50 protein-coding genes (1 of these 50 running past the window's edge) are annotated in these 51283 nt (G+C 47.9%); 29 read left to right on the top strand and 21 right to left on the bottom strand.

Annotated elements, in window-relative coordinates; translation table 11 throughout:
* From BZG23_RS11965 to BZG23_RS11945, 5 genes are all read left to right on the top strand, one after another.
* Positions 1-951, top strand: a 951-nt coding sequence (locus tag BZG23_RS11965) for a DUF2971 domain-containing protein (RefSeq protein ID WP_206744512.1), incomplete at its 5' end; no start/stop codon positions are given.
* A gap of 57 nt (positions 952-1008) precedes the next feature.
* Entirely contained in the window at positions 1009-1746 is a 738-nt protein-coding gene (locus tag BZG23_RS11960) for a hypothetical protein (protein ID WP_077607064.1), read from the top strand.
* Positions 1747-1954: 208 nt separating this feature from the next.
* Positions 1955-2767 carry a hypothetical protein gene (locus BZG23_RS11955; RefSeq protein ID WP_077607063.1) on the top strand — a complete coding sequence of 271 codons (813 nt, stop codon included), beginning with the start codon at positions 1955-1957 and terminating at the stop codon, positions 2765-2767.
* A gap of 321 nt (positions 2768-3088) precedes the next feature.
* Positions 3089-3700 carry a hypothetical protein gene (locus tag BZG23_RS11950; RefSeq protein WP_077607062.1) on the top strand — a complete coding sequence of 204 codons (612 nt, stop codon included), beginning with the start codon at positions 3089-3091 and terminating at the stop codon, positions 3698-3700.
* A 59-nt stretch (positions 3701-3759) separates the two neighbouring features.
* Positions 3760-5331, top strand: a complete 1572-nt coding sequence (locus tag BZG23_RS11945; protein ID WP_077607061.1) for a DUF262 domain-containing protein — start codon at positions 3760-3762, stop codon at positions 5329-5331.
* A 137-nt stretch (positions 5332-5468) separates the two neighbouring features.
* On the opposite strand, the gene BZG23_RS11940 is transcribed toward BZG23_RS11945, so the two are convergent.
* Positions 5469-6155 carry an NYN domain-containing protein gene (locus tag BZG23_RS11940; RefSeq protein ID WP_077607060.1) on the bottom strand — a complete coding sequence of 229 codons (687 nt, stop codon included), beginning with the start codon at positions 6153-6155 and terminating at the stop codon, positions 5469-5471.
* A 374-nt stretch (positions 6156-6529) separates the two neighbouring features.
* Positions 6530-7429: a LysR family transcriptional regulator gene (locus tag BZG23_RS11935; RefSeq protein WP_077607059.1), complete on the bottom strand. Its 900-nt coding sequence runs from the start codon at positions 7427-7429 to the stop codon at positions 6530-6532.
* Between the two features lie 242 nt (positions 7430-7671).
* Between BZG23_RS11935 and BZG23_RS11930 the strand changes: the two genes are divergently transcribed.
* The gene (locus BZG23_RS11930; protein ID WP_046075944.1) at positions 7672-8067 is read left to right on the top strand and encodes a hypothetical protein; all 396 of its coding nucleotides are present in this window, start codon (positions 7672-7674) and stop codon (positions 8065-8067) included.
* A gap of 236 nt (positions 8068-8303) precedes the next feature.
* Here BZG23_RS11930 and BZG23_RS11925 read toward each other — a convergent pair whose 3' ends face one another.
* Together BZG23_RS11925 and BZG23_RS11920 are read right to left on the bottom strand one after the other, a co-directional pair.
* A complete protein-coding gene (locus BZG23_RS11925; protein ID WP_077607058.1) occupies positions 8304-9551 on the bottom strand; it encodes a type II toxin-antitoxin system HipA family toxin in 1248 nt (415 codons plus the stop codon).
* A gap of 12 nt (positions 9552-9563) precedes the next feature.
* Positions 9564-9827 carry a helix-turn-helix domain-containing protein gene (locus tag BZG23_RS11920; protein WP_241837215.1) on the bottom strand — a complete coding sequence of 88 codons (264 nt, stop codon included), beginning with the start codon at positions 9825-9827 and terminating at the stop codon, positions 9564-9566.
* Between the two features lie 415 nt (positions 9828-10242).
* Between BZG23_RS11920 and BZG23_RS11915 the strand changes: the two genes are divergently transcribed.
* From BZG23_RS11915 to pcp, 4 genes are all read left to right on the top strand, one after another.
* Entirely contained in the window at positions 10243-10674 is a 432-nt protein-coding gene (locus BZG23_RS11915) for a CidA/LrgA family protein (protein ID WP_046075946.1), read from the top strand.
* Positions 10675-10680: 6 nt separating this feature from the next.
* Positions 10681-11391, top strand: a complete 711-nt coding sequence (locus tag BZG23_RS11910) for an LrgB family protein (protein WP_077607067.1) — start codon at positions 10681-10683, stop codon at positions 11389-11391.
* A gap of 120 nt (positions 11392-11511) precedes the next feature.
* Positions 11512-12651, top strand: coding sequence for a peptide-methionine (R)-S-oxide reductase MsrB (msrB, locus tag BZG23_RS11905; protein WP_077579294.1), 1140 nt, complete (start codon positions 11512-11514; stop codon positions 12649-12651).
* A gap of 74 nt (positions 12652-12725) precedes the next feature.
* The gene (gene pcp, locus BZG23_RS11900; RefSeq protein ID WP_077607056.1) at positions 12726-13370 is read left to right on the top strand and encodes a pyroglutamyl-peptidase I; all 645 of its coding nucleotides are present in this window, start codon (positions 12726-12728) and stop codon (positions 13368-13370) included.
* 79 nt (positions 13371-13449) lie between these two features.
* On the opposite strand, the gene BZG23_RS11895 is transcribed toward pcp, so the two are convergent.
* From BZG23_RS11895 to BZG23_RS11885, 3 genes are all read right to left on the bottom strand, one after another.
* A complete protein-coding gene (locus BZG23_RS11895) occupies positions 13450-14181 on the bottom strand; it encodes a glutamine amidotransferase-related protein (protein WP_046075948.1) in 732 nt (243 codons plus the stop codon).
* 65 nt (positions 14182-14246) lie between these two features.
* Complete coding sequence (locus BZG23_RS11890) at positions 14247-14978, bottom strand: lipoate--protein ligase family protein (protein ID WP_077607055.1); 732 nt, start codon at positions 14976-14978, stop codon at positions 14247-14249.
* 38 nt (positions 14979-15016) lie between these two features.
* Positions 15017-15400, bottom strand: coding sequence for a cytochrome b562 (locus BZG23_RS11885; protein ID WP_046075950.1), 384 nt, complete (start codon positions 15398-15400; stop codon positions 15017-15019).
* Positions 15401-15565: 165 nt separating this feature from the next.
* Between BZG23_RS11885 and BZG23_RS11880 the strand changes: the two genes are divergently transcribed.
* Complete coding sequence (locus BZG23_RS11880) at positions 15566-16333, top strand: siderophore-interacting protein (protein ID WP_077579364.1); 768 nt, start codon at positions 15566-15568, stop codon at positions 16331-16333.
* Between the two features lie 107 nt (positions 16334-16440).
* On the opposite strand, the gene BZG23_RS11875 is transcribed toward BZG23_RS11880, so the two are convergent.
* The 6 genes from BZG23_RS11875 to ppiC form a co-directional block, all read right to left on the bottom strand.
* The gene (locus BZG23_RS11875; RefSeq protein WP_077607054.1) at positions 16441-18600 is read right to left on the bottom strand and encodes a S9 family peptidase; all 2160 of its coding nucleotides are present in this window, start codon (positions 18598-18600) and stop codon (positions 16441-16443) included.
* Positions 18601-18804: 204 nt separating this feature from the next.
* Entirely contained in the window at positions 18805-19563 is a 759-nt protein-coding gene (locus BZG23_RS11870; RefSeq protein WP_046075955.1) for a DUF3307 domain-containing protein, read from the bottom strand.
* Complete coding sequence (locus BZG23_RS11865; RefSeq protein WP_077607053.1) at positions 19560-20207, bottom strand: hypothetical protein; 648 nt, start codon at positions 20205-20207, stop codon at positions 19560-19562. Before BZG23_RS11865 ends, BZG23_RS11870 begins: the two co-directional genes overlap by 4 nt.
* A gap of 111 nt (positions 20208-20318) precedes the next feature.
* Positions 20319-21668, bottom strand: coding sequence for an alpha-amylase family protein (locus BZG23_RS11860; protein WP_077607052.1), 1350 nt, complete (start codon positions 21666-21668; stop codon positions 20319-20321).
* A 222-nt stretch (positions 21669-21890) separates the two neighbouring features.
* Positions 21891-23054: a GGDEF domain-containing protein gene (locus BZG23_RS11855; protein ID WP_077607051.1), complete on the bottom strand. Its 1164-nt coding sequence runs from the start codon at positions 23052-23054 to the stop codon at positions 21891-21893.
* Positions 23055-23211: 157 nt separating this feature from the next.
* A complete protein-coding gene (gene ppiC / locus BZG23_RS11850) occupies positions 23212-23493 on the bottom strand; it encodes a peptidylprolyl isomerase PpiC (RefSeq protein ID WP_046075958.1) in 282 nt (93 codons plus the stop codon).
* Between the two features lie 589 nt (positions 23494-24082).
* On the opposite strand from ppiC, the gene BZG23_RS11845 reads away from it, so the two are divergent.
* The 4 genes from BZG23_RS11845 to BZG23_RS11830 are packed head-to-tail and all read left to right on the top strand — an operon-like array spanning position 24083 to position 27502.
* Entirely contained in the window at positions 24083-25108 is a 1026-nt protein-coding gene (locus BZG23_RS11845) for a TRAP transporter substrate-binding protein (RefSeq protein ID WP_197075773.1), read from the top strand.
* Positions 25109-25164: 56 nt separating this feature from the next.
* Positions 25165-25740 (top strand): TRAP transporter small permease, encoded by a 576-nt coding sequence (locus BZG23_RS11840; RefSeq protein WP_046075960.1) that lies wholly within the window; start codon positions 25165-25167, stop codon positions 25738-25740.
* Between the two features lie 16 nt (positions 25741-25756).
* On the top strand, positions 25757-27040 hold the full coding sequence (locus BZG23_RS11835; protein WP_077579285.1) for a TRAP transporter large permease: 1284 nt from the start codon (positions 25757-25759) through the stop codon (positions 27038-27040).
* A 21-nt stretch (positions 27041-27061) separates the two neighbouring features.
* Positions 27062-27502, top strand: coding sequence for a universal stress protein (locus tag BZG23_RS11830; protein WP_046075962.1), 441 nt, complete (start codon positions 27062-27064; stop codon positions 27500-27502).
* A gap of 110 nt (positions 27503-27612) precedes the next feature.
* Here BZG23_RS11830 and nhaD read toward each other — a convergent pair whose 3' ends face one another.
* Positions 27613-29043 carry a sodium:proton antiporter NhaD gene (gene nhaD, locus BZG23_RS11825; RefSeq protein ID WP_046075963.1) on the bottom strand — a complete coding sequence of 477 codons (1431 nt, stop codon included), beginning with the start codon at positions 29041-29043 and terminating at the stop codon, positions 27613-27615.
* 507 nt (positions 29044-29550) lie between these two features.
* Between nhaD and BZG23_RS11820 the strand changes: the two genes are divergently transcribed.
* From BZG23_RS11820 to BZG23_RS11805, 4 genes are all read left to right on the top strand, one after another.
* Positions 29551-30519 (top strand): ABC transporter substrate binding protein, encoded by a 969-nt coding sequence (locus tag BZG23_RS11820; protein ID WP_046075964.1) that lies wholly within the window; start codon positions 29551-29553, stop codon positions 30517-30519.
* Positions 30520-30543: 24 nt separating this feature from the next.
* Positions 30544-31455, top strand: a complete 912-nt coding sequence (locus BZG23_RS11815) for an ABC transporter permease (RefSeq protein ID WP_046075965.1) — start codon at positions 30544-30546, stop codon at positions 31453-31455.
* Entirely contained in the window at positions 31452-32246 is a 795-nt protein-coding gene (locus BZG23_RS11810) for an ABC transporter ATP-binding protein (protein ID WP_046075966.1), read from the top strand. The genes BZG23_RS11815 and BZG23_RS11810 overlap by 4 nt, the downstream gene beginning before the upstream one ends.
* Before the next feature lie 136 nt (positions 32247-32382).
* A complete protein-coding gene (locus BZG23_RS11805) occupies positions 32383-33285 on the top strand; it encodes an EamA family transporter (protein WP_077579283.1) in 903 nt (300 codons plus the stop codon).
* Here the strand turns inward: BZG23_RS11805 and viaA are convergent.
* The 3 genes from viaA to BZG23_RS11790 form a co-directional block, all read right to left on the bottom strand.
* Positions 33269-34747, bottom strand: coding sequence for an ATPase RavA stimulator ViaA (gene viaA, locus BZG23_RS11800; protein ID WP_077607050.1), 1479 nt, complete (start codon positions 34745-34747; stop codon positions 33269-33271). The genes BZG23_RS11805 and viaA overlap by 17 nt on opposite strands.
* Positions 34734-36401, bottom strand: coding sequence for an AAA family ATPase (locus BZG23_RS11795; RefSeq protein WP_046075969.1), 1668 nt, complete (start codon positions 36399-36401; stop codon positions 34734-34736). The genes viaA and BZG23_RS11795 overlap by 14 nt, the downstream gene beginning before the upstream one ends.
* A gap of 248 nt (positions 36402-36649) precedes the next feature.
* Positions 36650-37480, bottom strand: coding sequence for a rhodanese-like domain-containing protein (locus BZG23_RS11790; RefSeq protein WP_077607049.1), 831 nt, complete (start codon positions 37478-37480; stop codon positions 36650-36652).
* 138 nt (positions 37481-37618) lie between these two features.
* On the opposite strand from BZG23_RS11790, the gene BZG23_RS11785 reads away from it, so the two are divergent.
* The gene (locus BZG23_RS11785; protein WP_077607048.1) at positions 37619-38602 is read left to right on the top strand and encodes a lipid A deacylase LpxR family protein; all 984 of its coding nucleotides are present in this window, start codon (positions 37619-37621) and stop codon (positions 38600-38602) included.
* 23 nt (positions 38603-38625) lie between these two features.
* Here the strand turns inward: BZG23_RS11785 and BZG23_RS11780 are convergent, their stop codons facing one another.
* Positions 38626-39495: a DMT family transporter gene (locus BZG23_RS11780; protein ID WP_077607047.1), complete on the bottom strand. Its 870-nt coding sequence runs from the start codon at positions 39493-39495 to the stop codon at positions 38626-38628.
* Positions 39496-39654: 159 nt separating this feature from the next.
* On the opposite strand from BZG23_RS11780, the gene BZG23_RS11775 reads away from it, so the two are divergent.
* The 5 genes from BZG23_RS11775 to BZG23_RS11755 all read left to right on the top strand — a co-directional run bounded on the left by BZG23_RS11775 (position 39655) and on the right by BZG23_RS11755 (position 45390).
* Positions 39655-40194: an isochorismatase family protein gene (locus BZG23_RS11775; protein WP_108743732.1), complete on the top strand. Its 540-nt coding sequence runs from the start codon at positions 39655-39657 to the stop codon at positions 40192-40194.
* Positions 40195-40362: 168 nt separating this feature from the next.
* Entirely contained in the window at positions 40363-41358 is a 996-nt protein-coding gene (locus BZG23_RS11770) for an ABC transporter substrate-binding protein (RefSeq protein ID WP_077579279.1), read from the top strand.
* A 67-nt stretch (positions 41359-41425) separates the two neighbouring features.
* Positions 41426-42322, top strand: coding sequence for an ABC transporter permease (locus BZG23_RS11765; RefSeq protein WP_046075974.1), 897 nt, complete (start codon positions 41426-41428; stop codon positions 42320-42322).
* Positions 42315-43553: a quaternary amine ABC transporter ATP-binding protein gene (locus tag BZG23_RS11760; protein ID WP_077607045.1), complete on the top strand. Its 1239-nt coding sequence runs from the start codon at positions 42315-42317 to the stop codon at positions 43551-43553. The genes BZG23_RS11765 and BZG23_RS11760 overlap by 8 nt, the downstream gene beginning before the upstream one ends.
* A gap of 238 nt (positions 43554-43791) precedes the next feature.
* Positions 43792-45390: a methyl-accepting chemotaxis protein gene (locus tag BZG23_RS11755; protein WP_077579276.1), complete on the top strand. Its 1599-nt coding sequence runs from the start codon at positions 43792-43794 to the stop codon at positions 45388-45390.
* 68 nt (positions 45391-45458) lie between these two features.
* On the opposite strand, the gene metC is transcribed toward BZG23_RS11755, so the two are convergent.
* Positions 45459-46652 (bottom strand): cystathionine beta-lyase, encoded by a 1194-nt coding sequence (metC, locus tag BZG23_RS11750; protein WP_077607044.1) that lies wholly within the window; start codon positions 46650-46652, stop codon positions 45459-45461.
* Positions 46653-46915: 263 nt separating this feature from the next.
* On the opposite strand from metC, the gene BZG23_RS16665 reads away from it, so the two are divergent.
* Positions 46916-47089: a hypothetical protein gene (locus BZG23_RS16665; RefSeq protein WP_167369758.1), complete on the top strand. Its 174-nt coding sequence runs from the start codon at positions 46916-46918 to the stop codon at positions 47087-47089.
* Between the two features lie 313 nt (positions 47090-47402).
* On the opposite strand, the gene BZG23_RS11745 is transcribed toward BZG23_RS16665, so the two are convergent.
* The gene (locus tag BZG23_RS11745) at positions 47403-47873 is read right to left on the bottom strand and encodes an NfeD family protein (protein WP_369795717.1); all 471 of its coding nucleotides are present in this window, start codon (positions 47871-47873) and stop codon (positions 47403-47405) included.
* A 15-nt stretch (positions 47874-47888) separates the two neighbouring features.
* Positions 47889-48839: a slipin family protein gene (locus tag BZG23_RS11740; RefSeq protein ID WP_046075979.1), complete on the bottom strand. Its 951-nt coding sequence runs from the start codon at positions 48837-48839 to the stop codon at positions 47889-47891.
* A 581-nt stretch (positions 48840-49420) separates the two neighbouring features.
* Between BZG23_RS11740 and cspE the strand changes: the two genes are divergently transcribed.
* The 3 genes from cspE to ectA all read left to right on the top strand — a co-directional run.
* Positions 49421-49627 carry a transcription antiterminator/RNA stability regulator CspE gene (cspE, locus tag BZG23_RS11735; RefSeq protein ID WP_025744354.1) on the top strand — a complete coding sequence of 69 codons (207 nt, stop codon included), beginning with the start codon at positions 49421-49423 and terminating at the stop codon, positions 49625-49627.
* A 184-nt stretch (positions 49628-49811) separates the two neighbouring features.
* The gene (locus BZG23_RS11730) at positions 49812-50807 is read left to right on the top strand and encodes a bacteriohemerythrin (protein WP_046075980.1); all 996 of its coding nucleotides are present in this window, start codon (positions 49812-49814) and stop codon (positions 50805-50807) included.
* Positions 50808-51086: 279 nt separating this feature from the next.
* Positions 51087-51283 carry the start of a diaminobutyrate acetyltransferase gene (gene ectA / locus BZG23_RS11720; RefSeq protein ID WP_046075982.1) on the top strand. It continues 361 nt past the right edge of the window, so only the first 197 of its 558 coding nucleotides appear in the window; its start codon is at positions 51087-51089; its stop codon lies off the right edge, out of view.

Raw genomic sequence — 51283 nt, 5'->3', positions numbered from 1 at the left:
ATATATAAATACATGCCGTTACGTAAAGATTTCTTTGATAATCTTTTTATTCGTGGCACTCAAAAATACGCATTGAATGATCCATTCGAACTTAGACCTAGTAGTGAACTTGAATATAAAAAATTAGCAGATCATGCTTATTTTGAGTTTGCAATTATATCTTTGTCTGAAACCAATAATAATTTACTCATGTGGTCACATTATGCTGATCAACATAAAGGTATTGTTATTGAACTTGACGCTAAGCATGGTTTGTTTGAAAGTTATTTACCCTTCCCTACTACTACGTTTGATGATGAATTAGATACTGATGTATTAGATGAAGAAGAAATTAAAAAGCGAGCATCTATTAATTCAGGGAAAATACAGCGTGTTAGATATAATACCCAAAGGCCAACCTATAACCAATTTGAAAATATATTGGAACATTTCTTAGTAAAATGTGACGAATGGATTTATGAGAAAGAACACCGGATTATACTACCATTAGTAACAGCTGACCGTATAATCGTTCATGAAGACCATCTATCCGATATAGAGTTCTATGTCCAGTCACCAGAAGTACTCGAAGAACTTGATCTTGGTAATGGTATGCACATGATTAATCTAAAAGAGCCTTTGATTTATGAGGCTGAAACGTTAATTCGTGAAGATGAGGAGTATATTAGCCGTGAGGAATTAATTTTAGCATTTGTAGATAATATCATTAATGAATATCTACAGCGTATTTCCGAAGATCCTAGAACGATATTTCTTTATAAAGTACCAGCGGAAGCTATAAAATCTATTTATTTTGGATGCAAAGTTGATTTAAATGAGATGCAGTGTGTTATTAACAAAATAAAAACAAACGATTCATTGAAACACATTAAATTGTATCAGGCGGAAGTCAGTAACGAACGTTTTGAATTAAACTTCAAAACTCACAAAAGCAAGCATCAGACAAATTAACCGAGTAGGATCCAATTTTCTGCTGTTGCAAGCGTTAGAAAAATTCAATAGATTACGATGGAAAAATTATTTGATTTTGTACTGAAAGTTATTGAGGCACTAAAGCCCAAGTTTTATAACAAACTTACGTGGTTGATAGTTGTCGGTGGTCTATCTCTAATGAGTACCCCTCTCTGGTTAGGAATAGTGAACAATCTATTTGAAGCCCAGTTTCAAATTTCTATTACAGACAACTCCGATACCACCTGGGGCTTTGCACTTTGCTGTTTGGGTCTTTCGTATCACTTAATGAGTACTGGGTTGCATGAAGTTGCCGTTACAATAAAATCTAAAGCTCGCTTAGAAAAAGAATATTCTCACGATGTCCAAGTTTTCAATGAACTTCATGAATTACTAGATGAGCCATATCTAGAAAAGCTCATTGCTAATATTGAAACTAATGACGCTATATATACCGAAGAGTTAAATAAATTATCTCACTTTACTGAGGTTGCTAGTTCATCGGGCAAGCAATTTATTTCTAGCCAGTTAAAAGTAGCTACTACTGAGCTTGTTCAGTCGCTTGTGGAGTTTCGTATTCTGGTTAGCCAGAAGTTTGATGAGTACCCTTACGATCAGTGTGTAGACAACTATCGGATGTGTTTAGCCCCAGAAGTTAATCCCGATAGAGCGGGATGTATGCGAGACATTCAAGAGTACCGCTTGTTGATTAATATTATGATGGAAAAAACCAAAAATATATCGACTAGTTACAAAGTCTGGAGAACAGCAGTCAAAGAGTTGCTGTATGTGTGATCATACACAATTTGTCTAACAAGCAGTTTATGGGTGGGACTCATAATAACTTGCTCGGGTTCGTTCCTCATCAGTTTAGCAAGCTAATACTCGCCCCATAACCGGGCGTTATATGCAAAATCCAGATGTCCATCACAAACCTTGACTTACCTCATATTGTACAGGTGGGTATACTATTCAAAAGTTGAATGAAATTTAGTGTATAGATATGAGCTGGTTGACTGATGTACTTTCTACTCTCTTTTCTGGTATTGGAGTGAAGTTCTTATTTAGAGAAAAATCGGTGAAAACAGACTCACCGCCAATCACAATCAATAATTGTGTAAATGTAAATACAGAAAGCGACCTAGTTAAAGGAAACCAACTAAACGATAGTAAGCGCTATGCTGGTGTAGTTGGCGCAAGGCATAAGAAGCTACGAGAAGATATCTTAGGTATTAGCATTCGTGAAATGGCGTTGTTTTATGGACTGCATACAGTTTCTGAGCTTGAAGACTATGAAGAAGGAAGTAAAGAGTTACCTCAGTGGCTGATTGCTGATGCTATAGAGTTCTTTTCATTACGTAGTGATTTTTTTGACGTCGAAAATACACAAGTATTTACTTACTTTGGTTCATCTCAATCTGTATTCGAGACATTTATTGATAATGGTTATAGACCAATTATTGCTTGTGAGCCATATCTAAACGAAGACCGACTTTGCCGATTTGTTTTCTTTAAAACTGAAAGGAACGTAAAAAGAATCGTATTATCCTCAGCACTTGGTTCTTTCAATTCAAGCAGCGGAGGAGGTCGAGGTCTTATCTTAGACCTGATTAAAGCAACAAGAGCTAAAGGTTTAACTCCCGAATCAGTAAGGGTAGTGAAGACTATAGATACCGAATGGAATGATATGCAGTATGGTAGGTTCTACGACAATCAGCTATTTAGCCGTTTTGGTGTGATAGACCTCGAAAATACAAGTATTTACTTAAATTGGTTCTTTGAGTTAGAAAAACACCAAGAACAAAATTGTATATAACAAGTAAAAATAAGTGTCGCGTAGCCGACACTTTATTTGGATGTTGAACAAGCCCGTTGCTTTATTAAGTAAATAGCTCGAATGCGCATAGGTGGGTGCTGCGTCTGGCACTTTTTCAGCGCGATCACAGCCCAGATATAGCAGATAAGCTGTCAGCTCAGTACTATGTGCTGTGAAGAGAAAAGTGGTGCTTGGCGAGATCAACGCCACAAAAGAATTGAGTAGACATGGTTACCTCCGGTATTAAAGGCCGCACCTAAGTGTGGCAGATCTTCAAGAGGGGGAATCCATGTCATTAGTTAGTTGCTTTGGAGAAGAAGTTTGAGTATCAATGAAATAGTAGCTTTGATTAAAGATGTTGTATTAGGGTTATATGCTCTAGGTACTTTTTCGTTAGCTATTTATGGCTTGAAAAGTTGGGCTCGTGAGCTCAAAGGAAAAGCTGATTTTGAGGTGTCTAGGAAGCTAATTCGTGCTGTATATAAGTTTCGGGATGAAATGGAATATTCTAGATCCCCTATGACATTAGCTCATGAGTTTCCTTCAGACTATGATCCAATGAATAAAACTTCAGAGTATCAGGCGAAATCTTGGTCATATGTATTCACAAACAGATGGAAGCCCGTTGTTGATGCAGTTCAAGAACTAGAAGCTCAAGGTTTAGAAGCCGAATCTTTATGGGGAAACGAAGTAAAGCAGCTCATACAGAACCTACGGAAGAATGCTCGTTTATTACGTGTTGGAATGCAGGCTGTTGTTGACGATGAAATGAATGGCCATGAAAATTTCAAGTGCAATCCAGACTTAGCAGTAAAAATGAGAAATCGTGTATGGAAACCAACTCTCGACGACGGAGACGAGATTACTGACTCAATTAGCTCTGCCGTAAAGGGATTAGAGAATTACCTCCGCCCTCATTTGAAACGCAACTAATTAACGCAACCTTCAATTTCAGGTAACGTCAAGTAGGCCAAGGAAAACAAGGAAAAATAATGGCATCATCAAGCAAAATAACTCCCTCTAGTCCTAGACTCGCGTCATTGTTGTCAGATGTCGAACGGGGAAACATTAAGATTCCTGTATTTCAAAGGGAATACATCTGGTCAGATGAGCAAATTATTAGCTTATTGGATTCAATATATAGGGGTTATCCTGTTGGTTCCCTTTTAATGTGGTCTACCAGAGAAGAGTTAAAACACGAAAGAAATGTTGGTGGTTTTTCATTACCTATAACTCCTGAAGATTATCCTGTAAACTATATTCTCGATGGACAGCAACGGCTTACAACATTGTATGGGGTTTTTCATTCCGATGAAAACACAGCCGACACAGAATTAGCTGATCGATTCAATATCTGTTATCTACCAGATGAGGATACCTTCGCCCATCATCTTGCAGCGGGCGGTAAGGATAAAATTCATTTAAACGCCATACTTGACACCACCAAACTACTCATTGAGCTTCCAAAGTTTAATGACGATCAGAAGGCAAAAATAGCAAAGCTTACTGAAGCATTTAAGGATTATGAATTTCCAATAGTAACTATCCGGGAGCGAACCAATAAAGAGGTTTGTAGTATCTTTCAAAGGATCAATTCATCGGGTACTCCATTAAGTAATCTAGAACTTTTGACCGCATGGACTTGGTCCGATCAATTTGACTTAAGAAGAGAAATAGAAGCTTTACTTGATAGTCTTAAAGATAAGGGCTACGAAGAAATAGACCAGCCCTTATTGATGAGGATGCTAGCCTCCCTTACTTGCGGGACAATCGACTCAGATGATCTAGTGGATGTTGATCCTGATGCATTAGTTGATGGAATGAAGTTACTTAAGAAATCTATAAAGGCAGCTGTCGATTTCTTAGAGGGCCAGCTAAAGATTAAAAATGTTGTATTTTTGCCCTTCCCAATCATGCTAATACCTATCGTAAATTTTTATGCTTTGATTCCAAAGCCTAATGCAATCCAGCTGAAACAGCTTAAAAAATGGTTTTGGCAATGTTCTCTTACATTGCGATACAAAGCTGGTACAAACCGCTTGGTTCTTGAAGATCTTGGAAAAATGGAAATAGTCGCCCAAGGAAGTTCTCCTTTTGACGGCACTCAAGCAATTGTTAAGAGTAATCTATTTTCCAGCACATGGAGAATCAATTCAACTGCTGCGAAAGCTGCACTTTGTTTAATGGCTCAGTTGAGGCCAAGATCATTTTTAACTGGCTCTGAGGTTGATTTAGGTACTGTATTATCATCCTATAATGCCAGGCAGTTTCATCACATATATCCTAAAGCATACTTGGCGGCTAATGGGGTTAACTTTCATCAAGCGAATGTTATTTCAAATATTTGCTTTCTTTCTGCCTCAGAAAACAATGCAATTAGTGATAAAAACCCTCAGGAATACTTCAAAGATATCCCTGACGATCACAGAACGGAAATATTTGAGGCAGCATTGATCCCTGACGAAGCAAGGAATGGTGATTTACCGTTTGAAGATTTTATTACATTAAGGACAGAAAAACTAATAGCTGTAGGGCAAAAACTTCTTGAAACTGGAAGTATTTAAATTTGAATAAGGCGTTCACCGGAAAAGCTGGTGAACGCAGCCACAGAAACTCCCCCGCTCGTCAAGCATCCGCAAAGCATATTGATTTTGATTTGGACTGCCGCTTTACATTCGTGTTGGGCTGACCGTTACCGATGCTATTTTTGAGGTGTGACTTGATAGATAAAGGTTTTAAGTCCATCTATATGTTCCGCTAAATCGCCTTTTACCTTTCGCCCCATTGCATCTAATATGAAATGCGCACCTTCTATTCTGGCTAATTTAGCTGCTGGGACAAAGTCACTGTCACCTGAAATTAAGATTATCTTGTTCGCGAGTTTCTTTAAAACTACGCTGGTAATATCGATACCTAGCTTCATATCGACCCCTTTTTGTCGAGGACGTAGAGAAACTTTATTCGGTTCTATGTCTTTGGGATCAACCTCACCACGGATAAGCTTATTGAAATTATGTACCTTATCTTTACGAATGAAACCCCATTCCTTATCAGAGGTACTTAGATGGCCCATACGACATGCTACATACGGTTGATGCGTTAAAGCCTCATGTAGATCATTTTTATATTTAGTGATGTCGCTTTTTGAAAAATCAATCTGTTTGTTAGTAATCGGATGGTGTGCTTTTAACGTTAGAGGTGGGCAATCATAGTAGTAGATGCGGTATAGATCTTCACCATTTTTGCGATCGACATGCTTTATCCAGTAGTGCCACATTTTCTTTGCGAGTTCTTCAGGAACCATTTTCATTTCAGGATCAACAGCCGATGTGAAAATTCGATTAAAGAAACCGGCATCAACAAAAATTGCAACAGTACGACGGGACATCTTAGCCTCATGAAACGAAAAAGCCTCTGGGTCGTCACATCCCGTATGGTGGGAGGAGTCGCCAAAGGCCGTATGTTCTGTTCAACAATGTTGTTCTACAGCGAATACTAGATCATTTAGTGCTTGGCTTGCAAGGAATGACAAATAATATACAGAACAGCCCAACTAATGTGTGTAGTGTTAGGGATAAGATAATGTAATTCAAATGTGCGACTGGCAATTTAGTGTGAATTGCGTTGTATAACAATCAACTATGTCCTCAATCACTAAATTTTGGCGAGTTTTTCATCCCACATCACGTCGTCTCTAAGCATCGAATTTAAGATCACTACCATATTGCGTACTATGAGGCGTTGTAGATCAAAGCGCTGAGCCTATCGATGCACCTCTGTCGACTGGCACAACTGCATCCAAGCCTCGGCGGTGCGTGAGACATAGCGCTCGCCGTGCCAGACTAAGCCGAGTTGCCATTCAATCGCTGGGCTTATCGGTTTCACAAGCAATAACTCACTGTCTTCCAAGCTGGCGCTGAGGCGCTGGCATAAGGGCGCGGGTAAAAACGCCACCCCTACACCACTTTTCACCAAGGCGGCTAAAAAGTCCCACTGACTGCTACGCGCGGCAATAGTCGGCTGATAGCCATGCTCTTCACAGCGGGCAATAATCCGATCGCTTAGAGTAAATTCAGCGCTATACAGATAAAACGGTTCGTCTTTCACTGCCTGCCACGTCAGGCTTTTTTGCGCACGCCACGCGGCTTGGTTAGGCAGCACTGCATAAATGGGGTGAGTTTGTAGGGGTAAACTTTGCAAGCACTCGGGCTGGGTGTCGGTGAGCATGGTGATTGCCACATCAATCTCACCATTGATCAGGGCTTGTTCGGTGCGCCGCCCGCCGTATTCGACAATACTGAGCGCCACATTTGGGTAGCGTTGTCGGTACTCACGCAGCACATTGGCATACAGCGGCCCTATCATCGGTGGCATCCCCAACCTGAGTTGGCCGCGCGCCAGTTGGTTAAGATCGTCCAGTTCGGTATTTAGCTGCTCGAACTCAGCAATAATGCTCTGCGCACGCTGATACACCACCTCACCAGCATCGGTTAACCAAAACCGCCTTCCCTCTCGGTGCAACAACGGCTGACCCACATCTTGCTCAAGATTACGCACCATTTTACTGATCGTCGGTTGCGTCACATGCAACGACGCCGATGCGGCAGTAAAGCTCTGCTGTTCCACTAAGGCAACAAAATAGCGCAACGCACGAATATCCATAAACGGCCCTTAAAAGCTGTCTGTTAACCATGCCATTTTGGCATAATTTGGGTAAAGCCTATGCGTTTACTCATCACAACCTTGAGCGGTGCATGCTAAACGACGTTGAGTCACCTTCGATTAGATTAAAAAACGAAGCTGGGCGAGCTCAGAGAAGACCAACTACGCACATTTTTGGGACATTCACTCAAGAAAGTGATTAACATCAGGCCAATAGCGAAATTCATGGCATCATAGCAAATATGAAAAAGTTAAAGGCTATTAGCCTCATTGTGCTTGGCGGGTTAGTAACATACTTCGCCATTAATGGCTTTACGCCCCAGGTCACATTGGATAAAAAAGTCCTAGATGTGCCTGTTTCTGAGTCGGTATCTGTAGTGGGGTATCGCAATAATGTTGGCGGCGCCACCATTCCCTTTCGCTATCACTTTTACGTTCGTGCAAACGAGTCACCATTAACCACACCATTTTTAATCTCGGGCACACCAGACGTGGATATTACCGCCAGAGACAGTCACTCGTTGATGATAAAAATGACTGGTGAGATCTTTCAGTTTACCAATGTTGTCTGGGTGAAGGATAAGCAAACCTTAGAACCTATCCACATCCAGATTGACGCGCAAAGCAAGGCAGAATAGAAATTATTCTATTCATCAAAATGCACATATCATTCTGAAAAGCTTATGGAATCAAGCATCGTTAGCTACTCTTTGCGCGGCGGTATAGCTCTGCTTTTCCACCAAGGCAATAAAATAGCGCAACGCACGAATATCCATAAACGGCCCCTAAAAGCTGTCTGTTAATCATGCCATTTTGGCATAGTTGATGGCGAAAAAAGCAGAGGAACTGGCACTTATTACCATGCGTCACTTGGTTACACTTTTGGCAGCATGAAGCAGTCTCTCATTAAGTCTCGCTCACCGCGTTTGATACCTGCTCCTTTTGCCAAACGCTCCCATTTAGACACGGCCTGGGCGACTTGACGATAAATTTTGTCAGCTGTTTTCACATCAAGTTGAAAGTACTCCGCCACCTCAAACGCTAGGTCAATATCTAAAGCATTATCTTTGTCGTCAATATTTAAGTGCAGACCGTGGGCATGTTGTGTTGAATTGATGTCGTAGGCGGGTGACAGTCGCCAACCTGTCATGTCAAAAATAAAGCCATGATTACGTAGGTGATCGTCACTATTGGCAACCATGATATTAAACAGCATACGTCTCCAAAGCTGTGCCAAGTCCGCCCGCGTATTAGAACCATTCTGGATAAGAAATTCCGCTAACTCTAAGTAGCTCGCTCCATCATCATTGCCATCGAAATATTCAAGCTGTGTCATTGCTGACGTAAATTGCAGTCTCCTGCCGTCATCGGTACGATCAAATCGCTTAGTCAGGAAAATATGGTGGTCTGAACCAATGGCCTGCACTTTACATTCAGCCATATTGATCCCAGAGTCCAAGGCCATTTGGTACACCAAGTATTCCCACAGGCCAATATCATAATCGTCATACCGACTTGGAAACTTTGCCAGCCATAAAGTACCATCGACATCTCTTACAGAAGCTTTCGGCCTAGCTCCGCCCAACGATGACCCTGGTGAGATAAGCATATTCAACCATTTGAGGTAGTCAGGATTATCAAAGTCGGGTTTGTCCTCGATGCCTTGCGCTGCACATTCTAGCTCCGCGAGTGAAGTCATAGCTGGAGTCGCCAGATCGTCATTGTCGTCAAGAAAATTGCCACCATGCTCGGTGCAAAATCTTAAAGCGCCCATTCTAAAAGAGTCATGAACACCGAGGAGATAATCGGTTTCGTATAATGTGTTCGCTCTACGTCCCTCAATGCGGGCTATAACAGCCTCTCGACGTTGCATCAGCAAGCGCCCCCATCGATCAGGGCAAGAATCCAAGAATATCTTGAAGTTTTTGTCGTCTTCAGCGTGCTGCTCGCCACTATATAGATGAAGGCAAGGGTCGATTTGAGAAGCATACTTAGATTTAAGCCAGGTCTTGTCATAGCAAAAGCTGAAATGCTCTTTACCACGGATTCGCGATGCTCTCAGTGTCCCAATAAACAAGGGCGGCTCAGTTTCAATCCAATCGGCGTAGACAAAGATTTCCATTCGTTTGATGCCCTATCGTCTCGTTTTCAACAACTCGATATCTTGCAGTTTCCTACCAAGTTCATCATCGAGCGCGACTTTACCTAGATCGTCTGACAAACCGAGTACGGCGAGCACATTAACATAATGGCCTAACGACACTGTCGGATCGCCTTTTGTGATTTTTCGTAGCGTTGGTTTCGAAATCCCTGTGCGCTGATGCATTCTATCTTGACTGATCCCTCGACGTTTCATCGCCAATAAGATGTTTTCACCCAATTGATGCAATATTTTCATCTGCCGCGGGAACACAGTGGCACCGCGTTTGGGTGGCGCTTCCTTATCATACTTCACCATAATGAAACTAAAACTCGATAAAAACTCAATATGTAAAAATATAGTTTCACATTTAAAAGAAATCAAAGACAATCTGCTAAGACTCGATTTGTCAAAGACAACATGACGGACTGCCCATAAAAATGAAACTATAAATTATCTTTAAGGATATATATGAAAACATAGTTTAACTTTTAGTGCCAGGCATGTATGACGAAAAACTGATTCCTCACGGGACTAGGTCGTCGCTAACGCAGATTTATCGCTCAACAAATCATGCCATTTTGGCATAGTTTAAATAAAAAAAAGTCACTTTATTCACTCTCTGCTAAGACGTAAACTATGAGCCATCTCACAGATTCTTGGCTCGCCTTCGATGCAATTGATTAAAAACGCCTTACTTACCTTACTGCAAGTCTTTGTCTTAGCAGGCATTTGGTTTTTGTCTGATTGGTTGGTCACAACCTTTGCTATTCCACTACCGGCTAACCTCACCGGTATGTTGCTGTTGTTAGGTGCATTAATGTTGAAAATTGTCCGTGCCGATTGGTTACGTCGCGGGGCAGCGTGGCTGTTAGCGGAGATGTTGCTGTTTTTTGTGCCGGCGGTAGTGGCGGTGGTCAACTACCAAGATTTATTGCTGCAAGAAGGCGGTAAGATCATGGTTGTTCTGATTCTAAGTACCGCGATGGTAATTGCATCAACCGCTTGGGTGGTCGATAAAGTGTATCGTTTTGAGGTTAAAATGGCGCGCCGCCGCAGTAACCATCACCACACGCACCACCCTGATTTAAAACCGGAGTGCTAAGCCATGATGTCTGCTTTACCTGCTTGGCTTCACGCCTCGTTATTAAGCGTTACCTGCTTTTTAATGACCCTTGGCTTTTATTACATGAGCAAATGGCTGTATCGCCGTCATCCCTCCATTCTGGTAATGCCATTGTTGCTCGCGCCCTTGCTGATTGTCGCGGTGGTGGTTGGGTTTAATATCCCGTATCAAGACTACATGGCGCAATCGTACTGGCTGCTGTGGCTGCTGGGCCCAGCGACTGTAGCGTTTGCGGTCCCCGTGTATGATAACCGCGCGCTCATCCGCCGCCATTGGTTGTCACTATCGATAGGCGTCACAGTGTCTGTGCTGGTCGCCATTACCAGTACCGTGGTGCTAGCGCGGGTTTTTGAGCTGTCTGAGCTGCTACAACGCAGTTTGGCGATGCGTTCAATCACCACACCGTTTGCTGTAGAAGCCACCAAAGCGATTGGCGGGCAAAGCGATCTCACCGCTCTGTTTGTGGTTCTCACTGGGGTGATTGGCATGGCGATTGGTGAAAGTATTTTGACCGTGATTGCGATTCGCTCGCGCTTAGGTCGCGGCGCAAGTTTKGGGGCGTCGGCACACGGAGCGGGCACCGCTAAAGCCTATCAGATCGGCCATGCCGAAGGGGTGGTGTCGAGTGTGGTGATGATGATTGCCGGCATGGTCACTGTGTTGCTTGCGCCTATATTGGGTCAGCTGCTTTGGTAGGTGATCGCTAAGAGCTTTTCTGCGCTACGTTATCTGTAACAACAGAAAAGTGGGAGAGGATGAAAGTTTCTGCTTAGCGCGCAGGTCTTTATCCTCACCAACCCCAATAACGAGGCGATCATGAAACAGCACAAATCAATGTGGCGAGTTATCGCGTTCACAGCGTTCAGTTTGCTATCGATAGCAAGTTATGCGGCGGTGAAAGACACTGCCACCACGTCGCAAGGCTACCAAAAGGCGACCCTTGCCGGCGGCTGCTTTTGGTGTACGGAAGCTGATCTTGAAAAACTCGACGGCGTGATTGATGTGGTATCTGGCTACTCAGGCGGTGAGCTTGAAAATCCCACCTATAAAGAGGTTTCGTCCGGCACCAGTGGCCACATTGAGGTGATTGATGTCACCTATGATCCAAAAGTCGTGGATTACGAACAGGTGCTCGATCAGTTTTTCCGTCATATCGACCCCACCGATGACCAAGGCTCGTTCGTTGACCGTGGCCCGCAATATCGTCCCGCGATCTTTTATCGCTCTGAAACACAAAAACAAATTGCCGCGGATTTTATGGCGGAAATTGAAGCGTTAGGCGTGTTCAAAAAGCCGCTGAAAACCGAATTGATCCCGTTCGAGAAATTCTGGCCAGCAGAAAGCTATCATCAGGATTACTACAAAAACCACAGCATTCGCTATAGCTACTACCGCTATGCCTCAGGGCGTGACCAGTATCTGGACGAGATTTTTGGTGACGATCGCAAAGACAATCCGGTCACCTTGCGAGAAATGATTGATGCGCAAAAAGCGGAAGAGATGACAGCAACGAACACCCGCTACTCGCGCCCCTCGGATGAAAAAATTCGCGCGATGTTGTCAGACATTGAGTACGAAGTCACGCAAGAAGACGGTACCGAACCCGCGTTCCGCAACCCGTATTGGGACAACAAGCAAGCTGGGATTTATGTAGATATTGTTTCGGGTGAGCCGCTGTTTTCCTCCACCCATAAATACAAATCCGGTACCGGCTGGCCGAGCTTCACACAGCCCATCAATGAGCAGTATGTGGTTACCAAGCCGGATAACTCCCTGTTCTACACGCGCACCGAGGTCCGTAGCAAGGTTGCCGATTCGCACCTTGGCCATGTGTTTGAAGATGGCCCCGCACCCACCGGCTTGCGCTATTGCATGAACTCAGCCGCGATGCGCTTTGTGCCGGTCGATAAAATGGCCGAGGCGGGTTATGAGGATTATCTTTATCTGTTTGAATAACGCTACCAGTGCGTGATTGGCTTGTAAACCTGCGGTAGAGTAAAGCTATACCGCTTTTTTACGCGAGGCATTGGATGCACACGATATTGATCACTGGATTTGAACCCTTCGGCGGCGAGAGTGACAATCCGTCTTGGCAAGTGTCAAAAGCATTAGAAGGCTGGCAGCCTAATGAGGAGTGCATCGTTAAAGCCGTGCGGCTGCCCTGCACTTTTGAAGACAGCTTATCGACGTTACACAGCGCGTTGGAATCGCTCAGTCCGGTGATGGTGATCGCTCTTGGCCAAGCCGGTGGTCGCGCTGAGATAAGCTTGGAGAAAGTAGCGATCAATTATCAAGATGCGCCTATTCCCGACAACGCCGGTAAGCAGCCACATGGCACGCCGGTGGTGTCATCTGGGCCCAATGCCTATTTTTCTACCTTGCCGCTCAACCGTTTAGTGAACGCGTTAAACGAAGCCCATCACCCTGCCAGTATTTCTTACACCGCGGGCACCTTTGTGTGTAATCACGTGTTTTATGGCTTGATGCATGCGCTGGCTCATCATACTGAGGTACGCGCCGGCTTTATCCATATTCCCTACAGCCCAGCACAAGCGTGTAAGCACCGCGCCCCGAGCATGCCAGTGGGTGATGTGGTGGCGGCGATCAAGATAGCCATTGAGTTGAGTTTATTGGATGACGATGTCACCACCGTGTGTGAAGGCATGTTGCACTAACGCAAGATAGATGGCGCTCGGACGATAGCGCCTCGAAGACGGAGCACAGTTGCGATTACCGTGCTCCTAACCCAGTCGCTTAAAACAGCCATTCAGTGACGAGATCGTTGTCGGTTAGCACGCTATCGAGAAAGGCAAACAAGTGCGCATTCATCGGTGCCGTATCAAAGGCGCGAATGGAGGCAGGGTCTTGAATAAAGCGTTTGTTAGCGGCCTCGCCCTCTGGATAGGCGGCGTGCAGTAAGCCTTCAACCGCCAGCGGCGTCAATTCAAGATGGCATTGAAAACCATACACCCTTGGTCCGTACTTCACGATCTGTCGCGGACAGCCTTCGCTGCTGGCTAGTACACGACTGTTTGGTGTCAGCCCCGGCATATCATTGTGCCAATGGCCCACAATTTCTTGCGGCGCAAAGTGCGGGATATGCTCGTCGATATGGCCATCTTCGCTTAACTGGATGGGGAAGTAGCCAATCTCGGGCTCAGGACTTTTCTGATACGGTGCGCCCAAGGCTTCACCAATCAGTTGCGCGCCGAGGCAAATCCCTAATACCGCACTGCCTTGCTCGATACACTGCTTAATCAGCGCTTGCTCGCGCTGACTATCAAAATGCGGACACTCAGACTGTGGCGTATCTGGACTTTGCGGCCCGCCGAGGACCACCAGTAGATCAATGCCTTCACCGCTTTCCGGCAATGGCTCGCCCCGATACAAATGACTGGTGGTCACATGATAGGCACGCTCGTCACACCAATCTAATATGGCACCTGGGCCTTCAAACGCCTCGTGAATAACAAGATGGACGCGCATTCCTCACTCCTTGGGATTTGTTTTACGCACGATTGCGGCTAAGCATACTATATTGAGCGTCGGCCTCAAGCCTTGCCCACCACGAGTGGCGGGCGCGCCACAAACGCTTGCGTCAGCAACTGAAACAGCTGCTCGGTTGCCGGCAGTTCATCTAGGTGCGCGGCTAATGGAGTATGCACCTTGGCCTCAATGCGATCGGCGTAACCACAAAGCTGATTACACAGCGACACGGGGGCAACAATATGTTGGCAATCCGCATCAATCAGCAAACACGCTTGCGCCAGCATCACCGTTTGTTTGGCATCGCCCGCGCCTAAACGCAGGATACGCTGGGCAGTTCCCACCACTTTTTTGCCGGCAATATTGAGGTTGTAGTCACCATCACAATACGAACCGGGCGTGTCGCCCACCGTCGTTGCAATGCCTAACTGATGGAAAAAAGACTGTAAAATGGTGCAAAAATACTGGTAAGCCGTCTGGATATGATAAGGCGTGTTAGCCGGCCACACCGTCAGATAAGACACGTTAATCCCCCCTGGCAGTTGCGGCACCGGCGCCCCGCCTGTTTGGCGGTTATGCACTTGCCAACCTAACGCTGATAACGCGCGGCGCAACTCAGGGGTTTGTGGCCATTTTTGACCCGCCGGCAGTACCAAGGTTTGCGCATCTGGCTGCCAAAGCAGTAATGCCTCGTTGAGTTCGCCCTGCTCTATCCGGCGGATCAGCGCCTGCTCTTTCTCAAATGCAGACGCCACCGACAGCGAGGGATAACGCAAAATCGTTTTTTGAGTCGCCATCGTGCACTCGCTATCGTTATATTCCTATTATTCGGCTATTAACCGAACAAACGCTGCCAAATGCTTGGGTTGCGTTTGTCGTGGTACTCTTCACGCAAGGCATCGATTTGGCGCATCCCTTGTTTTGCTTGGTCGAGATCGCCTTCGCTCAGTGCCGTATCAATCTTATCCAAGGTCACCGCCAATTTATCGAACCCTTCCATAAAGATATCCGCTTTTTCCGGTGGGTAGCTACCTGCTTTGGCTTTCGCGACCAGGATTTCTAGTTTCGCAACCGGCGCTTGCATGGCTTCGATACTTTGTGCACTCGCCGCCTCTTTAAAGGTCATTTTCATTTCTTTCATGATCGGCTTGAGCTCAGAGGCCGAGACGTTCAACGACAGCAGCACCGCCACCGCACCCGTGAGTATGACTTTCTTCATTTTTGCTCCATCTGATTGTTTTTTAGTAATAATATTGTGCCGCCATCTTACCCATTTCTCACGGTCTTGCCCAGCGAAGAAGCGTAAACCAATGTAAAGCACTTACACATTCCATATCCTGATGGTATGATAGTTGTAAATGATAATGATTTTAAGTTAGATAATATGAAACAGCCAAACTATCACCTCACTCACGTTATCGATACCCAAACCGTCACACCTAATATGCAACGCTTGACCTTACAAAGCGACGCCTTCGCGGGCTTCCCAGCGGAGTGTGAAGGCGGCTATATCAAGCTGCTGTTTGATAAAGCGGGAAGCACAGATCTGAGCGGATTAGCAGAAGGCGAGCGCCCTGTGATGCGCACTTATACCATTCGCCGCTTTATGCCTAGCCAGCAGCAAATTGAAGTAGATATGGTTCGCCATCAAATCGAGCAAGCCGACTGTGGCTTTGCCGCGCGCTGGGCACTGAATGCCCAAGTGGGTGATACCATTAACATTGCCGGCCCTGGGACGATTGCGCCGATTAATCAAGATGCGGATTGGTTCTTTATGGTTGCCGATATGACCGCGTTGCCCGCGCTATCAGCCAAGATCAAAACCTTGCCTCGCGATGCCAAAGGCTATGCGGTGGTTCAGCTCGATGCCGAGGAGGATGCCCAACCACTCGACGCTCCCGCTGGCATGGAGATTATTTGGCTAACCACACCGACATTGGCCGAAACGGTAAAAGCACAGCCTTGGTTAGCGGGGCAAGTGTCCGTGTGGTGTGCCTGTGAATTTGAAAGTATGCGCGCACTGCGCCAATATTTCCGCAATGACCATGACGTCGAGCGTGAGTTTATCTACATCAGCAGCTATTGGAAAAATGGCGTGACCGAAGAAGGCCACAAAGTGATCAAGCGCGAAGATGCGGAGAACAATCAGTAAACCTGACCACTTTTTACCTGCAGTGAGCGTGCTTATCGCGTCTTATCCCGCATAAAAAAAGCGCCGATAGCGGCGCTTTTTTCGATCTTCAACGTTTAGTCGTCAACTTAGTTACCCTGCTTGTCGAGCAAGTCGAAGAAGAAGGCATACTCTAATGCATCTTCTTTAATCCGCTTAAAGCGCCCCGACGCGCCGCCGTGGCCGGCTTCCATGTCGGTTTTAAACACCAGCGTATGGTTGTCGGTTTTGAACTCACGTAGTTTCGCGACCCACTTCATTGGCTCAAAGTACTGCACTTGTGAGTCATGCAGGCCTGTGGTGACCAACAAGTTGGGGTAATCTTGCGCGGTGACGTTGTCGTATGGTGAATAGCTGAGCATGTATTCATAGTAGGTTTTGTCATTCGGATTGCCCCACTCGTCATACTCGTTGGTGGTCAATGGAATCGACTCATCCAACATGGTGGTGACGATATCCACGAACGGCACATGCGCGGCCACCCCTAAATAAAGCTCTGGCGCTTGGTTGATGATCGCCCCCATTAACAAGCCACCTGCTGAGCCGCCGACGGCAAACACCTTGTCTTTATCGCCATAGCCTTGCGCAGTCAGCGCTTTGGTCACATCAATAAAGTCGTTAAAGGTATTCTTTTTGGTAAGCTTTTTACCATCGTCATACCAAGGGCGACCTAGCATTTCAGAGCCACGGATATGGGCAATAGCAAAGACAAAACCGCGATCTAGCAGGCTTAAACGCGTGGTGGAGAACATGGGCTCCATGGTCGCGCCGTAGGAGCCATAGCCGTATTGATAGAGCGGATTAGTGCCGTCTTTTTTGAAGCGATCTTTACGGTACACCAAAGACACAGGCACTTGCGCGCCATCGCGTGCGGTGATCATCACCCGCTCGGATTGGTAGTTGTCTGGGTTGAAATCGCCCAGCACTTGGTTTTGTTTGAGCATTTCACGCTCGCCCGACGCCAAGTCAAACTCGTAATACGTGCCCGGTGTGGTTAAGCTGGTGTAATACACACGCACCGCAGAATTGTCCATTTCTGCATTGCCGGTCAGGTAAGACGCATAGGCCGAGTCGTTAAACGTAAGCTGATATTCCTCCCCAGTGGTGAGGTTACGCACCGTAGTGCGCGGCAAGCCATTTTCACGCTGCTCGTAGACCAAGTGGTTATCAAATAGCGTAAAATCAACCAACTGCACCTTATCGTTTGGCGCGATCACATCTTGCCATTGGCTACGATCGTCACGCTCGCTTTGGTGTACCTTCATCAAGCGAAAGTTCACCGCTTGATAGTTGGTATAGATGTAATACCACTCACCACGCTTTGCCACTTCATATTCGATGCCAGTTTCTCGCGGATAAAATGCTTCGGCGGTGGCATTTGGATCATTGGCATCCACGAGCGATACGCCGCTGGTTTCAGTGCTAGCGTGCCAAATAAAGATTTGCTCACCGTCTTTGCTTTTGCTCAATCCGGTGTAGTAGCTGGTATCCGTTTCTTCGTAAATTAACGCATCAGCGGATTGCGGGGTGCCCAAACGGTGGCGATACACCTGATACCCCAGCAAGGTTTGCGGGTCTTTTTTGATATAGTAGAAGGCTTGGTTATCGTTCTGCCACACAATACTGCTCGAGGCGCCTTCAATCTTATCATCGAGGTACTCACCGGTGGTGAGGTCTTTTACTTGAATGGTATAAACGCGGCGGCTGAGGGTATCTTCCCCATAGGCCAATAGGTTTTCGTTTGGACTAACGCTCAGTTGGCCAATGCTGTAAAACTCATGCCCTTTCGCGAGCGCATTGACATCCAAAATTACCGTTTTGTCGGTGCCGGCAAAGTCTTTCGCACGCACGTAAGTGCGGTATTCATTATCGCCTTCCACTTCGCTGGAGTAGAAATAACTGCCTTTTTTGACCGGGACCGAGGCATCGTCTTTGACGATACGCCCCTTGATTTCATCGAATAGTTTGGCCTGCATTGGCTCAGTGTGCGCGAGCACCTGATCGGCATAGGCGTTTTCTTGATTAAGATGGGCGATCACGTCAGGATCTTGGCGTGCATCATCACGCATCCAATAGTAGTTATCCACGCGCGTGTCGCCGTGAATGGTCATTTCATGAGGGATTTTTTTCGCGACAGGCGCACTCAGTTCGCCTGGGCTGGAAGCTTTCACGTGTGACTCTCCTTGAAAACTGCACCCTGAGAGCAAAGACACCGCCAGTGCTCCGGTGAGTAAAATGTATCGGGACATACTTTTCCTTCAGGTTTATTTAGCCATAACAGTAATTTAACAAACAAGCATCTCTTTACTGACCTGAGGGTATTAAGCAAGTTCCAATAAACAATATTCTTTTTATCGTTCGCCAAACAATTGGCTGACGCATCGTTTCTTAATACCAGTCCGTATTATAAGCCTAAAACAGCTAATTCTTATCTTTTAGCCATAAAAGGCTAATTATAACAAAGTGAGGCTTTGTGTGATCACAACGCCCACTAATGTCGTGATCACTACCGACAATAACGAACCAATTAAAACGTATTCAGTTAGGCTGCGATCGGCAGAACGCGTCAGCTCACCAAAGCGGAAAATCGACTTGGCTGCCAGCACAAAACCGACAGCGGTATAGCTGCCAAGCAAGGTAAAGGTCAGGATCAGAATACGCTCTAAATAGCCAATCAACGCCCCCGCAGCCACGAGGCCATGATAATTGTGTTGATGATCAGAGGGTGAGTCCAACGTGACCGTAAAGCGCTGTAACACGTGACCAATCAATACTGATGTCGGCTTTAAGATCAATAAATAGCCTGTGCCAATTACGACGAGCTCGCTAAACAGAGGCATCTCGGTCAGTCCAACCCAAGGTGGCTGCGCCACAAAACTCAGGGCAATTAGCCCTAGTACCAAAAGGTGTATGCCTTGGCTAACCGTGAAACGGGCCAGTGATGACTGCGCGACGAGTTGGCCATCAAACACTGCCACCACACACTTGGTCACCATGCCAACCAGCAATACACCCAATAGCGGCGAAACGTGCTGGGTCCAAAACACCGCTGGCACCAGTAAACATAAACCGTAGAGGAGCGGTGCAACCGCCCAATCCAGTATTCGTGCGCGTGGTGTCGATTTCGCCCACCAATTCGCAGGCTGTAGATAGAAATCATAAATAAGGTGGGTCAGTAACAAGGGAACCAGCAAAGAAAGGAAGGCCATCATACTTGCGCCTCCACAGCTTGCTGAAACTCGGCCAACAATGCCTCGATAAGCCCCCAGCCCGCCGCTTTAAGGGACTTACTCACGGTTGCATTCGCGACTCCAAGTGCGGCCGCTAACTCACCGTACGCAAGTGATTGATCGCGCTGTAATAAAGGCAACATCATTTCGCATTGACGAGATGTCGCATCGCTGAGTTGCCGGTCAAGATAACGGATCGACAATTCAAATCTGTCTTCAAGATTGGCATTGGCGCAAAAAAAGGCCAGCCGCTGGTTTTTCATTGCTTTTAAGCCGCGACCAGATAGTACAAACGCTTGTCCCATTGACTCTGACACCGCCTCACGCAAATCCGCTTGCTCGGCAATCGCAAAGCTGATGCGACAATCAAACGGTTTTCCCAGTGCTTTGATGGCGACACGATACATCACGACATAGTGAAGCGCGTTCGCTACATCATGGATCACAGATTGAAACTCATCACCGCGTATAATGCTGTGCTGATTGGCGCAATGCGCTTGTGAAATATGAGCTTGTATGGTTTTGATTTGCGCCAGTACTCGCTCATACTCATCTCGATTTAAGGCGGTTGAATCCACCAGATCGCCACTGATCACCGCAATGGGTGCCTTGCTTTCTGTCGCCATCACTTATCCCTGTTAACTAACTCCGGCAAATTTAGCTTTTTTTGGCAAAAAGTACAAATTTACCCAAAAATAGCAAAACGACAAGCGAGACCGCATCGCGCGACCTCGTCGTTACGCCGGCACGAGCATCATCGCCGACTGGGCTGCAACATCAATTCGCTGCCCACTCGAGGCCGTGATACCCGTGAGCATATCGCGCCAATCATTTTCCAGCGTCAATGAGAGTGATTGTGGCTCCAGGGATTTATTTAACACCAATATGCCTGCCTCGCCCCGTTGAATCACCAGCCAATCATCGGTCGCTTCCAAGACACGCATGGGCTCACCATGGGTTAAATTATGAAAGGCAATCATTGTCACCATCTTTGGATCTTTCCACGCATTTTTCCAGCGTGGTTGGCCGTCTCCCCCTTTGATACCACTAGTATCAAGATCGGTATAAATCAGGGGCACGCCACCATCACGCCCCAAGATATACGCGTAAGCCAACCACTCGCTCGCTTCGTCCATCACCAAATCCAAGAAAACATCATTGTTGGGAATGTCATGGGTAATGGCAAAAGTGATTGCACGCCCTTTCGATAAGGCTTGCCCGAAGCAATAAGGGTCAATCAATGATTTAAGGCTGCCCTGGTTGGAAAAAACATGGTAGAGCGTTGAGAAAAGCGGAAAATCGTAAGCGCCCAAACACGTCTGTTGTAAATAGGGAGCAAGAAACAATTCATACTCTGCTTTGCTCGCGCCACCGTCGGTGATGATTTCTCCAAAAATATGCGCATCATGGGTGATGTCATCGGTCCATACGCGCTTGAGGTGCTCTAGTGTCATGTGCTTAGCCGCATCAATCCGAAACCCTTTTACGCCAATGGCTTTTAACGCCTTAAGATAGGCGCGTTGCTGCGCTATCACATGATCACATACACGCAGTGTTGGCAATCCCGGATCGCTCGCCCCGCCGCTAATACGCCCGTTTTGTACTTGCCACCGATCTTTCCAATCTTGTATCCCAAATGCTTCGACGAAGTCATGCTCAGTAAAGAGTGGCTCGGATAAATCACCAAACAAGGTCAGTGTGCGATAGTGGTCTTCGTGCGCGTGATAGGCCGCCCTCACCGCTTGGCTGGGATAATTTAAGTCGCTGCGAACATGCGCTTCATTGGCCATATGATTGAAGACCACATCGACGTAAGTAAGCACACCAACACGGTTTAACGCTTCAACCATTGCTTTAAAGTCCGTGGTGTTACCGAGTGCATTTTCAATCACACGATAGTCTTGAGGTTGATATCTCAGCCACCAGCGTTCGTCTTGCTCACTTTTCATCGGGGGAGATACGAGCACCGAGCCATACCCTAGCGCCCTGATCTCCGCGGCACGTTGGGCAACATCCGCATACTTCCAATCAAAAGCATGTAAGATAACGTTGGCTCCTGATGATTGGGGATCTTGCAAGCCGTTCATGTCTTTCTCCTCATCGCGTTCGCGCATCGAGTGTGTTGCCGTTATGGGGCTTATTCAATAAGTCAAAATTATAAGCGCTATACGCATGCCGCCCTCCTCCTTTGGCCACTTGTATGAGGATGATAAGCAAGGCGTAGTCAGTGTTTCGCGGAGGATTAAGAAACCCTCATTGGCCTGTATAACGGATGCCAAAACAGTGAGGGACGAAATAGGTTTGGCTCTTCAAGCTGGTTCGTAACCAGCTTTGCTCAAGGAATGGCGTGTAGGAGTGTACTCTTTAAATGTGTTTTTCCCTTCATGCTTGGCACAATAAAGGGCATCATCCGCTTGCGCCAACAAGCAATCAATATCGAGCACCTCGGTGGTGGTCGTCACTCCAATGCTGGCAGACAAGCTCATTTCAAGCGTTGAGCCACTGTTCTGAATAGCATTCAGCAACTCTGCAGACAACTGTTGCGCATTAGCACTGTCACAGTAAGGCAGCACGACTGCGAACTCCTCTCCCCCCAAACGTCCAACAACACCTTGGTCATCAATAACTTGTTCGAAAACGCTAGCACAATGTATCAGTACTTTATCGCCAACCGAGTGGCCGAATGAGTCGTTGATGGCTTTAAAATCATCCAAGTCAATCATCAACACACTGATTGGAAAAGCGGCGGTATCAACACGTCGTTTCGCTCTTGCCAAAAAGGCGCGGCGATTAAACAGCCCCGTTAAGCTATCTCGAGTCGCTTCGCGGTGGAGTTTCTCGTGCACGCGCTCCAGCTTATAAAGAAAGATAATCAGGGTATTGATCACGCTATAGGCGATGCCCGACAAAATCAGCCCTGCTTGTAACAGCGAGGTGCCCAGCAGTTGCGTAAATAGATCAGGATAGAGATGTGCAAATGTCGCCCTGCCTACATAGGCAACACTGAATCCACCCATCACCATGATGAGCCAATGCTTTAAACGCTGGCCCCCTGTGTTCGTACTACTCGCGATGGTTTGTGTCATCAGCCCTAACTGCAAACTGACGATCAAACTCGCGTAAACCACACGACTCCCGATGTCATCAAGGTATGACGACATCGATACAACAGACAGAATAACAGGTAGCACCAACAGCCAACGCGGTACGTCGCGCGCAAAAATTTGCCCCAACGCCCAGTGGCTGAACGAAAATGCCACCATCACACAGGCATTGTAAAAAACGATCCCTAAATAAGGGTGAAGGTGAGGACGGGCAAACAAGAATAGGTTGCTAAAGCCATGAATAAAAAGCGAGAGTGCCCATCCGTTAATCCCTGGTTCTTTGCGGTTTTGTACTAATAGAAAACCCGCTAGCAGCCATTGGATTGCAGTCAGAGTAATGAGCAGTGTCGGTGCATCGAGTTTAAACATCAGAGATACGTTAATTAGGGCGTGCTTTAACTTTACCACTTAATCCGTGGCCGTTTACCGCCAATCAATGTGCGCGGCTTCAATTTCTGGCGGTTAATCTTTATGACAGTTTCAGCGTCCTCGCGCCGATGCTATCCATAGATCGTGAGCGATAGGATTAGTTGCGATACAAGACCTTGATAATGTGCCAGCCGAATTTGGTTTTTATCGGCCCAAGCGGGCGCAATAACTCACCACTGAATACGGCTTTATCGAAAGGGGGTGCCATGTCACCGCGACGAAATTCGCCTAAATCCCCGCCTCGCTTACCCGAGGGGCATTGCGAGTACTTCTTCGCGAGCGTTTGGAAGTTTGCACCTTTTTTAAGCTGATCAAGCAAAGAGGTTGCTTGCGACTTATCGTTCACCAGTATGTGAAGGGCTGCTGCTTTCTTGGCCATCGGGATGCCTCATGAAATTAAAGCCGCTCAGTATACCGGATTTCTTCAACTGACTAACAAGAATTGTGCGTCGACCAGCGCCGAAGCGCGCGAAGGGAGTCTAAGCAATGATGTCGGCGAGTATGACGGTTAGCGCGAAAAACAAGCACAGATTACTTAGAGGTGGAAGCATAAACTAGAAAAAAGCGGCTTCCCCCAGCCTTTTTAATGCCAGCTCTATTGAGTTTACTCATGCTCAATCACGTTTGATTTCTATCCGTCGCTATTGCAATAGCTCCCTTAAAACGCTGATTTGATCGCATTTTAATGCAAAAGAACACGTTATGGAGTACCGCGTTTATCGTCATAAAAAGTATCAAAAAGAGATCTAAATCACACTGCTGGCACGTTGATATTCATCTGACTTTAATATTTACACCTCTGATGGTTAAGCTGTCTGTATTATCTGCTATTTGTTTAGAAACATCGGCAGATGCTTTTACGGGTATAGGAGAGACAGGCACTTGCTGCCACCTCACTCGATGAGAAACCGATCTCAATCACACTCTCGTTAACCACGAGTGAAAGCTAATCCACATATCGGAGGGACATGATGTCCATTTACAGCCACCTTAAGCAATTGACTGCAATTTCATGCGTTGCCGCCGCGTTAGGCTTCTCAGCCATGGCCAATGCCGACACTTGGCGTTATGCCCACGAGGAGTACGAAGGTGACGTGCAAGACGTCTATGCACATAAGTTCAAAGAATATATTGAGGAGAACTCTGAGCATACACTGCAAATTTATCGTTTCGGTGAACTCGGTGAATCCGACGACATCATGGAACAAACGCAGGCAGGTATCCTTCAGTTTGTAAACCAATCACCTGGCTTTACCGGTTCGTTGATCCCAGAAGCACAAATCTTTTTTATCCCTTACCTGATGCCGACGGATATGGAAACCGTGATTGAGTTCTTCCGTCAGAGTAAAGCGGTGAATGAAGACTTCCCCGAGCTGTATGAAGAGCAAGGTCTTGAGCTGCTCAAAATGTATCCTGAAGGCGAAATGGTGATGACGGCGGACGAGCCTGTGACTGAGCCTGCCGATCTTCAAGGTAAGAAAATTCGCGTCATGACTAACCCACTGCTTTCATCAACGTATGAAGCCTTTGGTGCGACGCCAACGCCATTGCCATGGGGTGAAGTATACGGCGCACTTCAAACCAATATGATTCAAGGTCAAGAAAACCCGATTTTCTGGATTGAGTCAGGCGGTTTGTACGAAGTGTCACCTAACCTGATCTTTACGCACCACGGCTGGTTTACCACCGCCTCAATGGCAAATAAAGACTTCTTTGACGGCTTGTCATCCGACGAGCAAGCGATGATCCGCGATGCCGCTGACTATGCGTTTAACGAAACGGTTGAACACATTCGCGGCTTGGCTGAAAAATCGCTCGAGAAAATCAAATCATCGAGTGATGAAGTCACTGTGACACGCTTGACTGATGAGCAAATTGAGAAGTTTAAAGCACGTGCGCCACAGGTAGAGGAAACCTTCTACGAAATGACCGGTGAAAGCGGTAAAGCACTTCTTAACCAGTTTAAGAAAGACTTGGACGCTGTTACTAACTAGTCGCTAATCACTCAGGCACCGTGTCATGCGGTGCCTGTTTACTCGAGGAATACGTAATGACCGATTCCGACTCTCTCACGTACCACTCCGAGCTTCCCGGCCTCCTTGGCAAACTGGATACCCTGATTTGTAAAATCGAGTCCTTTATGTTGGCCGCAGGTGTGCTCCTAATGGCCCTTAATACCTGTGTCAATGTCATTGCTCGCTTTGGCTTTGGGCAGGGCTTGTTTTTTTCTGGCGAAATCAATCGCATTTTAATTGTTTTAATCACCTTTGCAGGGATTGGCTACGCGGCGCGTCATGGTCGCCACATCCGTATGTCTGCCCTGTATGACACCCTGCCTTTCAAAGGTAGAAAAATTTTAATGACAAGCATTGCGCTGATCACAGGCCTTATCATGCTGGTGTTGGCGTATTTTTCTTATCAATATATTGTCTCCGTTTATGACCGCGGTCGTATCTTGCCAGCACTTGGCTTCGAGATTTGGTGGATTTATATCTGGGTACCACTCGGCTTTATCGTCACCGGCATTCAGTACTGGTTGACTGTCTATAAAAATCTCACCTCGCCCGATGTTTACCTCTCCGCTGGCGTCCTCGATGGTTACGCTGAGACAGAAAGTGAAGTTTAAATAGGCACCTACCACTATGGCCATGACGTTAATGCTCATCATGATTGTCTTGCTCGTGCTTGGCTTTCCAATGATGGTCCCTTTGATTGCTGCCGCGCTAACCGGTTTTTACATGATGTTTGGCGGCGTTGGTCAAATGGATACTTTTATTCAGCAAGTGCTGGGAGGGATCCGTCCTGCCTCACTGATTGCTGTTCCTATGTTTATTCTCGCCGCCGATATTATGACGCGGGGACAATCTGCTAACCGCTTGATTGATATGGTCATGACCTTTATTGGTCATATCCGCGGCGGGTTGGCGATCAGTACCGCCACCTCGTGTACCCTGTTTGGTGCCGTGTCTGGCTCAACGCAGGCAACCGTCGTTGCGGTTGGCTCGGCATTGCGTCCAAAGCTGCTTCGCGCAGGCTACAGCGACTCTTTTTCGCTCGCGTTGATCATCAACTCCAGTGATATCGCCTTTTTGATCCCACCCAGCATCGGGATGATCATTTACGGGGTGATCTCAGAAACCTCCATTGCCGAGCTATTTATTGCCGGGATTGGTCCTGGGTTAATGATTCTGACCTTTTTCTCGCTCTACTGCTTGTATTACGCCACTGTCCACAAAGTGCCGACAGAGCCTAAAGCGAGCTGGAGTGAACGGATTACCGCTACACGAAAAGCGTTATGGCCACTGATGTTCCCACTGATTATCGTGGGCGGGATTTATGGCGGTGTCTTTAGTCCCACAGAAGCGGCCGCGGTGTGTGTGCTTTATGCGATGATCTTGGAATTTGGTGTCTTTCGTTCACTAAACAGCAAAGATGTGTTCACGATCGCGCGTTCAACTGGCTTAATTACCGCTGTGGTCTTTATTCTGGTCGGTGTCGGGAATGGCTTCTCTTGGATCATTTCTTTCGCGCAAATTCCGCAAACCATTCTCGAGGCAGTGGGGATAAGTGAAATGGGCCCGATGGGCGTATTGGCCTCCATTTCAATTGCCTTTTTTGTCGCCTGTATGTTCGTTGACCCGATTGTGGTTATCTTGGTGCTCACGCCTATATTTGCACCTGCGATAGAAGCCACTAGTCTTGATCCTGTACACGTCGGGATTGTGATCACCTTGCAAGTGGCGATCGGCTCAGCAACGCCTCCGTTTGGCTGTGATATTTTCACCGCTATTGCGATTTTCAAAAAACCCTATTGGGAAGTTATCCGTGGAACGGGGCCATTTATTGCAATGCTGCTTCTGTCAGCGGCGTTACTGGTGATGTTCCCTCAGATTGCGTTATTCCTGCGTGATATTGCGTTTGGGTAACTAAACAACAGGAGTGATTGGATGTTTAAACGAATACTGGTTGCCGTCGATGGCTCATATTCTGCATTAAATGCGTTAGATAAAGCGATTGAGTTGCAACAACTCACCCATGCTGAGCTCTACTTATTGTGTGTGTTTAAACATCACAGTTTGTTTGAGGCATCACTATCGATGGTTCGCCCCGATCGGCTGCAGATCCCAGACCAGACCCTGAGCGAATACGCCCGCAATATTGTTGAGCAAGCCAAACAACATGCAGTCGAAAACGGTGGCGAGAGTGTGCGCGGATTTGTCAAAGGCGGGCGCCCTTCCAAAACCATCATCAAGTTTGCGAAAAGCAAAGAGGTGGATTTGATTGTGATGGGCGCGCATGGCACCCACTCAGACAAAGACGGTATGTTTCTCGGCAGTGTCTCCCATCGTGTGGCAGGGCGGGCACATTGTCCCACTATGGTGGTTTAATCACCCGTGATGGCGTTTTCCGCGCGTTGTAACGCACACTCGATCATCACAACAAGAAAAAGGCCAGTATCGAAAGATGCTGGCCTTTTTTATCACTGTTCCCAGCGCTTTTATTGCAGGTGGAAATAATGACTATTCAGTACCAAGTGAACACCAATAGAGGCAAGGTAACCGAGCATGATCACCGGTGCCCATTTTAGGTGGCCAAAAAAGGTGTATTTGCCGTGGGCTTGTCCCATCAAGGCCACCCCGGCCGCTGAGCCTAACGACAACAAGCTACCACCAACACCCGCCGTTAACGTCACCAATAGCCAGTTACCGTGCGACATATCAGGGCTCATGGTTAATACCGCAAACATGACCGGAATGTTATCCACCACCGCAGATAAAATCCCAACCAGTGTATTCGCCCAAATAGGATTCCACTCGAGATACATCACATTCGAGACGAGCGATAAGTAACCAATCAAGCTAAGGCCGCCAACACACATCACGACCCCATAGAAGAAAAGCAAGGTGTCCCACTCGGCATGGGAAATGCGGCGGAAGACATCAAAAGGCACCACTGACCCCAGTCGACGTAATGCCGCTTCGTCATTCTTCGCCTCAGCGATAGCACGTTTACGCGCTAACGAGCGCGGCAGTGTGCGGCGCAGATAAAAACCAAAGAACTGCAGGTAAGCCAAGCCCATCATCATCCCCATCACCGGCGGGAAATGGATAAAGCCATGGAAAGCAACCGCCGTGGCGATAGTGAGCAAGAACAAGACCATGATGCGACGAGCGCCGCGTTTGAGCTCGACATGCTCTTGCATCACATCCGGTTGTGTACGTGGGATAAATAGCGACATGATAAAGGCGGGGATCACGTAATTGACCACAGACGGAATAAACAAGGCCCCAAATTCGGCAAAGGTCACTTTGCCCGCCTGCCACACCATCAAGGTGGTGATGTCGCCAAAGGGACTAAATGCACCGCCGGCGTTTGCCGCCACAACAATGTTGATACAAGCCAGATTAATAAACCGAGGGTTATCACCGCCAATTTTTAGCACAATGGTACACATCAACAGTGCAGTGGTAAGGTTATCCGCCACTGGCGAGATAAAGAAAGATAAGATCCCAGTAATCCAAAACAGGCTTCTCAAATCGTAGCCTTTACTCAAAATCCACGCTTTCAAGCCATCGAATAAACGCCGTTCTTCCATCGCCGAGATATAGGTCATGGCCACCAACAAGAACAGCAATAGCTCGGCGTACTCCAACAGATTGTGCTCTAGCGCGGCATGCGCTGGTGCCATATTGCCCCATTGAGAGTAAGCAAAACCAATGAGCAGCCAAATCAAGCCAGCCGCCAGCAAAACAGGCTTCGATTTTCGCAAGTGAAGCTTTTCTTCTAGCATCACTAAGCTGTAGGCAACCGCAAAGATTGCCAAAGACGCATAGCCCACCCAAGACTGAGTTAAATCCAGCCCTTCTCCTGTCGTAGCGGCAAAAGCCGTTGGCGATACCATTGCCAACGCCGCAACCAAACGCTTCATCCTTGAGCCTCCAAATTTTGTTTCCTTACTTGTGATATGACAATTACGTCGTGTTAATCAGCCTGTTTCCGACTGTTTATTGACCGACCACCCGCCATAGAGACAAATCGCGTCGCCTCGGCGTGGTGACACATTTCTCACCATTAAAAGACAGTTTAAAAAGCGTGCTCTGTGGCAATCGTGCAATGTATCAATTGTTTATTTTGCACGGATAGGTCACCGCAGAACAAAAGCGAACATAATATTAACAAATATGGCGTTAACGTCTATTACTAAGCGCGTTTCAACCGCAAAAAAGAGGTGACATGGGTTACTGTCAAGATTAATAATATCAACTTACTAGTTGGTAATCGCTGTCATAGTCAGCAAAAATCGACTAGATTTAAATAAAAAGTGAATGATTTTAGTCATCCTCATTGAAAAAAACCAAAAAATAACACTTACACAACATCGCAAACGCATCATTGCTATCTTGCTGGGATGCATAGTTCGAAGAAGGGAGTCACTATGAAAGCACCTAAACTCGCGGCCATCGTCTGCGCGGCTGCGCTGTCAGTGGGAACGACCACCTCCGCCCTGGCTGAAACGGCGCGTGTCGCCGTCTCTCAGATTGTGGAGCACCCGGCACTTGACGCCGCCCGCAATGGTCTATTGGATGGGCTAATTGCCAAGGGTTATACCCAGGGCGAGAATCTCGATTTTAAATATCAAACTGCACAAGGTAACCCCGCTATTGCGGTACAAATCGCTCGCCAGTATGTCGGCGAACAGCCGGATGTACTTGTCGGGATTGCGACGCCCTCTGCACAAGCACTCGCGGCCGCTACCCGTGATGTGCCAGTGATTTTCACCGCCGTGACCGACCCTGTCGGCGCTAAGCTGGTCAAAAACATGGATGCCCCCAGCGGCAATGTGACAGGTCTTTCTGATCTTTCCCCTGTGGCACAACACGTCGCACTGGCCAAAGAACTTTTACCCAACCTTTCCTCTATTGGCGTGGTGTACAACCCGGGCGAAGCAAACGCAGTGACCTTAGTCGAACTTCTCAAAGAAGCGGCGCAGCAGCATGGGATTAAAGTGGTCGAAGGGACAGCACTAAAAAGTGCCGACGTCCAGTCTGCCGCACAAGTCGTTGCGACACAGTCTGATGTGATTTATGCCCCAACAGACAATACAGTCGCCAGTGCCATTGATGGCTTAGTGGCAGCGGCCAATTCAGCCGGCAAACCCGTCATCGGCGGCTCCACCTCTTATACCCCTAATGGTGCCGTGGTGGCATTAGGCTTTGATTACTACTCGGTTGGCGTACAAACCGCAGATTATGTTGCCGCAGTGCTGGAAGGCAAACCGATTTCATCATTGCCAGCTAAAGTGGCGGAAGGGTCAGACCTTGCTGTCAATCGCGCAGCGGCTAAGAAACTCGGCCTCGAGGTGCCTGCGTCTATCTTAGATCGCGCCTCACGCATCGTAGACTAGTTTGTATCAGTCTTGGAGTAGTAAATGACTGCAATTGCGTTCTTCGGCACCTTAGAGGTTGGGCTGATCTATGGCTTGGTCGCTCTCGGGGTCTATCTGACATTCCGTGTTTTGGATTTTCCTGATCTGACCGTTGACGGCAGCTTCCCAATGGGTGCTGCCGTCGCAGCAACCATGATCGTCGCTGGCTATAACCCATGGCTAGCGACGGCAGTGGCTATTTTGGCCGGGGGGATCACTGGGCTCGTCACCGCTTTTTTGACCGTAAAATGCGGCATCCTCAATTTACTCTCGAGTATTTTGACCATGATTGCCGCTTTCTCTATCAACATCCGTATTATGGGGCGCCCCAATATCGCTTTGCTCGGGGAAGAAACCATCCTCACCCCGTTCGAATCACTCGGGATTGCCCCAGCCTATCTTCGCCCCTTAGTGGTGGGCGTATTAGTGATTATTAGTGGCCTCCTCGTCATCCGCTTATTGGCCAGTGACTTCGGTCTTGGGCTACGTGCCACCGGGGTCAACGCACGGATGGTGAAAGCCCAAGGTGGGAGTACCGCGATGTATACCTACTTTGGTCTTGCGCTATCCAACGCCTTTGTCGGCTTTGCGGGGGCACTATTTGCGCAAACCAATAGCTTTGCGGATGTAACCTCTGGCGTCGGCACCATTGTGGTGGGGCTCGCTGCGGTGATATTGGGACAAACGCTCATCCCTGGGCGTAAAGTCTGGGTAGCCGTTATCGCGGTTATTTTAGGCTCTATCCTCTATCGTCTCGCCGTCGCATTCGCGCTGTCGAGTGGCATGTTTGGCTTGCAAGCCTCTGATCTCAACTTGGTGACCGCGGTACTGGTTGCCGTTGCGCTCATTGCGCCTAAAATGCGCCAGCAATATCAAAAGTCAAAACGTGCGAAACAGGCGGAGGTGTCAGGATGATCTCGCTTAACAACATTCAAGTCACCTTTAATCCTGGGACCGTGCTGGAGAACCGCGCGTTACGAGGCGTTAATCTCACGATTCCTGAAAAAGAGTTCGTCACCATCATTGGCTCCAATGGCGCGGGGAAGTCGACCTTGTTGGGTGCAGTGACAGGTGAAACCCCGATGATTGGTGGTCAGGTCATGATTGACGACATCGATGTGACGAAAAAAGCCGTTCACCAACGAGCCACCCTCGCCGCTCGGGTGTTTCAAGATCCACTCGCGGGTACGTGTGCCTCGTTAACCATTGAGGAAAACTTAGCCCTAGCCTATCGGCGTGGAAAAGGCCGGGGCTGGACGCGTGCGCTTGGCAGTAAACGGCGTCAATTATTCCAAGAGCGCATTGCGATTTTGGGGTTAGGGTTAGAAGATAGGCTCGGTGACAGCATCGGCCTGCTTTCAGGGGGCCAACGCCAGGCGGTAAGTTTGGTCATGGCAACACTGTCAGACAGTAAGCTCTTACTGCTTGATGAACACACCGCAGCGCTGGATCCACGTATGGCCGCATTCGTGATTGATTTGACCAAAACCATCGTCAATGAGTTTAACCTCACGGCGATGATGGTCACTCACTCAATGAAAGATGCCTTGGCCTGTGGCGATCGCACCGTGATGTTACACCAAGGCAATATTGTTCTCGATGTGCACGGTGATGAACGCAAAAATATGGATGTCCCGCATCTGCTGGAAATGTTCAATAAAGTCCGTGGCGAAACCCTTGCCGACGACAGTTTGCTGCTCGGCTAACTCAGCCTTTCACATCAAGGAAAACAGACGGCGCTTATTTTCGAATAAGCGCCCAATTTTCTATTCTTGTTGCCAGATTTTTCGTGATAGCCAGTATTCCATGCTAGGGTAGCGGTATCTTAGTAAGGGACTGACTATGAACATCCAAAGCGTTCTGCTCGCTTTATTGGTCGTACTGATCTGGGGCGTCAACTTTTCCGTCATTAAAGTTGGGCTGGAAACCTTGCCACCCATTTTGTTCTCAGGGTTACGGTTTTTTATCGTCGCCTTGCCGGCGGTATTTTTTATTCCGCGCCCTAAGGTAAAACTGTGGCAACTATTCGCCGTGGGACTGAGCCTAGGCGTCATTAAATTTAGTTTGCTGTTTATTGCCATGCAAGACGATGCATCAGCCGGCATCGCTTCCCTACTTTTACAGTCACAGGTCATTTTTACTATCGGGCTAAGCGCTCTGGTGCTTAAAGAGCATGTTACCGTGCCGCAACGCATCGGACTTATCGTGGCTTTTTCCGGGTTTGGGCTATTTTTTGTTGCCTCTACGGGAAGCGCGACACTCACGGGCGTGGCGATGATTGTTGCCGCTGGCTTTTTCTGGGCAGTCGCCAACATGGTGATGAAACAAATGCCAGGCGTTAACCTGATGCATTTTATGGTTTGGGTGAGCTTAATCCCACCGCTACCACTGTTTGCCCTCTCGTATTGGTTTGAGACCCACCAGCCTATTGCCTTGTTGCAAGCCACACCGTTATCAGGTTGGGTCTCTGTGGCCTACGTGGGTTACTTGTCGACGTTAGTTGCATTCGCTATCTGGGGGTGGTTGCTCAACCAGCACACCTCAGCCTCGGTCACCCCGTTTGCGCTATTGATCCCAATTGTCGGTATGGCGGCAGCGTCAATCGGGTTGGGAGAAACCTTATCGATGATTGAGTGGGTTGGCGCGGCCTTGATTGTCTCTGGCTTGAGCCTGTCTGTGTTGGGTCGGCGCATTGGTCGCTGGTTGGGACTAAAAGCGCGTGCCAGACCTACTTCTGCGCTGTAAATGATTTGCCCGGCCACCACTGACTCAGCAGCCTGCCACCGAGTGACGGCTGATACCGCCAGCAGTGATCAAACATGGCCATTAGGCTGGGGTTGCCATATTTGGACAAGCTTACGGCATGAAAGCGATTGTGGTTGGCTTTCAGTGCCTCAACCTTGTTGATCATCGCATCCGATTGCTTAGGCGCGATAAAGTCTGACACGACCACCAGATCGGCGTTTTGATAGCGATCGCTTTCCATCAGGTTGAGCGCTTTATCAATGACTGGCGTCATATCCGTGCCGCCATGAAAACGGTAAGAGAGAAAGCTCATCGCCTCTTGCAAACCGCGCTCACCGGTTAACTCGTAGCTAATATGGTCCGTGGAAAAGAGCATCACGTAACAGTCTCGGTGCTCAGTGGCGGCAATACGCATCAACACATACGCGAGGGCTTTAGCACACTGCTCTGGAAAACCGCTCATGGAGCCAGAGGCATCCACCGCAATGATAAACGGCCCTTTCTTTTTTTCAGGCATAGATTGACTAGGCGCGTGCGTCTCCACTTTTTTACGACGGTAGGCCTTACCAGAAAACTGATAATTGAGGAGCTGTTTGTCTACCAGTTGCTTGTAAAACACTACTTCAAGCGCCGGATCCGCGAGCAACACGGCTTCATTGGGCAACAAGCGATCAACCCGATCACTTTGGCAAATCCCCGTGATATCGTCCGGCACATCCACCTGACGCTCTGGTTTGGTTTTCAGTGTCTCAGTGGGCTGTTGGCTTGGCCCAGAAAGATTCACCTGATTGGCCATGCGCCCGAGTTGTTCCGCGATTGCCTGAAGCTCTGGGTTTTTCTCTAGAAAAGCAATAAACCGTTTAAGCAAGGTGACGTCTTGCTGAGAAAGAGAGCTCGCCGCCATATCCCACAGCCGCCCCACTTTGCTGATATCGCCCGACTGGTCAACGCCATCCATTTGCTGATAGGTTGAAATCCGGCGGTACAAATCTTCCAAGAGCTTTTGTTTTTGCGCCTCAACACTGTCGGACTGATTTTTTTGTATTTCGGCTTTTAAATGCGCGTGCCATTTATTGCAAAAGTACGACTGAAACATGGGATCGGCGTGCTGAGCTTGATGGGCGGCGAGCTTTTCCGCCTGCGGATAGAACGAAGAAACCGATTTTAATTGGCTCAGTAAAGTATCAATCTCTTTTTCAAACGCGCGCGCGGTTTTTTCGGTGGCCTGCTCGTAGTATTGAATTTCTTGCTTCAAGGAAGCTGACAGCCCTTGCTGCACCAGCTTGCGTTTCGTTTGCCCTCGCCAGCGCTGAAGCTGTTTTTTTACGGCTCGCTTAATCGCTGGGCTTCGTTCCGTCAACACGAGTAACTGGGGGTGAGACATCAACTCTGTCATCGCCGCATCCAGTAACCCAGACTCCGCGAGCATCAACCCCATGTTCAAGCTCTCAGCACTCAGCATGGCTCGCTCCTGAGAAGAACTCACCTAAGCGCGCTAAACGATTAACTTGACGCTCTAGGTTATCAATCTGCGTTTTTACCTCATGTTCCACATCCACCAAACTCGCTGATGCGATTTCCAGCAGATCCGGTTGCGCAAATAAATGCGGTAATCCGGCATTGAGTTGACTGCGCGCGCGACGAATTAAAAACTGCGCATGCTGCAATTGTTCAAGCGCATGATCGGTTTGTTGCTTCCAATCTGCTAGCTGCGATTCGCTCGGATCGTTAACCCCCACCAAAGCCATAGGTACAGGTCGATTAGCGATATCTTTAATGACCAAGGCGTGCTGCGCATCCCACTCTAACGTGAGCCGGCACAGATGATTGTTTTTATTCACATAGCCATACAAGTCTGTGCTGCCTGTTTTCAACTTTTTCTCAATGTCGGCCGCATCGAGATACACCCAGCGACTGTCACCTTTTTCTTGCTCTGAAACCGATGGGTTGGCCCGAAGTAGGACAAAACGAACCAAATCTCGACTTTGGTTGACCGTGAAGCGAGGCGACTGACTCACGTCAATCATTGCTTTGCGCGTGAGTCCAGCGGTGGCCGTATCTTGTCGATAGGTCAGCGCCTCAGCCGTATCTTGCTCAATCTCTTCTAATGCCACTTTGACGTCATCGATCAAGGCGAGTACTTCTTGTTGATCGAACAGCACTTCTTTGGCAAATGCCTGCATTACCGTTTGCACCACATCGCGCGATTCTGGGCTATGCCATAGGCAGTCTTCCAGTAACAATAAGTCCAGTGGCGCGACTTCGTCACGACCATTGAAAAAAGCGGCCGCTTTTAGCAAACGCACTGCCTTTTTCCACCGGCGATCCGACACGTAAAGCTCACTTGGGTCGAATTGTGATTGCTCACTGCCGGCATTTTCTACCCGTTGTTTTAGGGTGTAGAGTTTTTCGAATATCGCATCAGGCAGATCCAGTGTGGGAATAATGGTCTGCCAATGCTGATATTCTTGATGGCTAATTTTCAACTTATCGGCCACCGTTGCCTCATCCTGGCTGGGCTCGGTAAGCATCAGTTTGAAGTTTTTCTTCTCTTGGATCCGATTGACGAACACTCGTAGCAACATGCGATCGTACAAGGCATCGAGCCCACTGTCCGGCTCGGGTAATTCGTTGGACGCTGTCACTAATAAACGCATAGGAACAGGATAAACATGCTCGCCATTTTTAAAGGTGCGTTCGTTGACCACGGTCAGCAAGGTATTGAGGATAGCCGGCCCTGCTTTCCATATTTCGTCCAAGAAGACAACGTCGGCGTTAGGCAAATAGCCATCGGTCAAGCGTACATATTTGCCCTCATCTTTCAGCGCCTGAATCGAGAGCGGGCCAAATACTTCTTCCGGCGTGGAAAACCGGGTCATCAAATACTCAAAAAACTGGCTGTTATCAAACGCCTCGATCAATCGTTTAGCGATATAACTTTTCGCAATCCCGGGCGGGCCAAGTAAGAAGATACTTTCACCGGCAAGCGCGGCCAGCAGACACATCTTGATGGTATGTTCGCGCTCGTACACCCCACTGGAAAGCGCATTGATGAGGCTGGCTATACGCTCAGGTAGCAAAGCACGTTGACTGACGGTGGCAAGATTTTGAGACAAGTGATACTCCGATTTTCATCGCTATACAGGGTATTTTGTGCTTGAWAACCACGAAGCGCTTGTTGATTAATCATGGCAAGCCAAGCGCTATTTGCCATTAACCAGCTGACCAACTGCACAAAAAACACACTATTATGTAAACTAATATTAATTAATATATCGATATATCATTAGCGCACTTGTCAGATAGTGACATAGATCACTCTCAAGTCAATCTTGCGACACCCCTTCTTGTCATTGCTTGATAATTAACCTGCTTTCACTACGGGCCAGTGTGAGTGGCCACCCCACTCAGTCCATGATCCATCGTAAACCGCCACAGGGTAGGCGAAGTAGTGCTCAGCCACAGCGGCCAAAATGCACGCGGTAACCCCCGAGCCACAACTTACTACGTTAACCCGCGTATCACTTAAGTGGGGTAACACGGTCGATCGCGCTTCACGCTCACTGATCACAAAGCCTCGTGGGTCGGTCAACGTGGCAAAGGGAAGATTCGTGGCGCCAGGCATATGACCACTACGAATCCCCTCTCTCGGTTCAGGGGCGTTGCCATAAAAGCGTGTTTCAGGACGAACATCAATCACATTCATCACGGCGAGTTTGTCTGCCAAGGTGGCACCATCCATGTAGCGGTACGGTTTAAACTGCGTCTGATAGGTCGCTTCGACACGTGGCTGCGGCGGGGTATTATCAATCAGCCCCTCTGAGGCCATCCATGCAGGTAACCCACCATCTAGGATAAACACATTTTGATGACCCATCACTTTACACATCCACCAAGCACGCGCCGCTGAAAACAATCCTTGGGTGTCATACACCACCAGGGTATCTTGCGACGCAATGCCTAATGCGCCCATATGCTGGGCGAAGCGCTCTTCATCAGGCAACATATGGGGCAGGCTAGACGTGGGGTCTTTGATACGACTGTCGAAGTCAAAAAAAACGGCCCCCGGAATCCGACGTTGTTGCCACTCTTGAACGCTATCCCTCGACACATCAGGCATAAACCAACTGGCGTCGACAGGGATCACGGTATCGAGGCGCTGAGCCAGCCATTCGGCGGTTACAAACACTGACATTTTGACGGTTCCTTTTCATCGTTGATTGACGGCTTACCACTCTTTCACAAGATATTGACCTTTCTCATCTGGTGTCAGCCTGCGTTTTTACTCATACTGAGAGCCTCGCATTGAAGATGCAACTAAATGAGGATGTGAATGACACCGTCTCGCGTGATCAGTGGCACTATTTTACTGTTTCCCACTTTGCTATTCGCGCCTAGCACGGCCTTGGCGGCTGGCTTTGGATTAACGATTGAAAACGACAGCCCATTAGGGGTCGACAACCAATACACCAGTGGTGTTTATGCGCATTGGCATGCGGATTGGTCAGATGATCTCACTCGTGCGTCTGTCACGCCTATTCGTTGGTTTGCCGAGCAACTTCCGCTCAACGAGTCGGCAAGGCAAGGCTGGAGTGTGGATATTGGGCAAATGATGTGGACGCCCAATGATATCGAATTGAAAAAACCTCAACCCGATGAACGCCCTTATGCAGGGTTGATATTTATCGAGCCCGGTATCTATCAGCAGACGCCAGAACGGGTCGATAAGTGGTCACTGATGCTTGGTATGGTTGGTCCCGCGTCACAAACGGAAGAAGGGCAGTCTTATGTGCATGATGTCATTGACTCTCCCGATCCTAAAGGCTGGGACTATCAAGTGGAAAATACCCCGGTGGCACAGCTTGCCTATGAGCGGCACCAGCTTTTACACCGTAGCGAGCATCAAGAATGGGGAGTGACTGGACGTGCGGATATTGGCAACTTCCGTAGTGAGCTGTCAGCAGGCCTTAGCTACCGAGTGGGGCTGGATCTCGCCAACACGTATGGAGGAATCAGTTATGAGCCCGGCCGGCACCTCGATAGCCGCTTATTTGAAGCCAGTGAACAAGGTGCCTTCTTGTATACGGCTATCCAAGGTCGCTACCGTGCCAATGACATCACCATCAATGGCGATAAGCCGCCAGAAAATGCAGACATCGATATGACGCATTGGCAAGCCAGTGCCGCAGCTGGGGTAGCGTTTTATCAACCTCGCTGGGGCACGGATATCAGTGTCGTACTGCATACCAAAGATTATGAACAAGCTATCGATAACACCTACAGTTACGTGTCTTGGACAGTGCACTATCGCTATTAGCGATAGTGTCATTCCCTTTTCCATTATCTTGAGGGAGCCGCCGCCGTTTTCGCACTACGCGGTAGCGCCAATTTATCGGAGAATTTCATCCACAACAAAGACGCGAGAATCATCGCAATACCCAACCATTGCAGCGGTTGTAGCGTCTCATCAATCCAGAGTACCCCCAGGGTTACGGCCGTAAGCGGATTGAGGAACATGATGATCGACTGACGATTGGGGCCCAGCACGGTAATTGAGCGAATGTAAGCCCAATAGCCAACGGCGGTATTCAGTACGATTATCCACGCTAGACCTGGTAAAGCGTCTAGTGTTGGCGCTTGCGGCGGCCCAGCCAAGCCCCATGCAAACGGCACGAGCATCACGCCACCAAGAACTAACTGCCATGCGGTCAGACCAAAAATATCTTTCGCTTCCCATCGCTTCATCCACAATGTTGACTGCGCGACAAAGAAGGTTGCTAATAGCATTGCGCCCGCTCCCACCCAATCGATGTCTGTGGATGGATTCAGCAACAATCCCACTCCCAATAGCCCGAGTACTGCCAAGCTAAGCAGCTTAGGCTCTGGCCGTTTTCCTTCGGTTAACCACTGCAACAGCATCAGAACGAGCGGTAAGGTGGCTCCTAACGTCCCCGCCACCGCGCCCGGTAGTCGATATGCCGCGATAAATAGCAGTAAAAAGAAAGCAGCAATATTGAAAAAGCTCACTGCGAGCATTCTCGGCAAACTCAAGGGTAAACCACGGCGACTGATCAACAGCATTAAGATCCCTGCAGGCAGCGCCCGCCAGACCGCCATCCAGTAAGGGGAAAGATCCCCCAAGTACAATGCAACCGCCGAATAAGTACTTCCCCAAAAAATGGGGGCGAGAATCGCGATGAAATAATGCATAACCTGTCTCCATTTATCTTTATGTGAAGATAGACTAGCCGACACATTGATCAACATCAAGTATCTTTATTGAAAGATAAATAGTTGAGGGCGAACTTCGCCAGCGCAATGAAGTGGAGCTGCTATGCTTATTTATTGGTAAAACAGGGGGATACTAGAATGATTAATACCGAAAATGCCGTCGTTTTGTTGATTGATATACAAGGTAAGCTGGCGCAAAAAGTGGTGGGTAGCGAGGAATTACACCAAAAAGTGGCCCAATTAGTGCGCGGTTGCGAACACTTCGATGTGCCTGTCGTTTGGGTAGAACAACTGCCTGAAAAGCTTGGTGCAACAACGTCGGCGCTCGCCGACCTCATGCCAAACAACACGCCCGTTGCCAAACACACCTTTAGTGCCTTTGCCGAGCCTCGTGTAGCGCAGACATTGCGTTCACTGAACCGTAAACAGGTGATTCTTTGCGGCATTGAAACACATATTTGTGTGTATCAAACCGCCTGTGATCTGCTTCGCCATCACTACCATGTGCATCTTGTCACGGACGGGATGTCATCCTGTCATCCTGCACACCATCAAAGTGGCATCGCAATGATGCAGCAGCATGGTGCTTGGATCACCGTGGTCGAAGCCTTGTTGTTTGAGTGGCAACAACATGCAGGGGGGTCGGACTTTAAAGCGTTTTTGTCACTCATCAAGTAAGCACTCAGTAGATCTCTAATGATTGATATCACGTAGTAGTGGTCATAATGCGCAAATTTCGGATCTGCAAAACGGCAAAGTGAGACTGATGCCTCATTTTGCCTCCTAACAATTTAATTAGTGGTCTAATATTATTTGGGACGCATGTTTGAAAAGGAAAGGAAGCATATGTACAAACGACTACTCTCAGCCGCTATTCTCTCGCTCTCGGCATTACCGGCCAGCGCAGATGACCACCACTGTGGCAAAGTCACTATCGCCGATATGAATTGGAATTCTGCTAGCCTGATTGCCAACATCGATCAGTTTATTTTAGAGCATGGCTACGGCTGCGATGCCGAGCTTGTCCCTGGTGATACCATGCCAACGGGCACCTCGATGATTGAAAAAGGTGAACCCGACATTGCTCCCGAGTTTTGGAGTAACTCGATGCGTGAAGGCCTGCAGCGCGGTATCGACGAGGGTCGAGTTCGCTACGCCGGTAGTGCATTTGTTGAAGGCGGCGAAGAAGGGTTTTGGGTTCCACGCTACATGGTCGAAAAACATCCTGAGTTGAAGACCATTTCAGGGATCAAAGCGAATGCTGATTTATTTCCTCATCCAGAAGATGCCTCCAAATCCGCTTTTTATGGCTGCCCCGCGGGCTGGAACTGCCAAATTACCTCAGAAAACCAGTTTGAAGCTTTAGAGTTGGCTGACAGCGGCTTCGAAATTGTCGATCCGGGCTCTGGTGCAGGCCTTGCAGGTTCAATCGCCAAAGCCTACGAACGAGAAGAAGCGTGGTTTGGCTATTATTGGGCACCCACTGCTGTGTTGGGCAAATATGACATGGTAAAAGTGGACTTTGAGACAGGAACAGACGTACAGCACTACAAGGACTGTATTACCTCGAACGATTGTATGAACCCGCAAGCAACCATGTATCCGGCGGCTGACGTTGATACCGTGGTAACAGAACGCTTTGCCACTCGCGCCCCCGAAGCGCTGACTTACTTGAAAGAGCGTGGCTTCACCAACGATCAAATGAATGGCTTACTTGCCTGGATGGAAGAAAACCAGGCCGATGGGGAATATGCGATGACCAATTTCCTCATCAATCATGAAGACATTTGGACCCAGTGGGTACCCAGTGACGTCGCTGAAAAAGTAAAAGACGCCCTGTAACGTTGAAACAGCCAGCGCAGAGCTGCCGCTGCGCTGGCTCTCCTTAAGCAGTATAGGAACAATAACAATGGCTGATTCATGGCTAACGGAAGTGCCAGAAATGAGCAGGCGTGATCTGCTCGCTATTCGACAAACACTCGACGGCGCGTATCGCGACTTCTCCCGCGAATATGGTGAAGGTATTGAAGCCTTCTTTGACCCCCTCCTCCACTTTCTAGTTTGGTTCGAAGACTTACTCCTCGCCACACCTTGGTGGCTGGTGATTGCCGTACTTGCCGGTATTGCATACCTCGCCAGTCGCTCTTGGAAGCTCCCCACGGCTGTGGTTGTTTCTTTCACCCTGATTGCCTATTTGGGTATGTGGGAAGATACCATGAGCACCATGAGTATCATTTTAGTGTGTACACTGGTCGCTATTGGCGTGGGTGTGCCGATAGGCATTGCCATGTCCAAGTCCAATCGTACCCAAGCCGTGGTCACGCCGTTACTGGATATTATGCAAACCATGCCCGCCTTCGTGTATCTCATCCCAGTGGTGATGTTGCTGGGTATTGGCAAGATTCCCGGGGTGATCGCGGTGGTTATCTATGCGATTCCTCCGGTGATTCGTTTGACAAACCTGGGGATCCGGTTAGTAGACAAAGATGTGTTAGAGGCAGCTACAGCCTACGGCGCCAATGGTTTTCAGCGTTTATTCCAGATCCAGCTCCCCCTAGCAATGCCAACCATTATGGCAGGCATTAACCAAACCATTATGATGGCACTGGCGATGGTGGTCATTGCCTCGATGATTGGTGTTTCGGGCCTTGGACAGCCTGTACTTAAATCGATTACTAACCAATACTTTACCTTGGGCCTTCTCAATGGTCTCGCCATTGTGGTGATTGCGATTATTTTCGATCGTGTGTCTCAAAGCTACGCCAAACGTTCCCAGCAGCATCTCAAAGGAGGCGATCATGACTAAGCCAGTCCAGGACACCTTAATTGAGATCCAAGGCCTATATAAAGTGTTTGGCGACCACCCGCAAAAGGTAATGCCTGCGGTCAAAGCAGGAAAAAGTAAAGATGCCTTATTACAAGAAACAGGGCATACCATTGGACTCAGTGATATTAATCTATCCATTCGCCGCGGTGAGGTCTTTGTGATCATGGGCCTGTCGGGCTCTGGAAAATCAACCTTAATTCGTCATTTCAATCGCTTGATTGATCCCACCGAGGGTGAAATCCGCGTCGAAGGCACCGATATCATGAAGCACTCGCAAAAAGAGTTGCAGGCGTTTCGACGCCATAAGATGTCCATGGTGTTTCAACGTTTTGGCCTACTCCCTCACCGTACAGTGAGAGAAAATGTTGGATTTGGTTTGCGAATCCAAGGAGAGGGAAAAGCGCAACGCGATCAAAAAGCGGAACAATGGTTGTCGACTGTGGGTCTTGACGGCTACGCCGATCAATATCCGGCACAATTATCTGGTGGGCAACAACAACGTGTCGGCCTTGCACGCGCCCTCTGCACGGATGCAGAAATTTTGCTAATGGACGAAGCATTTTCTGCCCTTGACCCCCTCATTCGCAGCGAGATGCAAGACCAGCTGATTGAATTACAGGAAAAATTGCACAAAACCATCATTTTTATCACTCACGATCTGGACGAGGCATTGAGGCTTGGTGACCGTATTGCCATTTTACGTGATGGTAAGCTCGTACAAGTCGGAGAGCCTGTCGATATATTGCTCCAACCGGCCGATGACTACGTCGAGGCTTTCGTGAAAGACGTCAACCGTGCTCGCGCATTAACGGTCGAAACCGTGATGCAGCCACAAATCTGTCGTATCAGTGCCAACACGATTGGCGATGCGATTCAGCAGATGCGTCAGCAAAAGGCCAACTATGGCTATTACATCACAGAAGAAGGCTATCAAGGCACCCTGAGTCAAAAAAACCTCAGTGACAAAGATCCAAACGGTGATATCGAGGCAAGTCTTCTCGAAGACGTGCCTGCCATTGAGCAAGACTCGTTATTGGAAACCGTCATCCCAGATACGTTGGAGTCAAAATGGCCGCTACCCGTCTTTGATAATCAAGGCGAGCTAATTGGGCACCTCTCACGGCAAACAGTGGCCAGTATTCTCAGTGAAAGTGGCCACAAACACGCAGGCGCACCTGACGACAAAGACTCAACGAAAAAAGCCAGTTAGCCAATAACGCACTCTCGCTGACTGTGAACGCGTCCCGCTCAGGCGGGGCGCTTTTTTGTTGTCGCGCTTTTCTGCACCATTTTTCAGCCTCGTCACTGACGCTATCCGCGTCATGTTCATAAAAATGAACAGTGATTTCACTCGCAAATCACATTACTGAGACATCTGTCATTCTACTGAAACAGTGGCTCCTTAAGCTGCGGCGCATATTTAGATTAGGCAGTTGACAGGAAGTACCATGAGCGTAAGACAGCGGTTATTGATCGCCTTCACCCTCTTTATCGCCTCGACCATCGGACTCGGTAGTCTCGCACTTTGGATATCGGCTCGCTCCGCGGATGCCTCAGCCGAATATGTAAATCATCAACTTCCCGAAGTATGGGCGCTTTTAGCTCTTGAGCGTGATCACCGCGACCTCGTCAATCTGTCGCAAAAAATCAAAGCACAAGTCTTATTCTGGAACGAGATCACCCCTGAGTTTGAAAAGCTTCAACAACGCTATCAACAGAGCTGGCAAGCGTTGTCACAGTATCCGTCTTTGTCGGACTGGCGTGCCGAACAGCTAGAAGGTAAAAAGAAGTTCGACCAATACCTCACCAAGCTTGCTAAAACGGTCGACAGTAAAAGCTTTTACGATGCTGGGCGTCTCGTGGACTTTGACCTCTACCCTGCCGTTGACCCCATGTTAGCGGCCATCAACGAAAAGCTGACCGAGCGTCAAGATAACGCGAAAAACTCTGCCGGCGCGCTTATTACCTTTTTGCACCAGCAATCGAACATCGTCTATGTCGGTTGTGGGATCACACTATTGCTGGCCTTAGTACTGATGACTTGGCTACGAAAAACCGTGGTGGTGCGCCTGGATCATATTGCCACATCCCTGACGGATATCGATAAGCGCTCCGATCTCTCCGTGCGTTTATTCGATAAGTATCAGGATGAAGTCAGTGCCGTCGCTCGGGCATCTAATAACCTGCTCGATAAGTTCAGTCACTTTGTCACCGATATACAATCGCGGACATCAGCGCTTGATCAACAGTCAGATACCTTAGACCAACAAAGCACGCAAGTGGCGACGATTAACGAGCAAACACGGCAAAACGTTAACGATGTCGCGCAATCCCTGACCGTTATGGAAAGCGCAACCACAGAAATCGCCAACGCCATTCATGATACCCGTGAGTACATCGGCAAAGTCTCTCAGGACAATGATGAAATTCAAACGCAAATGAGTGCGACAGAAGCCTCAATTGCCCATAGCGTCAAGGTGGTGGAAAACGTGTCGAGTACTATGGCAACCTTGAAACAAACCAGTAACCAAATTGCCGGCGTCATGGATGTGATTGAGGGCATTGCAGAGCAAACCAATTTGCTGGCCCTCAATGCTGCGATTGAAGCGGCACGCGCTGGTGAGCATGGGCGAGGCTTTGCCGTCGTCGCTGATGAAGTGAGAAGTTTGTCTCAACGCACAGCACAATCAACTGGCGATATTCGAAACTGGATCAATGACTTACTCGGCCAAGTTGATACCGCCAATAATCTACTAACGGAAACACAGTCAGCCAGTGCCGACAATCAGCAAGCCAGTGTCCGACTGCAGGGCTATTTAGGCGAGATGCATACCACTTTCCAAGGGCTTGAACAACTCAGCGCGGAAGTTGAAGCAGCCCTGGGCTCTCAGCATAAAGAAATTGCTCACCTCACCCAGCAGCGTCGCGCGCTCAAACAAGGTAGCCAATCACTCACCGAGGCAATCGATACCACCAGTAATGTCAGTGGTCAGTTAAGCCACCAATCCAGCGCGTTGACGCAATTAACTGACCAATTTCAAACCTAATAGCTTGATGTGATAAGGGCGCTTCGCGGCGCATCGAGGACGCCCCTTTTTCACAGGGGCTATGTGGATTAGACATTATTAATGCGTGCGAAACCGGCCGCCAGATCGGTAATCAGATCGTCAACGTCCTCTAATCCGATATGTAGCCTGACGAGTGTGCCGGAAAAATCCACCTTACCCACAGGCCGGATGCGATTGAGTTGCTCTGGCTGATTGGCCAACAACAACGACTCAAAGCCGCCCCATGAGTAAGCCATACTGAAATGCTGCAAATGATCACAGAAAGCGTCCAATTGCGCATCAGACAAACGCTGATCAAACACAAACGAAAAGAGCCCATTGCTGCCTGTAAAATCTCGCGCGAAATAGCGGTGCCCAGGACAATCTGCAAATGCAGGATGGAGCACACTGGCTACTTCGGTTTGCTCGTTCAGCCAATTGGCTACCTGTAACGCATTATCCTGATGCTGGGCAAGGCGTACATCCAAGGTTCTCAATCCGCGAGCGGCTTGGTAAGCGGTATCAGGATCGACCGTTTGTCCCATTAAATAGGCGCGCTCGCGCAAGGTCGGCCAGCAGCGCGCATTGGCAACAGCGGTACCTAGCATATTATCCGAATGACCAATAATATACTTGGTCCCAGATTGGATCGAAATATCCACGCCTTGCGTTAACGGTTGATACAAGCGACCTGCTGCCCACGTGTTATCCATCATGATAATCGCATCTGGCGCTCTTTCTCTTACCGCTTGAACGATTGCCGGCGTATCGTGCACTTCCATGGTGTAAGAACCTGGTGACTCTAGAAACACAACGCGTGTATTTGGCGTAATACGTTGACCAATCTCCGCGCCCTCGAGAGGATCAAAATACTCGGTCGACACCTGCATATCGGCGAGAATTTTCTGACAAAAATCTTGAGTCGGCTCATACGCTGATCCTGAGACCAAAATGTGGTCACCTGCTTTTACAAACGCGAGAATACTGTTTGCGATGGCCGCCGCACCACAGGGAAAGAGTGCACACCCCGTTCCTTGCTCAAGCTCGGTCATGGCATCTTGAAGCGCAAAATGGGTAGTGGTTCCGCGTCTGCCATAGAACAAGGTTTGCTGGTGACGGTTGGCAATCGCGTGCTTTTTCTCGGCTAATGTATCAAAAACAATTGAAGAGGCGCGCTGTACGACTGGGTTGACCCCACCAAGGGTATAGGCTTTGCGGCGTCCGGCATGTATTAGCTGCGTACGACTGTGTTTCTTTTCCATCGTTCACTTCACTCATCCTAGATTGACTGACTAATAGCCTACGGATTTACATAAAGGCAGTAAAGACATTTAGATGGCCAAATAAAATTTTATGACATCGATTTGGCTATATGTCATAGCGCTCAGCACTAACTCGTTCAGCCTATTGATACCCGTGTTGACTATTGTTTACAGTACTAAGTAGATCACAATTTCACCATTCTCTCCTAGCACTACCATAAAAACGTATATACATTGTATATCTAAAAGATAGGCGAATTAGCATGGCGAAAAAAGAAAAAACAAAGAAAGATAGCCAGTTACTGATAAGAATCAATAGTGAGCAACGGGATGCATTCTTAGAGGCCTGTGACGAACTGGATACGTCCGCAGCACGGGAAATACGCCGATTTATTAAACAGTTTTTAAAAGACCACGAAACGAATAAATCATCGTGATCACACTTGGGGTGGACATGCCGGCCCCGTCCACAGCATTGAAGCTGTATTGCAGTGGCAAACGCTTCGGCAAATCATCAATAAGGAGAGAAACCATGGCAAAAGCGTCAAAAAAAGATTTGAAAAAATCGATTAAGAAAGCAAAAGCGAAAGTTGCAAAACAGGAAATTAAGCTGAAGAAGCTCAAAAAGCAACTAAAAAAAGCCTAAATCACAGGCTGATACGCAATAAAAAAGCTCGGCATTGCGACCGAGCTTTTTATTTTTCATGCCATCAACGTCTATTTGTCATGACGAGATACTGAGAGTGTCTCTTACTCCGGCAATATGGGCTCGACCGTAAATCGTCCAACATCAACACCCACGACCTTGACCTGTTCGCCAGCCAGCAATGTACAATCACCGGCGGCCGAGCTGAGTCGCAGTTGCCAAGTGACGCCTGAGTATTTAATCGTCGAAGGTTGCTCTCGGCTCAACGGCTCACTGAGCGTCAATATCAACCCGATAAAATCACTATGACGATTATCCGGACGTCGTCCGCCGCGTTGTAGCTGTTTAAGTGGGCGCCACAGCATGGCAGTTAACAAGCCTGCACCGATCCCAGTACTGCTAAATAACGCCGTAACGGTTTCTGGTACAACACCGACCATCGCCAACAGTCCCACCAAAATGGCAGCAACACCGGTTGCTAATAAAACAATGGTCGATAAGCCAAGCAGCCACACTTCGACGGCTAACAGTAACAAGCCCACAATCACGGTTAATTCTGCGAGGTAGATACTCACACTAAACATCCTGTTTTACGCTTTGCTCTTATTGAGTGTATCAATAATTGTCATCGCTTCTGCAACCACATTCGCTGCACCCGTTCCAGAATCAGGTAACAGTACGACTGAGGACTCTTTGGCAATCGCCTGTTTCGCCTTGATCGCTTTTTCTGCGAGCTCCAACTGGATGGCTTTTTGGCCTTCCTCTGTTATTGCTCGTGTCCCTACGATTTCAAGTGCTTCGGCTTGCGCCTCGGCAACCGCGATAATGGCTTGCGCCTCACCTTCCGCTTGCAAGATTTGCTCAGATTTCTCTGCTTCCGCCGCTAAGACTCGGGCCTGCTTTTGACCTTCAGCAACGTTGATATCCGATTGGCGCGCCCCTTCTGACTCAAGAATAACCGCACGCTTCTCTCGTTCAGCCTTCATTTGACGTTCCATGGCATCGAGAACAGAGCGAGGTGGATCGATATCCTTGATTTCGTAACGCAGCACCTGAACGCCCCATGGCTGAGCGGCCTCATTGATGGCAGAGACAATCGCGGTGTTTAAGCTTTCGCGCTCTTCAAACGTTTTATCCAGCTCCATTTTACCCACTTCACTACGCATGGTGGTTTGCGCAAGCTGAGTCACGGAGTACACATAATCATCGACGCCATAGCACGCTTTATACGGATCCAATACCTTGATGTACAAGACACCGTCGACAACGAGCGAAATGTTATCTCGCGTGATCGCGGATTGACTGGGTACATCATATGCTTGTTCTTTTAATGTTCTGGTATAACCAATACGATCGATAAATGGCACGATGAAATTGAGACCCGCTTCCATCGTCTTGTAATACTTACCAAATCGCTCTACAACATAAGCCGTGTTTTGTGGCACAAACTTAATCGCACCGCGTAGTACCACGATCACTAAGACCGCCAGCACTACCCAGACGCCAATAAAACTCGACGTTTCTAAAAAAATCGTATCCATGGAGAAGCCCTATCACTGCGGGTCACAATCATGACTCGCATAAACAAACACAAACGCGCGCACACAAGTGTTTACGGCGTTACTCATCGCATTTTATGATACGTTATTGTCAGCATAAAAAGACATCATCCAACGGATAATTTGACACTCCTCGCAATCTAGATCGCTTTTCTATGAGGCTCTTTGCGTCGATACAACACAGTTATCAGGCCATGCTCTCATTTTCACAACAAGCTCACACAAAGTTGCCTTTTTCATCCGCAAAATAGATTTACCTCACACTCTTTTGGGTGTATTCTCGATAGTGTTCAACCGTGTTGGTTGACGAACTATTGGTCGTAGACACACCATGTTGCAACCAATAGTGAACTGACGCGCAAATAACGCGTGGTCCTGTTGAAGCTGCTTGGCAGCTTCGATAATCGGAAATTTATGCAGCAATTGAATATAGATACATCGAAACACCCTACCGCTAGGCTGGAAAGTTAGTTGTCCTGAAGATATTCGCTACATTTGCCCATAGAGTCGATTAACGGCACTCGCGTCACTGCAACACCTAGTTAATATATTCAGGAGACACCATGTCCAAAGCTAATGGTTCCGTTAAGTGGTTTAACGAAGAGAAAGGTTTCGGTTTTATCCAGCAAGAGAACGGTCCAGACGTATTCGTTCACTTCCGTGCTATCGTTGGTGAAGGCTTCCGCACACTAGCAGAAGGCCAACAGGTTGAGTTCGATATCGAGCAAGGTCAGAAAGGCCCACAGGCTGCGAACGTCGTTCGTCTGTAAGCCAAACCAAATTTAAGAGAAAGGCGCCCAGTTGGGCGCCTTTTTTGTCGCTATCATTTGTGCTTTAGTCTACCCCATCATTTTTAAGCGAAACCTCATCAAGGTCGCATTCCTTTCACACTCGCTATAGACGCTCTTGCCACCATCCACTAGGCTGAAAACATAGACATTGTCAGGAGGACGTATGCTATCTCCGTGTTTAATTGTTGACGATCATGAAATGATTCGTGACACCATTGGATTGATGGCCCAAGCACTTGGTATTAAGTCGGTGATCACGGCCGCAGATGGTGCCGAAGCGATATCAAAGGCGTACCATGAAGAGCCCAATCTGATCATTACCGACTTACAAATGGATCCCATTGACGGGTTGGAAATGTTACGCCTCATGCGAAGCGGCCGCTATCATTTGCGTCATGACACGCCCATTATCATTTTAACCGCTAACGCATCTCAGGCAGTGATCAGCGAGTGCATTCGCTATGACGTCGATGCTTTTATGGTTAAACCGGTGAAAAAACAAGATCTAGAAAACCGTGTCAAGCAGCTCTCTAAACAGACCAAAGCTAAAAAGCCCCCCAAATTTTACTTTGAGATGTATCAGTCAGACCCCGCCAAATCAACGGATTTTGAGCATAACGGGGCCATCGTCTTTACCGAAGAAGAGCAGCAGAAAATAGAAGGCATCAACGAGCCACAAGGCGAAGCGCAACCTGGCCTGACGTCAAAAGAGCCATCCATGCCCTCACCCAAGGGAGAGTCGAAAGATCGAAAATTCATTCGATGGCAAGAAAAGTATACAGTGGGGGATCCATCATTGGATGAGAGTAACAAGCAACTGCTCTCTATCATCAACGATACGTATGAGGCCATTGCCTATCACCATGAGGACGAGACTAAGACGGATTTTGAGGCCCTCGCGCAACGCTTTCGTGACTATATCGACACTCACTTTCAGCTAGAGGAAGATATTCTCGAAGCACGCGCCTACCCCAAATACAAAGAGCATGCTGCGATTCATCAACGCCTCGCCCGGCAAGCGCAATATGTGCTGCTACAGTGCCAAGCCGACCCAGAGCTATACCGCTCTGAATTCTTTAAGTTTTTGCGTTATTGGTGGATTCACCATGTCGTTCGTGAAGATACTCAGTATCGCGATTTTTTACTGCAAGGTCCTTAATACGTGAGAGTGTACCTACATTGTCTTCCAAGACGGCCTTTCTAGGGCCGTCAGGCATACCTTCAGCCCATCCCCTCGATGTGGGAACCTGCCCACATCTTTAGGCCAGTAAATGTTACTCCTCAAAACACTTACTTTCACAAAAAATTTAACAATAAATAAATTCATATATTTCATAAACTTAATTATAGATGACAAGTCCAACAGTAAAATCTGGGGTTGATAAACCAAATTCATCGCCTATTATATAAAACGAATTCGTTAGAGCACAAAACAATTATGTGGCGATCAAAAACGACAGACACGGCAGTACTTGAATCCAAGGTACGTGACCGTAAACAGACCCAGACCAACACGAAGTTTGTGTTTCGTAAGCCAGCCATCAAGGATGGCGGCAACATCTATCGATTAATCACGCAGTGCCCACCGTTGGATGTGAACTCCGCTTATTGCAACTTCCTACAGGCGACACACTT

Source organism: Salinivibrio sp. ML290, assembly GCF_001995695.1.
GTDB lineage: Bacteria > Pseudomonadota > Gammaproteobacteria > Enterobacterales > Vibrionaceae > Salinivibrio > Salinivibrio siamensis.
The sequence above is the reverse complement of the archived record's forward strand: the minus strand, read 5'-3'. Positions and strand labels throughout refer to the sequence as shown.

What these genes read in the sequence shown, in the direction of transcription:
- BZG23_RS11960 (WP_077607064.1), top strand. Translation starts at nt 1,009, where the DNA reads ATGGAAAAATTATTTGATTTTGTACTGAAAGTTATTGAGGCACTAAAG.
- BZG23_RS11955 (WP_077607063.1), top strand. Translation starts at nt 1,955, where the DNA reads ATGAGCTGGTTGACTGATGTACTTTCTACTCTCTTTTCTGGTATTGGA.
- BZG23_RS11945 (WP_077607061.1), top strand. Translation starts at nt 3,760, where the DNA reads ATGGCATCATCAAGCAAAATAACTCCCTCTAGTCCTAGACTCGCGTCA.
- BZG23_RS11940 (WP_077607060.1), bottom strand. Translation starts at nt 6,155, where the DNA reads ATGTCCCGTCGTACTGTTGCAATTTTTGTTGATGCCGGTTTCTTTAAT.
- BZG23_RS11935 (WP_077607059.1), bottom strand. Translation starts at nt 7,429, where the DNA reads ATGGATATTCGTGCGTTGCGCTATTTTGTTGCCTTAGTGGAACAGCAG.
- BZG23_RS11930 (WP_046075944.1), top strand. Translation starts at nt 7,672, where the DNA reads ATGAAAAAGTTAAAGGCTATTAGCCTCATTGTGCTTGGCGGGTTAGTA.
- BZG23_RS11925 (WP_077607058.1), bottom strand. Translation starts at nt 9,551, where the DNA reads ATGGAAATCTTTGTCTACGCCGATTGGATTGAAACTGAGCCGCCCTTG.
- BZG23_RS11920 (WP_241837215.1), bottom strand. Translation starts at nt 9,827, where the DNA reads ATGAAAATATTGCATCAATTGGGTGAAAACATCTTATTGGCGATGAAA.
- BZG23_RS11915 (WP_046075946.1), top strand. Translation starts at nt 10,243, where the DNA reads ATGCAATTGATTAAAAACGCCTTACTTACCTTACTGCAAGTCTTTGTC.
- msrB (WP_077579294.1), top strand. Translation starts at nt 11,512, where the DNA reads ATGAAACAGCACAAATCAATGTGGCGAGTTATCGCGTTCACAGCGTTC.
- pcp (WP_077607056.1), top strand. Translation starts at nt 12,726, where the DNA reads ATGCACACGATATTGATCACTGGATTTGAACCCTTCGGCGGCGAGAGT.
- BZG23_RS11895 (WP_046075948.1), bottom strand. Translation starts at nt 14,181, where the DNA reads ATGCGCGTCCATCTTGTTATTCACGAGGCGTTTGAAGGCCCAGGTGCC.
- BZG23_RS11890 (WP_077607055.1), bottom strand. Translation starts at nt 14,978, where the DNA reads ATGGCGACTCAAAAAACGATTTTGCGTTATCCCTCGCTGTCGGTGGCG.
- BZG23_RS11885 (WP_046075950.1), bottom strand. Translation starts at nt 15,400, where the DNA reads ATGAAGAAAGTCATACTCACGGGTGCGGTGGCGGTGCTGCTGTCGTTG.
- BZG23_RS11880 (WP_077579364.1), top strand. Translation starts at nt 15,566, where the DNA reads ATGAAACAGCCAAACTATCACCTCACTCACGTTATCGATACCCAAACC.
- BZG23_RS11875 (WP_077607054.1), bottom strand. Translation starts at nt 18,600, where the DNA reads ATGTCCCGATACATTTTACTCACCGGAGCACTGGCGGTGTCTTTGCTC.
- BZG23_RS11870 (WP_046075955.1), bottom strand. Translation starts at nt 19,563, where the DNA reads ATGATGGCCTTCCTTTCTTTGCTGGTTCCCTTGTTACTGACCCACCTT.
- BZG23_RS11865 (WP_077607053.1), bottom strand. Translation starts at nt 20,207, where the DNA reads ATGGCGACAGAAAGCAAGGCACCCATTGCGGTGATCAGTGGCGATCTG.
- BZG23_RS11860 (WP_077607052.1), bottom strand. Translation starts at nt 21,668, where the DNA reads ATGAACGGCTTGCAAGATCCCCAATCATCAGGAGCCAACGTTATCTTA.
- BZG23_RS11855 (WP_077607051.1), bottom strand. Translation starts at nt 23,054, where the DNA reads ATGTTTAAACTCGATGCACCGACACTGCTCATTACTCTGACTGCAATC.
- ppiC (WP_046075958.1), bottom strand. Translation starts at nt 23,493, where the DNA reads ATGGCCAAGAAAGCAGCAGCCCTTCACATACTGGTGAACGATAAGTCG.
- BZG23_RS11845 (WP_197075773.1), top strand. Translation starts at nt 24,083, where the DNA reads ATGATGTCCATTTACAGCCACCTTAAGCAATTGACTGCAATTTCATGC.
- BZG23_RS11840 (WP_046075960.1), top strand. Translation starts at nt 25,165, where the DNA reads ATGACCGATTCCGACTCTCTCACGTACCACTCCGAGCTTCCCGGCCTC.
- BZG23_RS11835 (WP_077579285.1), top strand. Translation starts at nt 25,757, where the DNA reads ATGGCCATGACGTTAATGCTCATCATGATTGTCTTGCTCGTGCTTGGC.
- BZG23_RS11830 (WP_046075962.1), top strand. Translation starts at nt 27,062, where the DNA reads ATGTTTAAACGAATACTGGTTGCCGTCGATGGCTCATATTCTGCATTA.
- nhaD (WP_046075963.1), bottom strand. Translation starts at nt 29,043, where the DNA reads ATGAAGCGTTTGGTTGCGGCGTTGGCAATGGTATCGCCAACGGCTTTT.
- BZG23_RS11820 (WP_046075964.1), top strand. Translation starts at nt 29,551, where the DNA reads ATGAAAGCACCTAAACTCGCGGCCATCGTCTGCGCGGCTGCGCTGTCA.
- BZG23_RS11815 (WP_046075965.1), top strand. Translation starts at nt 30,544, where the DNA reads ATGACTGCAATTGCGTTCTTCGGCACCTTAGAGGTTGGGCTGATCTAT.
- BZG23_RS11810 (WP_046075966.1), top strand. Translation starts at nt 31,452, where the DNA reads ATGATCTCGCTTAACAACATTCAAGTCACCTTTAATCCTGGGACCGTG.
- BZG23_RS11805 (WP_077579283.1), top strand. Translation starts at nt 32,383, where the DNA reads ATGAACATCCAAAGCGTTCTGCTCGCTTTATTGGTCGTACTGATCTGG.
- viaA (WP_077607050.1), bottom strand. Translation starts at nt 34,747, where the DNA reads ATGCTGAGTGCTGAGAGCTTGAACATGGGGTTGATGCTCGCGGAGTCT.
- BZG23_RS11790 (WP_077607049.1), bottom strand. Translation starts at nt 37,480, where the DNA reads ATGTCAGTGTTTGTAACCGCCGAATGGCTGGCTCAGCGCCTCGATACC.
- BZG23_RS11785 (WP_077607048.1), top strand. Translation starts at nt 37,619, where the DNA reads ATGACACCGTCTCGCGTGATCAGTGGCACTATTTTACTGTTTCCCACT.
- BZG23_RS11780 (WP_077607047.1), bottom strand. Translation starts at nt 39,495, where the DNA reads ATGCATTATTTCATCGCGATTCTCGCCCCCATTTTTTGGGGAAGTACT.
- BZG23_RS11775 (WP_108743732.1), top strand. Translation starts at nt 39,655, where the DNA reads ATGATTAATACCGAAAATGCCGTCGTTTTGTTGATTGATATACAAGGT.
- BZG23_RS11770 (WP_077579279.1), top strand. Translation starts at nt 40,363, where the DNA reads ATGTACAAACGACTACTCTCAGCCGCTATTCTCTCGCTCTCGGCATTA.
- BZG23_RS11765 (WP_046075974.1), top strand. Translation starts at nt 41,426, where the DNA reads ATGGCTGATTCATGGCTAACGGAAGTGCCAGAAATGAGCAGGCGTGAT.
- BZG23_RS11760 (WP_077607045.1), top strand. Translation starts at nt 42,315, where the DNA reads ATGACTAAGCCAGTCCAGGACACCTTAATTGAGATCCAAGGCCTATAT.
- BZG23_RS11755 (WP_077579276.1), top strand. Translation starts at nt 43,792, where the DNA reads ATGAGCGTAAGACAGCGGTTATTGATCGCCTTCACCCTCTTTATCGCC.
- metC (WP_077607044.1), bottom strand. Translation starts at nt 46,652, where the DNA reads ATGGAAAAGAAACACAGTCGTACGCAGCTAATACATGCCGGACGCCGC.
- BZG23_RS16665 (WP_167369758.1), top strand. Translation starts at nt 46,916, where the DNA reads ATGGCGAAAAAAGAAAAAACAAAGAAAGATAGCCAGTTACTGATAAGA.
- BZG23_RS11740 (WP_046075979.1), bottom strand. Translation starts at nt 48,839, where the DNA reads ATGGATACGATTTTTTTAGAAACGTCGAGTTTTATTGGCGTCTGGGTA.
- cspE (WP_025744354.1), top strand. Translation starts at nt 49,421, where the DNA reads ATGTCCAAAGCTAATGGTTCCGTTAAGTGGTTTAACGAAGAGAAAGGT.
- BZG23_RS11730 (WP_046075980.1), top strand. Translation starts at nt 49,812, where the DNA reads ATGCTATCTCCGTGTTTAATTGTTGACGATCATGAAATGATTCGTGAC.